Raw genomic sequence first — 57,671 nt, forward strand, 5'->3', positions numbered from 1 at the left:
TCGGCTGCGTAGCAGCCGTAAACCGGTACACGCAGTGGCCTGGCGTAATGCATCAGGGTCGCTTCGCAACCCAGCGGGAGCAAGCTACCTCGCCACAGTAAGTTCATGCTCAGATACTTTCCTGCACACAAAAAAATGCCCCGCCGTTTTCACGGCGGGGCATTTTTTATAGCGTTGAAGCGGTCAGGCGTGGGAGTGATTAAACGCCCGAAGCCTTGGCTGCTGCTACGTCTTTGATGGACAGCTTGATACGGCCGCGGTTGTCCACGTCCAGTACCAGTACTTCCACTTCCTGGCCTTCTTTCAGGATGTCGGTCACTTTCTCAACGCGAGCATCGCTCAGCATCGAGATGTGAACCAGACCGTCCTTGCCCGGCAGGATGTTGACGAATGCGCCGAAGTCGACGATGCGCTCAACCTTACCGACGTAGATCTTACCGATCTCGGCTTCAGCGGTGATGCCCAGAACGCGCTGACGCGCAGCTTCTGCAGCTTCCTTGGTTTCGCCGAAGATCTTGATCGAACCGTCGTCTTCGATGTCGATCGAAGCCTTGGTCTCTTCACAGATCGCACGAATGGTCGCGCCGCCTTTACCGATGACATCACGGATTTTGTCGGTGTCGATTTTCATCGCGATCATGGTCGGAGCGTTTTCCGACAGCTCGGTACGCGACTGGCCAATGATCTGGTTCATCTGACCGAGGATATTCAGGCGCGCTTCCAGGGCTTGGCCCAGAGCGATTTCCATGATTTCTTCGGTGATGCCCTTGATCTTGATGTCCATCTGCAGCGCGGTAACACCTTTGGCGGTACCGGCTACTTTGAAGTCCATGTCGCCGAGGTGATCTTCGTCGCCCAGGATGTCGGTCAGGACAGCGAATTTCTCGCCTTCTTTAACCAGACCCATGGCGATACCGGCAACCGGTGCCTTCATCGGAACGCCGGCATCCATCAGAGCCAGGGAAGCGCCGCAGACCGAAGCCATGGAGCTCGAACCGTTGGACTCGGTGATTTCCGACACCACACGGATGGTGTACGGGAACACGTCGGCAGCAGGCAGCATGGCCTGAACCGAACGACGGGCCAGACGGCCGTGACCGATTTCGCGACGACCAGCGCCACCCATGCGACCACACTCACCTACCGAGAACGGAGGGAAGTTGTAGTGCAGCATGAACGGGTCTTTTTTCTCGCCTTCCAGGGTGTCCAGCAGCTGTGCGTCACGGGCAGTACCCAGAGTCGCGACTACCAGGGCCTGGGTTTCGCCACGGGTGAACAGTGCCGAACCGTGGGTCTTCGGCAGAACGCCGACTTCGATGTTCAGCGGACGTACGGTCTTGGTGTCGCGACCGTCGATACGTGGCTTGCCGTTAACAATGTTTTCGCGAACGGTGCGGTATTCGATTTCGCCGAAAGCCGCTTTGACTTCAGCGGAAGTCGGTTGGCCTTCTTCGCCGGACAGCTTGGCAACCACCTGGTCTTTCAGTTCGCCCAGACGAGCGTAACGGTCGGCCTTGATGGTGATGGTGTAAGCCTGGGAGATCGCGTCGCCGAACTCGGCACGGATAGCGCCCAGCAGTGCGGTGGCTTCTGGCTGAGGAGCCCAGGTCCAGGTTGGCTTGGCAGCTTCAGCGGCCAGTTCCTTGACGGCGTTGATCACCACCTGGAACTCGTCGTGCGCAAACAGTACTGCGCCCAGCATCTGGTCTTCGGTCAGCTCTTTGGCTTCCGATTCAACCATCAACACGGCTTCCGAAGTACCGGCAACGACCATGTCCAGGCTCGAAGCTTTCAGCTGTTCGTAAGTCGGGTTCAGCAGGTAACCGGTGCTTTCATGGAACGCAACGCGGGCAGCGCCGATCGGGCCATCGAAAGGAATGCCGGAGATGGCCAGGGCAGCCGAGGTACCGATCATCGCAGCGATGTCCGGATCGGTCTTCTTGCTGGTGGAAACGACGGTGCAGACAACCTGCACTTCGTTCATGAAGCCTTCTGGGAACAGCGGACGGATCGGACGGTCGATCAGTCGGGAAGTCAGGGTTTCTTTCTCGGAAGGACGGCCTTCACGCTTGAAGAAACCGCCAGGGATCTTACCGGCAGCGTAAGTCTTTTCCTGGTAGTGAACGGACAGAGGGAAGAAGCCCTTGCCTGGATCGGCTTGTTTGGCACCAACAACGGTCACCAATACGCTGACGTCGTCGTCAACGGTGACCAATACTGCGCCGGAGGCCTGACGGGCGATACGGCCAGTCTCGAGGGTAACGGTCGACTGACCGAACTGGAATTTTTTGATTACCGGGTTCACGGTGTCCTACCTTCTTTTGTGGCTCTTGGGGAACTTGTCTTCTTGCGAAATTCTTGGGCAATGTCGGGAATCGGCCCAACGCCTGTCCAGGGTAAAACGACTATCCAGATAAAACTTGAGGCTGGGAGCCTGCCATGCGCCAGCGGGAAACCCACTGACGCACGACAGACAACCAACCTCTAGCGCAATCGCTTATTAGCGACGCAGACCCAGGCGACCGATCAGAGCCTGGTAACGGCCCAGATCCTTGCCTTTCAGGTAGTCCAGCAGCTTACGGCGCTGGTTTACCATGCGGATCAGACCACGACGGGAGTGGTGATCTTTACCGTTGGCCTTGAAGTGACCTTGCAGCTTGTTGATGTTGGCGGTCAGCAGTGCAACTTGCACTTCTGGCGAACCAGTGTCACCAACAGCTTGCTGGTAGTCAGCTACGATTTGAGCTTTTTCTTGAACGTCGAGAGCCATGAGGCAATCCTTTTATCAGGAAACTGTTTCAAAGAAACAGCTTCAACAGGCCAGGGACAAATCCCTGTATCTATAAATGAGTAGTGACCGTGCCTGTTAACAGCCACACTCGCCGGCCTGCTGTTACACAGGCCGGTTTCGGTCATTCTGACCGAATCAGTCGACGCGGCGCGATGCGCCCGTCTTCGCTCACTTCACCGATACCGATGAAGCGACCGTTGTGATCCTGTACCCGTACCATGCCGAACTTCGGTGCATCCGGGGCGCGGACCGGTTGGCCGTTAAGCCAGTAGAACGCGCTGTGCTCCGAGAAATGCAACAGTGGCCAGTCCAGCAGACCGCTGTCCGATGGCATCAGAAAGCGGTCGACCGCCTCGTTGCCGCCTTCGGCATGTACCGCTTCAAGCTCTTCCAGCGTGACGGTCTGTGCAAGCGTGAAAGGCCCGGCCTGGGTACGTCGCAATTCAGCCACGTAAGCGCCACAACCGAGTTGCTCACCGATATCCTCCACCAGGGTGCGGATATAGGTGCCTTTGCTGCAATCCACCGCAAGCCGCGCAGTATCACCCTCAAAGGCCAGTAATTCCAAGCGCGCAATAGTAACAGAACGCGGTTCGCGCTCCACTACTTCGCCTGCACGGGCCAGCTTGTACAGCGGTTGGCCATCACGCTTGAGCGCCGAGTACATCGGCGGTATCTGACTGATTTGCCCACGAAATTTCGGCAGCACAGCTTCGATATCGGCGCGACCAACGGTCACCGGGCGTTCCAGCAAAACTTCACCTTCGGCATCGGCCGTGGTGGTGGTCTTGCCCAGTTGCGCCAGGGTTTCATAACCCTTGTCGGAATCGAGCAGGTATTGCGAGAACTTGGTGGCCTCGCCGAAGCACAACGGCAGCACGCCGGTGGCCAGCGGATCAAGACTGCCGGTGTGCCCGGCCTTCTCGGCATTGAGCAACCAGCGGACCTTCTGCAACGCCGCGTTGGAGGTGAACCCCAGCGGCTTGTCGAGCAGGATGATGCCGCTGACGTTACGACGGATACGTTTGACCTGAGCCACCGATTACTCCTTGGCGTCTTCGGGTTCAGCCGCTACCGGGTGCTGATTGTCTTCAGCCACCGCACGCTCGATCAGGGCCGACAGGTGCGCGCCACGCACGACGCTTTCGTCGTAATGGAAGTGCAACTGCGGAACGCTGCGCAACTTCATTTCGCGAGCCAACTGCATACGCAGGAAACCTGCGGCGGAGTTGAGCACCTTGATGCTTTGCGCGATGTCGTCGCGGCTGTCCTGGCCCATCACGGTGATGAAGATCTTGGCGTGACCGACGTCACGGCTGACTTCAACAGCGGTAATGGTGACCAGGCCGACGCGCGGGTCTTTGACTTCACGACGGATCAGCTGTGCCAGCTCACGCTGCATCTGATCGCCGATACGTTGGGTACGGCTGTATTCTTTTGCCATGTCTTGTTACCTGTTACTGCCCCACGGTGAAACCCGAGGGGTCTGAAAGCGGCAAACGCCCGGCCTGACAAAAGCCAGACCGGGCGTTGCGTTTAGAGTCCGGACGTTGCGCCGCGCATCTGCATGCGGTGGCTCATCGTGGCCCTTGAAGTGCGCGAGTTAGAGGCTGCGAGCAACCTGCACCTTCTCGAAGACTTCGATCTTGTCGCCGACTTTGACGTCGTTGTAGCTCTTCACGCCGATACCGCATTCCATGCCGGCGCGTACTTCGGAAGCGTCATCCTTGAAGCGGCGCAGGGATTCCAGCTCGCCTTCGAAGATAACGATGTCTTCACGCAGTACACGGATTGGACGGTTACGGTGAACAACACCTTCGATAACCATGCAACCGGCGATCGCGCCAAACTTCGGCGAACGGAACACGTCACGCACTTCAGCGGTACCCAGGATGTTCTCGCGAACATCGCTGCCCAGCATACCGGTGAGGGCTTTCTTGACGTCTTCGATGATGTCGTAGATCACGTTGTAGTAACGCATATCCAGACCTTCCTGCTCGACGATCTTGCGAGCGCCAGCATCGGCACGCACGTTGAAGCCGAACAGTACAGCGTTGGAGGCCAGTGCCAGGTTGGCGTCGGATTCGGTGATACCACCGACACCGCCACCGACCACGCGCACTTGCACTTCGTCGTTACCCAGGCCATTCAAGGCACCGTTCAACGCTTCCAGCGAACCACGGACGTCGGATTTGAGGACGATGTTGAGCGTCTTCTTCTCTTCCTGACCCATGTTCTCGAAGATGTTTTCAAGCTTGCCAGCGTGAGCACGGGCCAGTTTGACTTCGCGGAACTTGCCTTGACGGAACAGAGCCACTTCACGGGCTTTCTTCTCGTCGGCAACCACGCTCATCTCGTCGCCAGCGTCCGGGGTACCGTCCAGGCCGAGAATCTCGACAGGGATGGAAGGACCGGCTTCCTTGATTGGCTTGCCGTTCTCGTCGAGCATGGCGCGAACGCGGCCATAGTTCGAACCGACCAGCACCATGTCGCCTTGGCGCAGGGTACCGTCTTGAACCAGAACGGTTGCAACCGGGCCACGACCTTTGTCGAGACGCGATTCAACCACGACGCCACGGCCAGGAGCCGAAGGGGTCGCTTTCAGTTCGAGAACTTCAGCTTGCAGCAGAACAGCTTCGAGCAACTCGTCCACGCCAGTACCGACTTTCGCCGAAACCGATACGAACGGGGTGTCGCCGCCCCACTCTTCCGAAGTCACGCCGTGAACCGACAGTTCGCTACGGATGCGATCGAGATCGGCGCCCGGCTTGTCGATTTTGTTCACTGCAACAACCAGCGGAACACCAGCAGCCTTGGCGTGCTGAACAGCTTCAACGGTCTGCGGCATTACGCCGTCGTCCGCTGCAACCACCAGGATCACGATGTCGGTCGCCTTGGCACCACGGGCACGCATGGCGGTAAACGCGGCGTGACCAGGGGTGTCGAGGAAGGTGACCATGCCGCGTTCGGTTTCAACGTGGTACGCACCGATGTGCTGGGTGATACCGCCGGCTTCGCCAGCAGCTACCTTGGCACGACGGATGTAGTCGAGCAGCGAGGTCTTACCGTGGTCAACGTGGCCCATTACGGTCACAACCGGTGCACGGGAGAACGCTTCACCTTCAAACTTCAGGGACTCGGCCAGGGAATCTTCCAGGGCGGTGTCGCTGACCAGGGTCACTTTGTGGCCCAGCTCTTCGGCAACCAGTTGGGCAGTTTCCTGATCCAGTACCTGGTTGATGGTCGCTGGAGTACCCAGTTTGAACATGAACTTGATGATTTCAGCAGCCTTGACCGACATCTGCTGGGCGAGATCGCCAACAGTGATGGTCTCGCCGATCTTCACTTCGCGCACAACAGGGCCGGTTGGGCTCTGGAAACCGTGGGCGTTGCGTTTCTTCAGCTTGGCCTTGCCGCGACCACCACGACGGAAGCCATCGCTTTCTTCGTCGGTAGTACGTGGCGCAACACGTGGAGCAGGCGCTTTTTCCTTGACCGAAGCACGATGCGGAGCGTTTTTGCGCTCGCCATCGCCACTGCCACGACGATTGCTATCGTCGGCACGTGGTTTGTCCGGACGACGCTGTTCGTCGCGCTTGCGAGTGTCGGCCGCAGGAGCTGGTGCAGCTGCAATAACCGGCGCGCTTTCACGCACTGGCTCGGCAACTGCAGCAGGCGCTGCAACGGCGTCGTTAGTAGCGGTTTGCGCAGCAGCAGGCTGGCGACGCGCTTCTTCTTCGGCGCGACGCTTGGCTTCTTCTTCAGCCTTCTGACGTGCAGCATTTTCTACTGCGCGGCGTTCTTCCAGTTCGCGTTTGCGCTCGGCTTCGATTTCTTCCGGGCTGCGTTGTACGAAGACTTTCTTCTTGCGTACTTCAACGCTGATGCTCTTGCTACCAGCAACACGCAGGGTGCTGGTGGTTTTGCGCTGCAATGTAATCTTGCGCGGTTCTTCCACTTTCGCCTTGTGGCTGCTCTTCAAGTGAGTCAGCAAAGACTGCTTCTCACTATCGCTCACACCTTCATCGGCGGCGGTGTGCGGCAGACCTGCCTCACGCATCTGCTGCAACAGGCGCTCTACCGGTGTTTTGACCTCATCGGCCAGTTGTTTCACCGTGACTTGCGTCATGCACTTCTCTCCTCAGGCCGCGCCTAATTACTCGAACCAATGGGCTCGGGCGGCCATGATCAACTTGCCGGCACGATCATCGTCAATGCCGTCGATGTCGAGCAGGTCGTCAATAGACTGCTCGGCCAGGTCTTCGCGGGTAATTACGCCGCGCACCGCCAGTTCCATCGCCAAATCCTTGTCCATACCCTCAAGCGAGAGCAGGTCTTCGGCCGGATGGGCGTCTGCCAGCTTTTCCTCAGTAGCGATGGCTTTAGTCAACAAACGATCCTTGGCGCGAGCGCGAAGCTCGTTGACGGTTTCTTCGTCAAAGCCGTCGATGTTGAGCATTTCTTCCAACGGTACGTAGGCAATCTCTTCCAGGCTGGTAAAGCCTTCATCTACCAGCACCTGTGCCAGGTCTTCGTCGACTTCCAGCTCGTCGATGAAGTTGCGCAGGATGTCGCCGGTTTCTGCTTGCTGCTTAGCCTGGATGTCCGATTCGGTCATCACGTTCAGGGTCCAGCCAGTCAACTGGCTAGCCAGACGCACGTTCTGACCACCGCGACCGATGGCCTGAGCAAGATTGTCTGCGCCAACGGCGATGTCCATTGCATGGGCATCTTCGTCAACGATAATTGCCGCCACTTCAGCCGGCGACATTGCATTGATCACGAACTGCGCCGGGTTATCGTCCCACAGGACGATGTCCACACGCTCGCCGCCCAATTCGCCCGACACTGCCTGGACGCGCGAACCGCGCATACCGATGCAAGCGCCTTGCGGATCAATGCGTTTGTCCTTGGAGCGGACCGCGATCTTGGCGCGCGAACCCGGGTCGCGGGACGCAGCCATTACTTCGATCAGGCCTTCAGCGATTTCCGGCACTTCGATGCGGAACAACTCGATCAGCATTTCCGGCGCGGTACGCGACAGGATCAGCTGAGGACCGCGGTTCTCGGTGCGGATTTCCTTGAGCAGCGCACGCAGACGCACGCCAACCCGGAAGGTTTCGCGAGAAATAATGTCTTCACGGGCCAGCAACGCTTCAGCGTTATTGCCCAGATCGACGATCACGTTGTCGCGGGTGACTTTCTTCACGGTGCCGGAGATGATTTCTCCCAGGCGCTCGCGATAGGCGTCAACGACTTGAGCACGCTCGGCTTCACGAACTTTCTGCACGATGACCTGCTTGGCAGTCTGTGCAGCAATGCGGCCGAACTCGATGGATTCGATCTTTTCTTCGACAACGTCACCGACCTTGGCACCAGGATGCGTTTCTGCAACCTTGCTCGGCCAGGTTTCGATGGCCGGATCGTCCAGGTCTGCTTCTTCGACGACCGTCCAGCGACGGAATGTCTCGTAAGCACCGGTGTGGCGATTGATTTCCACACGCAGATCGACTTCGTCCTCAAAACGCTTTTTGGTAGCAGTGGCCAGGGCCAGCTCCAGCGCTTCAAAAATTACGTTTGCCGGTACGCCCTTTTCATTGGATACCGACTCAACAACCAGCAGTACTTCTTTGCTCATCGTACGCCTCGCCTTTCGCAAGCCATTGGATCCGCGGGATCCGCGTCTCAGTCAAAACTGGGAATAATGTTGGCCTTGTCGATCATATCGATCGGCAACAGGAACTCATGGTCTTCAACCTGCACCACGACGTCCTGCTCTTCTACACCGCGCAGAAGGCCCTGAAAGTTGCGCCGACCTTCAAAAGGCGAGCGCAGCTTGATCTTCACTTGTTCACCGGCAAATTTTGCAAACTGCTCAATAGTGAACAGTGGGCGTTCCATGCCAGGCGAGGAAACTTCAAGGGTGTATTCAACCGCGATCGGATCTTCAACATCCAATACACCGCTGATCTGACGGCTGACGATGGCACAATCGTCCACCAGCACGCCGCCCTCTTTATCAATATAAACGCGCAACATTGAGTGGCGACCTTGAGCCGAAAACTCAATACCCCAGCATTCATAGCCTAGGGCCACGACCACCGGGGCCAGCAAGGCCTGCAACTCTTCTAGCTTGCTCGACACCTGAACCCCCTCGTGCATGTATGTGCATGCTGTGCAAAATAAAAAAATGGGCGAAACGCCCATCCTTGAAACGCCGTTGAACAGCGGCGTTGAAAGTATCCAGCTAACAAAAAGCCCCTGAAAAGGGGCTCCTTAAACTGGTTGCGGGGGCCGGATTTGAACCGACGACCTTCGGGTTATGAGCCCGACGAGCTACCAGACTGCTCCACCCCGCGACAAAGCTGGGGCGGAAGTATACGACCGATCCCTGACAGGGTCAATGTAACCTTCCACCTACAAGAAAGCCCGCAACAGCGGGCTCTCCTGATAATTGGTACCGAGAAGGGGACTCGAACCCCTACACCCTATGGGCACAACCACCTCAAGGTTGCGTGTCTACCAATTCCACCACCTCGGCAATACTACGTTTGAAACCCTTCTTACTTCTGCTCTTGAGCTGGAGGTACGTCAGTCGCTGGAGTAGCCGACTTTTGCTCTTGAAGCACCGGGACATCATCAGAAGCCGGTTGTTGCTTTGGAACTTCCAACACTGCCGGGTTTGGCAAACCTACTTGAGTCAGCTCATGAGCCTTCTCTTTAGCAAAGTAACCTAACCCCAAGCTGGTTATGAAGAAACCGGCGGCAAGTATAGCAGTAAACTTACTAAGAAAGGTAGAGGAACCTTGGCTTCCGAACACAGTATTTGAAGCACCTGCTCCGAAAGACGCGCCAGCATCCGCACCTTTACCCTGCTGCAGCAAAACCAGAGCAACTACGCCCAATGCACCCAGCAGATGAAAAACGACTACGACTGTTTCCAGCATTTTTTCAGTTTCCCGCGGCGCGACAAATCGCACCGAACTCATCTGCATTCAGGGAAGCTCCACCAATGAGCCCCCCATCGATATCCGGCATGCCGAACAGTTCGACCGCATTGGCCGCCTTCACGCTGCCGCCGTATAGAAGCCGCACACCTTGCGCGACCTCAGAATTCTCTACCGCCAACTGAGCGCGAATGGCTGCGTGCACATCCTGCGCCTGCTGCGGCGAAGCAGTCAGCCCGGTGCCAATGGCCCAGACCGGCTCGTAAGCGATTACTGCCTTTGCAAAGACACCTACACCCAGCTCCTCAATGATACTGCCAAGCTGACGTCCGACAACCTCAGGAGTTTTTCCAGCTTCGCGCTCTTCAAGGGTCTCCCCTACGCACAACACCGGAATCAAGCCACATGCCTGCGCCGCTGCGAACTTGCGAATCAGCATTCCGTCCTGCTCGCCCATTATCTGGCGGCGCTCGGAGTGCCCGACAAGCACCAGGGAACAACCTGCATCCACCAACTGACTCGGCGCAACTTCACCAGTCAATGCACCTTGCATGGATTCCACTGCAGAATTCTGCGCGCCGACCGAAATCGACTTGCCTTTCAAGCCATCAATCACTTGATTGATATGCAAGCAAGGCGGGAATACCGCGACATCAACACCGCTCGGCAAGGCCAGATGACCAAGGCCATTGATCAGCTCAGCGACGCTGGCGCGGGTACCGTGCATCTTCCAGTTACCAGCTACCATAGGGCGACGCATGCTGTACCTCGTCGGTCAAAGTGGGCGCAGATGTTACCCAACACAATCATGGCTGGCAAGCCGAAATCAGACAGAAACTTCAGTTACCAGTTTTGCCAGCTCTTCGGCGTAACCGCGGACCTGCGTTTCGTCCTCACCCTCGACCATGACCCGCACCAGCGGCTCTGTCCCGGACTTGCGCAACAGTACGCGCCCACGACCAGCCATCGCCTGGGTGACACGATCACTGGCCTCCTTGACTTTCGGATGCTCGAGAGGACTCGCACCACCGCCAAACCGGACATTGATCAGCACTTGAGGACACTTGCGCAGCGCCTGGCGGGACTGAGCCAGGCCTTCTGCGCGCCTCTTCAGCGCCATCAACACCTGCAACGCGGCAATAATCGCATCACCGGTGGTGGTGTGACTGAAGCACACAATGTGCCCCGAATTTTCCCCACCCACCTGCCAATCGCGCTCCAGCAACTCGGAGATCACGTAACGGTCGCCAACGTTGGCGCGCACAAAAGGAATCGCCAGATCAGCCAGGGCCAGTTCCAGCCCCAGGTTACTCATCAGCGTACCGACCACACCGCCCTGCAACTTGCCGCGCTCTTGCAGATCGCGAGCGATGATGAACAACAACTCGTCGCCGTCGACGACAGCGCCAGTGTGATCGACCATCTGGACCCGGTCACCATCACCGTCAAAGGCAATACCCAAATCGGCGTGCTCGGCCAATACGGCAGCTTGCAGTGGTTCCATATGGGTCGAACCGCAATTTTCATTGATGTTCAGGCCATTAGGATGAGCAGAAAGCACAACGACATCGGCTCCCAGCTCACGGAACACACTAGGCGCCACTTTATAGGTCGCACCATGGGCACAATCGATCACGATTTTCAGCCCGGCAAAACTGGTACCGGTCGGGACGCTGCTCTTGCAGAATTCGATATAACGGCCCGAGGCATCGTTGATTCGCGATACCTTGCCAATTTTGCTCGACTCAACCACGGTCATCGGGGTGTCGAGCAGCTCTTCGATCATCAGCTCGACTTCATCCGGAAGCTTGGTGCCCTTCCCGGAGAAAAATTTAATGCCGTTGTCGTCATGAGGGTTGTGCGAAGCGCTGATCACGATGCCGGCTTCGGCATGAAAGGTACGTGTCAGATAGGCGATGGCCGGCGTCGGCATCGGCCCCAGGAGCATCACATCAGCACCTGCCGAGGTCAGCCCGGCTTCAAGCGCCGACTCGAACATGTAACCGGAGATCCGGGTGTCCTTGCCCACGAGCACCTTGCAAGCACCCATGCGGCGAAATGCCATGCCTGCCGCCCAGCCAAGCTTGAGCATGAAATCAGGAGTAATCGGGTATTCACCGACCCGACCACGAATGCCGTCGGTGCCAAAGTATTTTTTGCTCATAAGTACTCCATCATTCTTATTCGGCTGATTCTACTGCGGCAATCATTCGCACTACGTCGACCGTTTCAGCCACATCATGGACGCGCAATATACGCGCCCCCTTGAATGAAGCCAGTGCCGCGAGCGCCAAACCGCCATGCAGACGCTCTCCCACCGGCCGATTCAAGGCTTGCCCGATCATGCTCTTTCGCGAAACCCCGACCAACAGGGGCCGCCCCAAGGCATGCAAGGCTTCCATATGCTTAAACAAGCTCAGGTTGTGCTGCAAGGTTTTCGCGAAGCCGAAGCCCGGATCGAGGATGATCCGCTCAGCAGGGATGCCCACCGACGCACACTGAACCATGCGCTCGGCGAGAAACTCGCCGACCTCTTTCGTCACATCCTGATACTGCGGATTGTCCTGCATGTCGCCCGGCTCACCGAGCATATGCATCAGACACACCGGCAAACCGGTGGCCGCCGCGGCATCCAGGGCACCGTCCCGGCGCAACGAACGCACATCATTGATCAAACCCGCCCCAAGCCTTGCGGTTTCACGCATGACTGCCGGCGTGGAAGTATCGACCGAAATGATCACATCGAGTTCACGACTGATGCGCTCAACGATAGGTGCTACACGCTCAAGCTCTTCAAGCGGTGAAACCGCCCTGGCACCGGGCCGGGTCGATTCACCACCAACGTCGATCAGCGTCGCACCAGCTGCCACCATCGCCTCGGCGTGACGCAGGGCCGCATCCAGCTGGCTGTATTGGCCGCCATCGGAAAAGGAGTCGGGAGTGACATTGAGAATGCCCATGACATGCGTCTGGGCCAAATCAAGAACCCGGTTGCCGCAAGGCAACCGGGTCGAGGACTGAACAGAAGTCATTTCAAACCTTATACGTCAGCAGCCGGGCCACCGATTGGCGTTTCCGGACGCCCATCCTGCACCGCCGGAGGCGTGCCGGACGTATCACTACCGCCAGACCAGTCGCGAGGCTCGCGAGGTGCACGACCCGCCATGATGTCATCGATCTGATCGGCATCGATCGTCTCGTACTTCATCAAGGCATCCGCCATGGCGTCAAGCTTGTCACGGTTATCCGTAAGGATCTGTTTGGCCGTGCCGTAGCATTGGTCAATGATGCTGCGTACTTCGGAGTCGATCAGCTTGGCTGTCTCGCCGGAGAAACTGGCATGTTGACCACCGCCGCCACGACCGAGGAACACTTCGCCCTCTTCTTCGGCGTACATCAACGGGCCGAGTTTTTCCGACAAGCCCCACTTGGTCACCATGTTCCGTGCGATCTGGCTGGCACGCATGATGTCGTTGGATGCACCGGTAGTGACGCCGTCGAAGCCCAAGGTCATTTCTTCAGCGATACGACCGCCATACAGCGAGCAGATCTGACTGATCAGTGCACGCTTGGACAGGCTGTAGCGATCTTCTTCCGGCAGGAACATGGTCACACCGAGCGCGCGACCGCGCGGGATGATCGACACTTTGTAGACCGGATCATGCTCAGGGACGACGCGACCGACGATAGCGTGGCCAGCTTCGTGATAAGCAGTGTTCTGCTTCTCTTTCTCGGACATGACCATGGATTTGCGCTCGGCACCCATCATGATCTTGTCTTTGGCCAGTTCGAACTCTTTCATCTCGACGATGCGCTTGCCGGCACGGGCTGCGAACAACGACGCCTCGTTTACCAGGTTGGCCAGGTCGGCACCGGAGAAACCAGGAGTACCACGCGCGATCACGGCCGGAGCGACGTCGTCACCCATTGGCACTTTGCGCATGTGGACTTTGAGAATCTGCTCGCGACCACGGATATCCGGCAGACCGACCACGACCTGACGGTCGAAACGACCCGGACGCAGCAATGCAGGGTCCAGCACGTCGGGACGGTTGGTTGCTGCAATGACGATGATGCCGTCATTCATTTCAAAGCCGTCCATCTCTACCAGCAACTGGTTGAGAGTCTGTTCGCGCTCGTCGTGACCGCCGCCCATGCCGGCACCACGGTGGCGACCGACGGCGTCGATTTCATCGATGAAGATGATGCATGGCGCGTGCTTCTTCGCCTGCTCGAACATGTCACGAACACGACTGGCACCGACACCGACGAACATTTCGACGAAATCGGAACCGGAAATGGTGAAGAACGGCACTTTGGCTTCGCCGGCAATCGCCTTGGCGATCAAGGTTTTACCAGTACCAGGAGGACCGACCATCAGCACGCCACGAGGAATGCGACCGCCCAAACGCTGGAACTTGCCTGGATCACGCAGGAATTCGACCAGCTCGCCAACTTCTTCCTTGGCTTCGTCGCAACCGGCAACGTCAGCCAAAGTGGTTTTCACCTGATCTTCGGAGAGCAGGCGCGCCTTGCTCTTGCCGAAGCTCATCGGCCCGCCCTTGCCACCGGCACCGCCCTGCATCTGCCGCATGAAGAACATGAAGACAGCGATGATTACAAGGATCGGGAAGCTTGCGACCAGGAGTTGAGTCCAGATGCTTTGCTGCTCAGGCTGCTTGCCTTCAACTACCACGTGGTTATCCACGAGGTCGCCGATCAGACCGTTGTCCTGGATTGCCGGACGAATGGTCTTGAAGCTGTCGCCATCGTTGCGCTTGCCGGTAATCACGTAGCCATCAACCGCTACGCGCTCGACCTTGCCATCCTTGACCTGCTGGATGAAGTCGGAATAGTTGAGGGTCTGCGGCTCGTTAGGGCTGGAGAAGTTGTTCATCACCGTCACCAGGACAGCCGCGATGATCAACCACAGGATCAGATTCTTTGCCATATCGTTCAATTAACTACCCTCTGAAGCAAGCTCCGCTAATGGCGCGTGCTTCGCATGATATTCACCGGCCTAACTTACTACATTACCTACGGCTCTGGCAGGCGCCGTCTGTAACCCTTTGTGAAACACTTTCTACACAATATTCGCTAATGCTCACGGGACGAAATACGAAAATCCTATCGACCCGCAAAAAAAACCTCGATTTACTCACTACGACCGCGGTAGCCCCAAGCCAGCATGTATTGCTCGCGGGAACTGCCACGGGAAGAGTCCGGCTTGATCATCTGGACCTTGTCGAATTTCTGACGAGCGTCCTTCACGTAAGCATCAAACCCTTCGCCCTGAAACACCTTGATCACGAAATTACCACCCGGCTTGAGTATCCGAGCCGCCAGATCAAGAGCCAGCTCACATAGAAACATGGCTTTTGGCATGTCCACCTCAGGCGTACCACTCATATTGGGGGCCATATCGGAAATCACAAGGTCCACCTGCGAATTACCCACGGCTTCAAGGATCTGAGCGAGCACTTCGTCCTGGGTGAAGTCACCCTGAATGAAAGTCACGTCCGGAATGCTGTCCATTTCCAGGATGTCCGAGGCGATCAGACGCCCCTGACCACCGATCAGCCGACTAGTGACCTGCGACCAGCCGCCGGGCGCCGCACCCAGGTCGACAACGCTCATACCTGGACGGATCAGTTTGTATTTCTCCTGGACCTCCAGAAGCTTGTAACTCGCACGCGAGCGGTAACCATCCTTCTGCGCCTGCTTCACATAGGGATCATTAACATGTCTTTGCAGCCACTTAAGGCTTGTCTTGGAACGGGCCACGGGCCACCTCGAAAATAAAACGGGTCGTGATTAACTGGGCGGTCCCGTACTCGCTCGGGTAAACTGGCCGCCGCTTTTTACAAGATCAGACGCAGGGGTCAGATTATGCCGCTCACTCAAGAGCAGAAGAAACAGTACAAATCCATTGGCCACCATCTGAAACCAGTTTTGACTGTGGCTGACAACGGTTTGACTGAAGGTGTGTTAGCCGAACTTGAACGCGCTTTGGCGGATCACGAGCTGATTAAAATCAAGCTCAACATCCTCGATCGCGAGTCGCGCCTGGCGAACATCGCAGAACTGTGCAAGGTCGGCAAAGCGGACCTGGTTCAGGTCATCGGCAAGATGGCACTGATTTACCGCAAGAACTTCAGCGTCAACAAGCAGCTGTCGAACGTCCATCGCTTCAAGTGATGACAAGGGTCAAGGGTGTGCTTCGCGCACCCTCACACTCCATCCCGGCACCGGTTGCATCACCAGCACCAGCCCGGAAAATCCCAGAACAAGATAGCTGAACAGCTGCCAATGCGCCGCCTGCGGCCAGCCAACGTGGACCGCGAAATACATCGCGCCCCCATACAGCGCCATCATCAGCAGTTGCCCACGAATATCGCGCCATAGACTGGCAAGGCCCTCGGCCTGAACCAGCACCAAAGCCTGAAAAATCACACACGCCGTGGCAAACCCCACCATCAGCGTATTCAGCATGCCTGCAATTTCGTCGATCAGCAGCGGCGCCAGGCCTATTCGCCCCAGCACCGGCAGCAGACCGATGTGCAACAGCCACAGGCCGCCAACCCACAACATTTGGGCCAGCTGCCAAAGCATGGCGCCCGCACGTAGCGGGCGCCTTCTTTCAGAGGTGGCGAACTTCGACAATCTCATACTCGATAACGCCACCCGGCGTTTTCACGGCGACCACATCACCCTCTTCCTTGGCAATCAAGGCACGAGCCAGTGGCGAACCCACCGAAATCTTGCCGAGTTTGAAGTCAGCCTCATCCTCACCCACGATGTGGTAAGTGACGCGCTCATCAGTCTCGACGTTGGCGATTTCAACGGTGGTGCCGAAGATCACTTTGCCAGTGTGAGGAATGGTCGTGACATCGATGATGACCTGATTCTGAATCCGGCCTTCGATGTCACGAATCCGCGCCTCGACCATACCCTGCTGCTCGCGAGCAGCGTGGTATTCGGCGTTTTCCTTCAAGTCACCCAACTCGCGGGCCGTACCGATGTCCTGGCTGAGCTTCGGACGGACGACCTTGGTCAGGTGAGCGTGCTCTTCTTCCAGGGCTTTCGCGCCCTGGACGGTCATTGGGTATTTGATCATGCCTTCAATCCTGCGTGTAGATCCTGCAAGCGGCGCACGGTCTTCTCGGGACCGAATTTCAGCGCTTCGCAAATAGCTTCGCCAGCAGCAATGGTAGTGGTGCAGTAGATCTTGTGCTGCAAGGCATTACGACGAATGGAGTAGGAATCGGCGATCGACTGGCGACCTTCGGTGGTGTTGATGATCAGGGTGACTTCGTCATTCTTGATCATGTCGACCACGTGCGGACGACCCTCGGTCACCTTGTTCACACGACGCACTTTCAGGCCTGCGGCTTCGATCAGCTTGGCAGTACCGGCAGTGGCGACCACTTCGAAGCCCAAGTTGATCAGATCACGAGCCACGCCTGCAACCAGTGGCTTGTCATCATCACGCACGCTGATGAACGCAGTACCGCCAGTCGGCAGCACTTCGCTGGCGCCCATCTGGGCTTTGGCAAAGGCTTCGCCGAAGGTGTCGCCCACGCCCATCACTTCACCGGTGGACTTCATCTCTGGGCCCAGGATCGGGTCCACGCCAGGGAACTTGGCGAATGGGAACACCGCCTCTTTCACGCTGTAGAAGTTCGGAATGATTTCTTTGGTGAAGCCGATTTCCTTCAGGGTTTTACCGGCCATCACGCGAGCCGCGATCATTGCCAGGGAAACACCGATGCACTTGGAAACGAACGGTACGGTACGGGAAGCGCGCGGGTTGACTTCGATGACGTAGATGTCTTCGCCTTGCAGCGCCAACTGAACGTTCATCAGGCCGACAACGCCCAGTTCCAGGGCCATTTTCTTGACCTGTTCGCGCATCTCGTCCTGGATGTGAGCAGGCAGCGAGTACGGCGGCAGGGAGCATGCGGAGTCACCGGAGTGAACACCGGCCTGCTCGATGTGCTGCATGATCGCGCCGATCACCACGTCGGTGCCGTCGCAGACTGCATCCACGTCCATTTCGATGGCGCAGTTGAGGAAGTGATCGAGCAGCACCGGGCTGTCGTTGGACACTTTCACCGCATCACGCAGGTAGCGCTTGAGTTCTTCTTCTTCGTAGACGATTTCCATCGCGCGGCCGCCCAGTACGTAGGACGGACGAACCACCAGCGGGTAACCGATCTTGGCCGCGGCACGAATCGCTTCGTCTTCGCTGCGCACGGTGGCGTTTGGCGGCTGGCGCAGGTTCAGGCGCTCAACCATTTGCTGGAAGCGCTCACGGTCTTCGGCACGGTCGATGGCGTCAGGGCTGGTGCCGATGATTGGCACGCCGGCTTCTTCCAGGGCACGCGCCAGCTTCAGCGGGGTTTGGCCGCCGTACTGGACGATCACGCCTTTCGGCTTCTCGACACGGACGATTTCCAGTACGTCTTCCAGGGTCACTGGCTCGAAGTACAGACGATCAGAGGTGTCGTAGTCGGTGGAAACGGTTTCCGGGTTGCAGTTGACCATGATGGTCTCGTAACCATCTTCGCGCAGAGCCAGTGCCGCGTGTACGCAGCAATAGTCGAACTCGATACCCTGGCCGATACGGTTTGGACCGCCGCCGAGGATCATGATCTTGTCGCGGCCCGACGGCGCGGCTTCGCACTCTTCCTCGTACGTCGAGTAGAGGTAAGCGGTGTCGGTGGCGAATTCGGCCGCGCAGGTGTCAACGCGCTTGTAGACCGGGAAGATTTCCAGCTTGTGACGGTGGCGACGCAGGGCCTTCTCGGTCACGCCCAGCAGCTTGGCCAGACGCATGTCGGAGAAACCTTTGCGCTTGAGGCGGAACATCACGTCGTGGTCGATGCTGGCCAGACCCAGGGTCTTGACCTTCTCTTCTTCCTTGATCAGATCTTCGATCTGCACCAGGAACCACGGGTCGATCATGTTCATGCCGAAAATATCTTCGACCGACAGGCCGGCGCGGAACGCGTCAGCGACGTACCAGATACGCTCGGCGCCCGGCACGGTCAGTTCGCGCTTGAGGATGCTCATGCTTTCCGGGCTGCTCAGGTCGAGCTTCTCGTCCAGACCGCAAACGCCCACTTCCAGACCGCGCAGGGCTTTCTGCAGGGATTCCTGGAAGGTCCGGCCGATGGCCATGACTTCACCGACCGACTTCATTTGAGTGGTCAGGCGTGCGTCGGCTTTCGGGAACTTCTCGAAGGCGAAGCGTGGCAGCTTGGTGACGACGTAGTCGATGGACGGCTCGAAGGACGCCGGGGTCTTGCCACCAGTGATGTCGTTCGACAGCTCGTCGAGGGTGTAACCGACGGCCAGTTTTGCCGCGACCTTGGCGATCGGGAAACCGGTGGCTTTCGAGGCCAGGGCCGAGGAACGGGATACCCGCGGGTTCATCTCGATGACAACCATGCGGCCGGTGTCCGGGCAGATACCGAACTGGACGTTGGAACCGCCGGTTTCCACGCCGATCTCGCGCAGTACCGCCAAGGAGGCGTTACGCAGGATCTGGTATTCCTTGTCGGTCAGGGTCTGTGCTGGCGCAACAGTGATCGAGTCACCGGTGTGCACGCCCATCGGGTCGAAGTTTTCGATGGAGCAGACGATGATGCAGTTGTCCTTCTTATCGCGGACAACCTCCATCTCGTATTCTTTCCAGCCGATCAGCGATTCGTCGATCAGCAGCTCTTTGGTCGGCGACAGGTCCAGACCGCGGGCGCAGATTTCTTCGAACTCTTCACGGTTGTAAGCGATACCGCCACCGGTGCCGCCCATGGTGAAGGACGGACGAATGATGCACGGGAAGCCGAGACGCTCGAGGACCGCATTGGCCTCTTCCATGCTGTGGGCGATACCCGAACGCGGGCAGTCCAGACCGATGGATTTCATCGCCTTGTCGAAGCGCGAACGGTCTTCGGCCTTGTCGATGGTGTCAGCGTTGGCACCGATCATTTCTACGCCGAACTTCTCCAGAACGCCTTCGCGCTCCAGGTCCAGTGCGCAGTTCAGAGCGGTCTGGCCACCCATGGTTGGCAGCAGCGCGTCCGGACGCTCTTTCTCGATGATCTTGGCAACGGTCTGCCACTTGATCGGTTCGATGTAGGTGGCGTCGGCCATGGCCGGGTCGGTCATGATGGTGGCCGGGTTGGAGTTCACCAGGATGACGCGGTAACCCTCCTCGCGCAGGGCTTTACAGGCCTGGGCGCCGGAGTAGTCGAATTCGCAGGCCTGGCCGATCACGATCGGGCCAGCGCCGAGAATCAGGATGCTTTTAATGTCTGTACGTTTTGGCATGGGTTGTCACTCAAATCCGCAGGTCAGTCGGCAAGCCGTCTTGTTCAATCTCTGAAGCCTTGAGGGGGCCACCGGTTTCGGGACCGCCCTCAGGCTTCGCTACATCAGGGCGAGCGATTAGCGTCGCTTGGCCATTTCGTTGATGAAGCGATCAAACAGTGGCGCTACGTCGTTCGGGCCAGGGCTGGCTTCAGGGTGACCCTGGAAGCTGAAGGCGCTCTTGTCGGTACGCTCGATGCCTTGCAGGGTGCCGTCGAACAGCGATTTGTGGATCGCCCGAACGTTGCCTGGCAGGGTCGCTTCGTCTACCGCAAAACCGTGGTTCTGGCTGGTGATCATCACCACACCGCTGTCCAGATCCTGGACCGGGTGGTTGGCACCGTGGTGGCCATGGCCCATTTTCAGGGTCTTGGCGCCGGAGGCCAGAGCCAACAGTTGGTGACCGAGGCAGATGCCGAACACCGGAATCTCGGTTTCCAGCACGTCCTTGATCGCCTGGATCGCGTAGTCGCATGGCTCAGGGTCGCCCGGGCCGTTGGACAGGAACACGCCGTCCGGCTTCAACGCCAGCGCTTCAGCGGCCGGAGTCTGTGCAGGCACCACGGTCACGCGGCAACCGCGCTCGACCAGCATGCGCAGGATGTTCAGCTTGACGCCGTAGTCGTAGGCCACCACGTGGTATGGCAGCTCGGAGGCTTCCAGAGTCGCGTGGCTGTCGGTTTTCAGATCCCAGACAGTCGAGCGCCACTCGTACTTCTCTTTGGTGCTGACGACTTTCGCCAGGTCCATGCCTTTAAGACCAGGGAAACCCTGAGCGGCGGCGATGGCGGCTTCTTCGGAAATGTTGTCACCGGCCATGATGCAGCCGTTCTGCGCGCCTTTCTCACGCAGGATGCGTGTCAGGCGGCGGGTGTCGATACCGGCGATAGCCACAACGTTGTTGGCTTTCAGGTAGTCGGACAGGGACATCGTGTTGCGCCAGTTGCTCGCAACCAGTGGCAGATCACGGATGACCAGGCCAGCGGACCAGACGCGGTCGGACTCGGCGTCTTCCGGCGTGGTACCGGTATTGCCGATGTGCGGGTACGTCAGGGTAACGATCTGTTGGGCGTAGGAAGGATCGGTAAGGATTTCCTGATAGCCGGTCATTGCGGTGTTGAACACCACCTCACCAACGGTTTGTCCGTCGGCTCCAATGGCTTCGCCGCGAAAAATGCTGCCATCAGCAAGGGCGAGTATGGCTGGCTTAGTCAAGAAGACCTCCCGTAAATAAAGCCTGAAAGGGCGATCGCAGGTTGTAAAAAAGCGGAGTGACGTATGGACACGTCACCCCGCTTCTTCACCGAATTATTCTGCGCGCTTTTAGTGGACACACTAAAGCTGTAGCTTACAGAAAAAGGCATTTTTGGTCTACCGCCAATGAGCCCTAAAGGCCGGAGAATGCGACAGGACGTCGCTTGGCGGAACAAAACCGGGCCCAAACGCTGAGTTTGAACCCGATTTCGGGCACATCTTACCGCAGGTCGAGCACGTCTTGCATGTCGTAAAGGCCTGGTTCACGACCATCCAGCCACAAAGCTGCACGTACCGCACCCTTGGCGAAGGTCATGCGGCTGGATGCCTTGTGCGTGATCTCCAGTCGCTCGCCCTCACAGGCGAACAGCACCGTATGATCACCGACCACATCACCACCACGAACAGTCGCGAAGCCGATCGTTTCACGCTCACGCACACCGGTGTGACCTTCACGGCCATAGACCGCGACCTTTTGCAGATCACGATCCAGCGCACTGGCGATCACTTCTCCCATGCGCAGAGCCGTGCCTGAAGGGGCATCGATCTTGTGCCGATGATGAGCCTCGATGATTTCGATGTCAGCCTCATCGCCCAGCACACGAGCTGCCATATCGAGCAGTTTCAGCGACAGGTTTACACCGACACTGAAATTGGCCGCGAACACAATCGCAATATCCTTGCTCGCCTCGGCCAGCAACTGCTTCTGTGCCGCGTCCAGCCCCGTGGTGCCGATCACCATGGACTTGCCCGCTTTACGGCAGAACTCCAGGTTTTTCAGCATCACTTCCGGGAGCGTGAAGTCGATCAACACATCGAACTCATCGGCCACCGTATCCAGCTTACCGGACAGCGGCACACCGATTCGCCCCAGCGATGCCAGCTCACCGGCATCCACGCCAATCAGCGTGCTGCCGGGGCGAACGATGGCAGCCGTCAGACCGGTCAGCGGCGCGCGCTGCTGCACCGCCTCGATCAAAATCTTGCCCATGCGGCCGGCGGCGCCCATCACAGCTATACGTCGCATGCTCACTCCTTACAAATCGCCGAAGAAGCGCTTCACGCCTTCGAACCAACCAGTGGTTTTCGGCGAATGGCTGTTGTCATCCGCCAGGGAGCTGCGGAACTCTTCCAGCAATTCGCGCTGACGACGACCCAGGTTGACCGGGGTTTCGACCGCCACGCGACACATCAGGTCGCCAGCACCGCCGCCGCGAACCGGCGCAACACCTTTGCCGCGAACACGGAACTGCTTACCAGTCTGAGTCCCTTCAGGGATCTTCAGCTTGACCCGACCATCGAGGGTCGGAATCTCCAGCTCGCCACCCAGCGCTGCATCGACGAAGCTGATTGGCACCTCGCAGAACAGGTGCTTGCCGTCCCGCTGGAAGATCGCGTGCTCACGCACATTGATCACCACGTACAGGTCGCCGGCCGGGCCACCCTGCGCACCCGCCTCGCCTTCGCCAGACAGGCGAATACGGTCACCGGTATCGACACCGGCCGGCACTTTCACCGACAGGGTCTTGTACTCTTCGACACGACCTTCGCCGTGGCAGGAATCGCACGGATCGGAAATGATCTTGCCCTGGCCATGGCAGCGCGGGCAGGTCTGCTGCACCGAGAAGAACCCCTGCTGCATGCGCACCTGACCGATACCGCCACAGGTCGGGCAAGTGATCGGCGAGGAGCCTTTCTTGGCGCCCGAGCCATCGCACGGCTTGCAGTTGACCAGTGTCGGAACGCGGATATTCACGGTCGTGCCGCGCACCGCTTCTTCCAGGTTCAGCTCCAGGGTGTAACGCAGGTCGCTGCCGCGCTGAGCACCGCCACGGGCACCGCCGCGACCGCCACCGAAGAAGTCACTGAAGACATCGCCAAAGATATCGGAGAAGTTCTGACCGCCAAAACCGGCACCGCCGCCACCCATGCTCGGGTCGACACCGGCATGACCGTATTGGTCATAGGCCGCGCGCTTGCTGGAATCGGACAGCACTTCGTAGGCCTCGTTGGCCTCCTTGAACATATCTTCCGACGCTTTGTCATCGGGATTACGGTCCGGGTGGTGCTTCATCGCCAGGCGACGGTAGGCCTTTTTCAGGTCCGCTTCGCTTGAACCACGCTCAACACCCAATACTTCGTAATAGTCACGCTTTGCCATAAGTCTTTGCACTCTTAAGGACGTTCGGCAAACCTCTCCTGAGCCTCGCCAAACTCGTTGAGCCCCAATACAGGCCCGGACCCAACTCACGTCAATTCAACGATCCTGGTCTTTGATTCGATGCGGTATCTGTGAGCCGGAAAGCAGGAGCATCCCCGACCGTACCGCCAGCATTCGAGCGTTGTCGCATGCTGTAAAAATTCGCTTACTCCAGACACGCCAACGCGGGAGCAAGCTCCCGCGCGGCGACATCCTACCAGTCACCGCCTGAAGGCAGTCAACCGGGCGACCAACAACTTACTTGTGGTCTTTGACTTCTTCGAACTCGGCATCGACAACGTCGTCAGCTTTTTCAGCTTTTTCGTCGTGCGGTGCCGCGCCTTCAGCTGGCTGAGCCTGATCAGCGTACATTTTCTGAGCCACTGGCGCGGAGACCTTGGACAGCTCTTCAACCTTGGCTTCGATAGCGGCCTTGTCGTCGCCTTTGATGGCGGTTTCCAGGGCAACTACAGCTGCTTCGATTGCAGTCTTCTCTTCAGCGCTCACTTTATCGCCAGCATCAGCGACCATTTTGCGCGTCGAGTGAACCAGGGCATCGCCTTGGTTACGGGCACTGGCCAGCTCTTCGAACTTGCGGTCTTCTTCAGCGTTCACTTCAGCATCGCGAACCATCTGCTGAATTTCTTCCTCGGACAGACCGGAGTTGGCCTTGATCACGATCGACTGAGTCTTGCCGGTAGCCTTGTCTTTCGCGCCGACGTGCAGGATGCCGTTGGCGTCGATGTCGAAGGTCACTTCGATTTGTGGCACGCCACGTGGCGCTGGTGGAATCTCGGCCAGGTCGAACTTGCCCAGGGACTTGTTCTGTGCGGCTTGCTTACGCTCACCTTGCAGTACGTGAATGGTCACTGCGCCTTGGTTGTCGTCGGCAGTCGAGAACACTTGCGATTTCTTGGTAGGAATCGTGGTGTTTTTCTCGATCAGCGCGGTCATTACGCCGCCCATGGTTTCGATACCCAGGGTCAGCGGGCTGACGTCGAGCAGCAGAACGTCTTTCACGTCACCAGCCAATACCGCGCCCTGGATAGCAGCACCCATGGCAACAGCTTCGTCAGGGTTGACGTCTTTACGTGCTTCTTTACCGAAGAAATCGGTCACCAGCTTCTGAACCAGTGGCATACGGGTCTGACCGCCGACCAGGATCACGTCGTTGATCGAACCAACGTCGATACCGGCGTCTTTCATCGCGATGCGGCAAGGTTCGATGGTGCGCTGAACCAGGTCTTCAACCAGCGCTTCGAGCTTGGCGCGGGAGATTTTCACGTTCAAGTGCTTAGGACCGGTAGCGTCTGCAGTGATGTACGGCAGGTTCACGTCGGTCGACTGGCTCGAGGACAGTTCGATCTTGGCTTTCTCAGCGGCTTCTTTCAGGCGCTGCATGGCCAGCGGGTCACCCTTGAGGTTCATGCCGCTTTCTTTCTTGAACTCGTCAACGAGGTAGTCGATCAGACGAATGTCAAAGTCTTCACCGCCCAGGAAAGTGTCACCGTTGGTGGCCAACACTTCGAACTGATGCTCGCCATCGACTTCAGCGATTTCGATCACGGAAACGTCGAAAGTACCGCCGCCCAAGTCGTAAACGATCACGGTGTGATCGCCTTTGGCCTTGTCCATACCGTAGGCCAGTGCGGCTGCGGTTGGTTCGTTGATGATACGTTTAACGTCCAGACCCGCGATGCGGCCGGCGTCTTTGGTGGCTTGACGCTGGCTGTCGTTGAAGTAGGCCGGAACGGTGATCACCGCTTCGGTCACTGGCTCGCCGAGGTAGTCTTCGGCGGTCTTCTTCATTTTCTTCAGAATTTCAGCCGAAATTTGTGGCGGTGCCATTTTCTGGCCGTTCACTTCAACCCAGGCGTCGTTGTTGTCAGCCTTGACGATCTTGTAAGGGACCATCTGGATGTCTTTCTGTACGACTTCTTCGTCGAAACGACGACCGATCAGACGCTTCACCGCGTACAGGGTGTTATGCGGATTGGTCACTGCCTGACGCTTGGCCGATTGGCCAACCAGAATTTCGCCATCGTTGGCGTAAGCGATGATCGACGGCGTGGTACGCGCGCCTTCAGCGTTTTCAATAACTTTGGCTTTGCCGTTTTCCAGCACGGAGACGCAGGAGTTGGTAGTCCCCAGGTCGATACCGATAATTTTGCCCATGTTCACTCTCCCGAAACTTTGGATTTGGATGCCGCAGTAGTGGTGGCTGACTGCGGTAGCACTTAAACGCTTGACTTCTAAATGGGGGCCTTGCGGCTAATTTCAAGCCTGCTCGTCAATCGAAGGCGAAACCGGTGCAGGTGCCTTGCTGACCACGACCATGGCCGGGCGCAGCAGGCGACCGTGAAGCTGGTAGCCCTTCTGAAACACCTTGAGCACGCTGTTTGGCTCGACGTCGGCGCTTTCCTGCATGGCCATTGCCTGGTGATGCGAGGCATTGAAGGGCTCGCCTTCAGGATCGATCGCTTCCAGGTGATAGCGCTTCAGGGTGTCCTGGAACATTTTCAGGGTCAGCTCGATCCCTTCGCGCATCGGACGAATGTTTTCGTCGTCAGGGTTGGATAGCTCCAGACCGCGTTCCAGGCTGTCAATGATCGGCAGCAGGTCGCCAGCGAACTTTTCCAAGGCAAATTTGTGAGCCTTCTCAACGTCCTGCTCGGCACGGCGGCGGACGTTCTGCAGATCGGCGGCTACACGCAAAGCCTGATCCTGCGCACCAGCCAATTGCTCTTCGAGCACTTGTACACGAGCCGCCAGGTCTTCACCCGAAGCCTCGGGGCCCTGGTTGGCGTCTAGATTTTGCGTATCCACTGTCTGTTCGTCAGCCATAGATTTCTCCTTCCAATATCGTCCGCGAGCTCAACTCGCGCTTCTGCCCCGGTATATGGGGCCGCAAAATTCAGCTTCAAGGGCTATTTGATGATTAACCCTACAAAAAACAGCTGCATTGTCATTCCGCATCGCGCTAAGGATTCCCTTCAATCAAGCAAATCGACCTAAGAGGGGGCATTGTCAGCCCGAAACAAAACACTGTATAAATAACCAGACCTAAAGCCTGGGAGCGGCCTTTATGCTGGTGCACCTGTCCGTACACAACTACGCCATCGTTGAACATCTCGATCTCGAACTCGATCGCGGGATGAGCGTGATCACAGGGGAAACCGGTGCCGGCAAGTCGATCATGCTCGACGCCCTGGGCCTGACCCTGGGCGATCGCGCCGACAGTGGCGTGGTCCGCCCGGGCGCCGACAAGGCCGATATCCTGGCCACCTTCGACCTGATCGACATCCCGGAAGCCAGCGCCTGGCTGGCCGAGCGCGACCTCGAGAACGACGGCCCGTGCATTCTGCGTCGAGTGATCACCGCTGAAGGGCGCTCGCGCGGCTATATCAACGGCACCCCCTGCCCTCTCGGTGACTTGAAGGCCCTGGGCGAGTTGCTGATCGATATCCACAGCCAGCACGAACACCAATCCCTGCTCAAAACCGATACCCATCGCCGTCTGCTCGACGAATACGCCGGCGCCACGGACCTGGCCCGCCAGGTGCAACTGGCCGCCCAACGCTGGCGCCAGACCCGCCAGGAACTGGAACGCCTTTCCAACTCCGGCGACGAACAACGCGCTCGTCATCAGCTGCTCAGCTATCAACTCGAAGAACTGGAAAACCTCGGCCTCGGCGAAAATGAGCTGGAGCAACTGGAACAGGAACACAAGAACCTGACCAACGCCGAAACCCTGCTGGGCATTTGCCGGCAAGTGGTCGAACAATGCAGCGAAAGTGATTCCGGCAACGTATTGAATGCACTCACCGCCAGCCTTAACCGCCTGTCGAGCGTGAACAATTCGATCGGCGCCCTGGGTGAAGCCAGCAGCCTGCTGACCAGCGCACAGATTCAGGTTGAAGAAGCCGTGGGCGAGCTGAACCGCTTTCTCGACAATTTCGACGCCGACCCGGCCCGCCTTCAATACCTGGAAGAGCGCCTTGATGCCATCTACACCCTGGCGCGCAAACACCGCATCCAGCCGACCGAGGTCGCCGAGATGCAACAGAAGCTACTCGATGAAATCGAAACCCTGAATGCCAACGACGAATCCATCGAACGACTGAGCGATGAGCTGGCCTCCTACGCCCGCCATTATCAGGAGAAGGCCCGGGAGCTGAGCGATCTGCGACATCAAGCCTCAAGCAGCCTGGCCAGCGCCGTGGAACAGGAAATCCAGCGCTTGGGCATGCCCGGCGGCCGCTTCACCATCGAACTGCGCCCCAACAGCAGCGACGAACTGCTGCCCAATGGGCTCGAACAGGTAGAACTGCTGGTGAGCGCCAACCCGGGGCAACCGTTGAAAGCCCTGGCAAAAGTGGCATCAGGGGGCGAACTGTCGCGCATCAGCCTGGCGATTCAGGTGATCACTGCACAGACCTCCCGCGTACCGACCCTGGTGTTCGATGAAGTGGACGTGGGTATCGGCGGCCCGACCGCCGAGATTGTCGGCCAGTTGCTGCGACGCCTCGGGGAGCGCGGGCAGGTTCTGACCGTGACTCACTTGCCGCAAGTGGCGGCGCAAGGGCATCAACATCTATTTGTACACAAGGTTCGCGGTGAAGACGCCACACATACGGCCGTCTCCAAACTGAGCAAGACCGATCGTGTCGAAGAAGTGGCACGAATGCTCGGCGGCATCGATCTCACCAAGGAATCACTGGCTCACGCGAAAAAGATGGTCGTTACCGCGAAAATTTGAGAACAGCAGAAAGCACGAAGGCGACCCTGGGGTCGCCTTCGTTCGTTTCGCGAACCTGAGGTTCGCGCGACATGCTTACTTTTTCTTGCGTACGTACAGCACAAGATTGTGATCAACCATCTCGAAGCCATACTTGTCGACGATTGCTTTCTGCAGCCGCTCGATTTCTTCGTCGAAGAATTCGATCACTTCACTGGTCTCGACGTTGACCATATGGTCGTGATGCTTGCCGTCGTCCAGCTCGAAGACCGCATGGCCTCCGTCGAAGTTGTGCCGCACCACAAGGCCAGCTGCCTCGAACTGGGTCAGAACACGGTAAACCGTGGCCAGACCGACGTCCTCACCAGCCTCCATCAGCGCCTTGTAAACATCCTCGGCACTCATGTGGCGTTGCTCGGCGGAATCGAGCATTTGCAGAATTTTGACCCGTGGAAGGGTCACTTTGAGGCCGGCTTTGCGTAGTTCGCTATTTTCAACCATGGTCAGCTTTCTCGCGATGCTGCTTCGCAGCTTCTCTTAATGCGGGTATGATCGGCGTTTACGTTGTCCCAGCCAAGATAGTGGAAGTCGCCCACCGATGCAAAACACCAAGCTCTTGCTAACCAGTTTCACCTTTGTGGGACTGCTCGCACTCGCCGGTTGTTCATTCCCCGGGGTTTACAAAATCGACATCCAGCAGGGCAATGTCGTCACGCAGGACATGATAGACCAGTTACGCCCGGGAATGACCCGTCGGCAAGTACGGTTTATCATGGGTAACCCTCTGCTGACCGACACGTTCCATGCCGATCGCTGGGATTATCTCTACAGCCTGCAACCGGGTGGCGGTGAACGCCAACAGGAACGCATTAGCGTTATCTTCAACCCAAATGATCAACTTGTCAGCCTCTCTGGCGATTTCATGCCGGGCGTGAGCCGCGACGAAGCCATTCTCGGCAAGGACAGTGGCACTACCGTGACCGCGCCCGCAGAAAACGCCGAGAAGCCGAAGCCAGAAAAACCGGTCAAGCCAGGTTCGCTGCTGGACCAGATCCAGAAGGACGTGGACAACGTGGAAACCGTTCCAGTCCCGACGCCAGAACCGCTGGAAACCTCGCCGCAATAATTTGCGACGCAATAAAAAACCCGGCATGTCCGGGTTTTTTATCGTCTGGCGTTTAACCGGATCACTGATTCCGGGCTTTGGCCTCGGCTGCTTTGGCTGCACGCAACCGGCGAACCTCTTTCGGATCGGCAAGCAACGGCCGGTAAATCTCGAGGCGTTCCCCTGCCTGAACCGGACGATTGGCCGGTTCAGCAATCACCTTGCCAAAGATTCCAACCGGACAACTGGCCAGATCCAGCTCAGGGAATTCGCTGTTCAGGCCGGATTTGAGCAACGCATCCCGTACGGTTGCGCCCATCGGCACGGTTACGGCCAGCAATACCTGACGATCAACGGCGGCATACACCACCTCGACCGTGATCACAGCCTCAACCATGCTTCTGTTTCGCACGCTGGCAAAACGCGTCCATCAACGTATTCGCCGCCTGATTGAACAAAGGCCCCAACGTCGCACGTACCAGCGGTCCCGAGTAGTCGAACGACAAGTCCAGACTGATCTTGCAGGCCTTCTCGCCCAACGGCTTGAACACCCAGATGCCATGCAACTGGCTGAACGGACCTTCTTCGAGGTTCATCTCGATCGAATGCCCGGGCACCAGGGTATTACGCGTCACGAAATGCTGACTAAGGCCGCCCTTGGCCACGCCGACGCTGGCACGCATAAGCTCAGGAGTGCTTTCCAGGACTTCCGCCGACGAGCACCACGGCAGGAATTCCGGATAGCGGGCCACGTCGTTGACCAGGTCATACAGCGCTTGTGCCGGATACGGCAGCAGGGCCGAACGTTGAATGTGTGTCGTCATGTCAGCGTTACTTCCACAGCTGGGCGGCAAACACTACAAGAATGCCGATGGGCGCCACATAGCGCATCAAGAACAGGGACAGGGCGAACAGCACCGGACGGCGGATCGACAATTCGTCGCGCACCGCTTCACACCCCATCACCCAGCCCGCAAACACCACGAAACACAAACCACCGAGTGGCAACATGATCCGCGAGGTGAAGAAATCGATCACACCAAAGAAGTCCAGGCCACCGGCTGCTCCCCATTGATAGAGATGGAAGATCCCGCCTTCGTTCACGAAAAACTTGGCTTCCTTCCAGATATTGAAGGAAAACACGGTACCCAGACCGACGAACCAGCAGATGAATGCCAACCAGAAGGTGACCCAGGCGCGGCTTATTTTCGTGCGTTCAACCAGGTAGGCCACCATCGGCTCGAGCAGGGAAATCGCCGAACTCCAGGCCGCAATCGCTACCAGTACGAAAAACACGACGCCCATCAACTGGCCGAACGCTACGTTACCAAAGGCAAATGGCAGGCTGACGAACATCAGGCCAGGGCCTTCGCTCGGGTTCAGGCCGGCAGCGAACACAATCGGAAACAATGCCAGACCGGCCACCAGGGAAACGAAAGTATCGAGCAGCGCCACACCGACAATGGTGCCGGAAATCGACGAGCTCTTCGGCATATAAGCACCGTAGATCATGATCGAACCGACGCCCACGCTCAGGGAGAAGAACGCGTGCCCCATGGCCGGCAGCAAGCCGTCGAGTACTTTTTCCGGGTGGAAGTCGAACATGAAATGCACGCCCTCCATGAAGTGGCCGGTGGTCATGCTGTAGCCCAGCAGAACAATCACCATCACAAACAGCAGTGGCATCATGATCCGCAGGCTGCGCTCCAGCCCGGCGACCACGCCTTTGGCGATCACCACGGCGGAGAGGAGCATGAAAATCGTGTGCCAAAGTGTCAGGCGCCATGGGTCGGCGATCACGTTGCCGAAGTATGCACCGACCTGATCAGGTGTCGCGCCCTGAAAGTCGCCACGCCCCATGTCGATGATGTAATCCAGCGACCAACCGCCGACCACACTATAGAAAGACAGAATCAACAGCGCCGTGATCATCCCGGCAAACGCGCCCCAGGACCACTTCGCCGAATGCCCCGCTTCCAGCGCCAGGACCTTCAAGGCATTGGCCGGGCTCTGCCGTGCGCGCCGGCCGATCAGGGTTTCGGCCAGCATCACGGGCACACCGATCAGCGCGATACAGGCCAGAAACATCAGCACGAAGGCTCCGCCACCGTAGACGCCGACCATGTAAGGGAATTTCCAGATACTACCCAGCCCCACGGCCGAACCGGTCGCGGCGAGTATGAAGACCCAGCGGCTAGCCCAACTGCCGTGGACAGAAACCTTGTCTGTCGACATCGTTATCACGCCCAAGCGTTCAAAAAAGAGGCCGCATTGTCCGGGATTCAATCAACCTGCTCAAGCACGTAGCTTCACCGTAGCCGACAGCGGTGTAACTCCATATAATGCCGCCCCTATGGCTAAACAGAAGAAACACCCAACAGGGACCATCGCGCAGAACAAAAAGGCGCGACACGATTACTTCATCGAGCATAAGTTCGAGGCTGGTCTGGTCCTGGCCGGCTGGGAAGTAAAAAGTTTGCGGGCAAGCAAGCTACAACTGGTTGACAGTTACGTGCTGCTCAAAGATGGCGAAGCCTGGCTGCTCGGCAGCCACATTACGCCGCTGATGACTGCCAGCACCCATGTCATCGCTGATCCGACCCGCACCCGAAAATTGCTGCTCAATCGGCGCGAGCTGGAAAAGCTGGCTGCTGCCGTGCAGCAAAAAGGTTATGCCTGCGTGTGCCTGTCCTGGTACTGGAGCAAGCACATGGTCAAGTGCGAGATCGCTCTGGGCAAGGGCAAGAAGGAATACGACAAGCGTGATACCGAACGCGAGCGCGACGCCGGTCGTGAATTGCAGCGTGCGGTGCGCAACAAGGGCAAGGAAGATTAATTCTTTACCTTGAGATCGCTTTCGCGGGCAAGCCTCGCTCCTACACTGGACCACGCGATCCTGTAGGAGCGAGGCTTGCCCGCGAATGATTCACCGCAGACACCCACCTGACTACATCCCCTTGCGCCGCTCCGCCCGAGCCACGCGCTGCACTTCCTGACGCACCTCTTCCAGCACTTCCTGCACATATAAAATGTGCCGACTGGAAACCTCCCGCGCCTGCTCTGCCCTTCCTTCGATAATCGCCAGATACAATTCTCTGTGCTGCGCGATCAGCATGTCGCGGGTTTCGGAGCGCTGTTTGTACATGCCGCCGATGTTGGTCACAACGTTGCGTTTGAGCAGGTCGAACAAACCACGAATGGTGTGCAGCAACACTGCGTTATGACTGGCCTCGGCGATCGCCAGATGGAATTTCGCATCCGCCGCGCCCTCTTCCGCCCGACCCACTTCGTCATGGCGCGAATAGCAGTCTTGCAACTCGTCGAACGCCGCCGTCAGCCGCTCGCGATCCACGTCCGTGGCGCGCAATGCCGCGTAGTAAGCACAAGATGCTTCCAGCGTATGACGAAACTCCAGCAAATCGCGCTGGGCCTCGGGATTGCTTTCCAGCAGATGCAGCAGCGGATCGCTGAACGTCGAGCCCAGGGATTCCACCACATAGTTACCGCCGCCCTGACGGCTGACCAGCAACCCTTTGGCCGCCAGCTTCTGAATCGCTTCGCGCAACGAAGGGCGTGACACGCCGAACTGTTCGGCCAACGCACGCTCTGCCGGCAGGCGCTCTCCGGCCTTCAATGTGCCCTCGAGAATCATCCCTTCGAGCTGCTCGACAATATCGTCAGACAAACGGCGCTGCCGAATCTGATCAAACCCCATCACTCAATTCTCCACGATCCCGGCGGCTCGCCGGGCTCTCTATTCTGGCCTATCGGCGCCACACCAGCACCTACCAGACGACGTTTGATCGAACAGATCAGATGCGTTCTGCACCGCTCATTCGACAAAAGTTTTAGGGCGGCAAATTGACACACCGCCTACAAGGCTTTTACCCTAGCCAACAGCGATTGTAAATTGGTATTACCAATTATCCAAGAACGCTGACCAGTGCCTGACCAACAACAATTAGGGGCCACCCCATATGCAAACCTGGCAACAGCTCTACAGCCCGCTCGGCAGTCTCGGCGTGTCCGCACTCGCGGCCGTCATCCCCATTGTATTTTTCTTCCTGGCCTTGGCCGTGTTCCGCCTCAAAGGCCATGTGGCCGGCAGCATTACCCTCGCGCTGTCGATTGCCGTGGCAATCTTCGCGTTCCAGATGCCGGTCGATATGGCCTTCGCGGCAGCCGGATATGGCTTCGCCTACGGCTTGTGGCCGATTGCCTGGATCATCGTGGCAGCGGTGTTCCTCTACAAACTGACGGTCAAGAGTGGCCAGTTCGAAGTGATCCGCAGCTCGGTGCTGTCGATCACCGACGACCAACGCCTGCAAGTGCTGCTGATAGGCTTCTGCTTCGGCGCCTTCCTGGAAGGTGCCGCCGGTTTCGGCGCACCGGTAGCGATTACCGCCGCGCTGCTGGTGGGACTTGGCTTCAACCCGCTGTACGCCGCGGGCCTGTGCCTGATCGCCAACACCGCGCCGGTAGCCTTCGGTGCCTTGGGGATTCCGATCATCGTCGCCGGGCAAGTCACCGGCATCGACGCGTTCAAGATCGGCGCCATGACCGGTCGCCAACTGCCATTGCTGTCGCTGTTCGTGCCTTTCTGGCTAGTGTTCATGATGGATGGCCTGCGCGGCGTGCGGGAAACCTGGCCGGCGGCACTGGTGGCCGGTTTGAGTTTCGCGGTCACTCAGTACTTCACCTCGAACTTCATTGGCCCGGAACTGCCAGACATCACCTCGGCACTGGCCAGCCTGATTTCCTTGACGCTGTTCCTGAAAATCTGGCAACCAAAACGCGCCGCCGGCCAACACATCGTCGGCGCCGTCTCGGCTTCCGTGGTGGCCAGCGCCGGTGGTTTCGGCCAACCGCGCACCACCGTGGCTTCGCCTTACAGCCTGGGGGAAATTTTCAAAGCCTGGTCGCCGTTCCTGATCCTCACAGTACTGGTCACCATTTGGACGCTGAAACCGTTCAAGGCGATGTTCGCTGCGGGTGGCTCGATGTATAGCTGGGTGTTCAACTTCGCGATCCCGCATCTGGATCAAATGGTGATCAAGGTCGCTCCAATCGTGACCGCCCCGACGGCGATTCCGGCGGTGTTCAAACTCGATCCGATTTCCGCGACCGGCACGGCGATTTTCTTCTCTGCGCTGATCTCGATGCTGGTGCTGAAGATCAATCTCAGAACTGGTCTTACCACTTTTAAAGAAACGTTCTACGAGCTGCGCTGGCCGATTTTGTCTATCGGTATGGTGCTGGCCTTCGCCTTCGTCACCAACTATTCGGGCATGTCATCGACCATGGCGCTGGTACTGGCAGGCACAGGTGCGGCATTCCCGTTCTTCTCGCCATTCCTCGGCTGGCTCGGCGTGTTCCTGACCGGTTCCGATACTTCGTCCAACGCACTGTTCAGTTCACTGCAAGCAACCACCGCGCATCAGATCGGCGTCAATGACACCTTGCTGGTGGCGGCAAACACCAGCGGCGGCGTGACCGGCAAGATGATTTCGCCGCAATCGATCGCCGTGGCCTGCGCCGCGACCGGGCTGGTGGGCAAGGAATCGGATCTGTTCCGCTTCACCCTCAAGCACAGCCTATTCTTTGCAACGATCGTCGGCCTGATCACGTTGGCTCAGGCCTACTGGTTCACCGGCATGCTGGTGCACTAAGAACTACACGCGACACGGAAAAAACCGACGCTGGGTTACGCCCCCTGGTGTCAGCTATTCACAACCGGGTCTGCAAGGCTGCTGAAAGCTTCCCTCTCTATATTCAGCAGCCTCAGCGGACGGATAACCGGGACCACCCGGAGACACGCCTGATGAGCGAGCTTTTTTATAACGCTGTGCCGAATGCGACCCGCGTCGCCCCGCCACTGCCCGAGCCTCGGCAATACCCCAGCGAAAAACCGTCACGGGTCTACCTGTTCGGGACCTGCGTAGTGGATCTGTTCTACCCCGAAGCCGGGATGGACGCGATTCACTTGCTGGAACGCGAAGGCATTCGTGTCGAATACCCGCAAGGGCAAAGCTGCTGCGGGCAACCGGCCTACACCTCGGGTTACACCGAACAGGCCCGGACCGTGGCGCGCTCGCAACTGGCGCTGTTTGCCGGTGATTATCCAGTGGTGGTGCCGTCGGGGTCTTGCGCGGGCATGTTGCGCGAACACTACGCCGACTTGTTCAAGGACGAGCCGCACACGCTGAAACAGGTCCAGGCCCTCGCGGCACGGACTTATGAACTGGCGGAGTTCCTGCTGTTTGTCTGCAAGGTGCAGCTCAAGGACAGCGGCGAGCCGGTCAAGGTGGCGTTGCACACGTCGTGCTCGGCACGCCGTGAAATGAACACCCACCTGCACGGCCGTGAGTTGTTGGCGCAGCTAAGCAACGTGGAGCGAGTCGACCACAGCCACGAAAGTGAATGCTGTGGCTTTGGTGGGACTTTCAGCGTCCGTATGCCAGACATTTCCGGCGCGATGGTGGCTGACAAGACCCGGGCGTTGAAGGAATCCGGTGCGCACAAGGTACTCAGTGCCGACTGCGGTTGCCTGATGAACATCAATGGCGCGCTGGAGAAACAGCAGGAAGCGTTGCGCGGCCAGCATCTGGCCAGTTTCCTGTGGCAGCGTACCGGAGGTGCCCGATGAGCACTTCCACGATTATTCCTACGGTTGCCGTAGAAGAAGATTTTCGCGCCCGGGCTCACAAGGCTTTGGCTGACACGCAACTGCGAAACAACTTTCGCAGCGCGATGGATTCACTGATGAGCAAACGGGCAGCGTCCTTCAGCGATGCCCATGAAAGAGAACATTTGCGAGTGCTGGGCAATGCTGTCCGCGCCCGTGCTTTATCCAAGTTGCCCGACCTGCTCGAGCAACTTGAACAGAACCTGACCCGCAACGGTGTGACAGTGCACTGGGCGGAAACGGTGGACGAAGCCAATGGCATCGTCCTCTCGATCATCCGCGCTCACGAGGGGCGGCAAGTGATCAAGGGCAAATCGATGGTCAGTGAAGAGATGGAAATGAATCACTTCCTCGCTGAACAGGGCATTGAATGCCTGGAATCGGACATGGGCGAGTACATCGTCCAGCTCGACCACGAGAAGCCTTCACACATTATTATGCCGGCGATCCACAAGAATGCCGGTCAGGTCGCGTCCTTGTTCCACGACAAACTTGGCGTGGAATACACCAAGGACGTTGACCAACTCATTCAGATCGGTCGCAAGGTCTTGCGGCAGAAATTCTTCGAAGCGGACATCGGCGTCTCCGGCGTCAACTTCGCCGTGGCCGAAACCGGCACCTTGCTGTTGGTGGAAAACGAAGGCAACGGGCGCATGACCACCACCGTGCCGCCGGTGCACATCGCCGTCACCGGCATCGAAAAAGTCGTGGAAAACTTGCGCGATGTGGTGCCGCTGCTATCACTGCTGACCCGTTCAGCCCTCGGCCAGCCGATCACCACCTACGTCAACATGATCTCCGGCCCGCGCAAGGAACATGAACTCGACGGCCCGCAGGAAGTGCATCTGGTATTGCTCGACAACGGTCGCACCCAGGCGTTTGCCGACAGCGAATTGCGCCAGACGCTGAACTGCATCCGCTGCGGCGCCTGTATGAATCATTGCCCGGTCTACACCCGAATCGGCGGTCATGCCTATGGGGAGGTTTACCCTGGGCCCATCGGAAAAATCATCACCCCACACATGGTCGGCCTGGCGAAAGTCCCTGACCACCCGAGCGCGTCTTCGTTATGTGGCGCTTGCGGTGAAGTCTGCCCGGTAAAAATTCCGATCCCCGCATTGCTGCGTCGCCTACGGGAAGAGAACGTCAAAGCCCCGGACAGCCCGCATCAAGTGATGCGCGGTCAGGGCAGCAAGTACTCGCGCAAGGAACGGTTCATCTGGAACGCCTGGGCGAAGCTCAATAGCTCACCAACGCTCTATCGCTTGTTCGGTTTCTTCGCCACTCGCCTGCGCGCGCTGACCCCGAGCAACGTCGGCCCATGGACCCAGAACCACAGCGCACCTAAACCCGCCGCTCGCTCACTGCATGACATGGCCCGCGAGCATCTGGCCAAACAGGGAGACCGCTGATGAGCGCCAAGCAAAATATCCTCGCCAAATTGCGCAACAGTCTGACGGGGACCACACCGGTGCCTGACAACTTCGATGTCGAACTGGTGACTGAGCCCTACACCTACACGCCTGAACAACGCATCCCGCAGCTGCGCAAACTGATGGAAGCGGTGCACACCGAAATTCATCTGACGTCCAGGGATGGCTGGCCCGAATTGCTGGCGCAACTGCTGCAGGATCGCCAGTTGCCGAGCCTGTTGATTGCGCCGACGACACCTCACGGTCAACGCATCACTCAGCATTGGGCGAAAAATCCTGGCCTGCCAGCACTCAAAACCTACGACCGTCCGGTCGAGGAATGGAAAGCCGAGTTGTTCAACGACACCCCGGCCAGCCTGACCACCACCCTCGGCGCAATCGCCGCGACAGGTAGCCTGATTCTCTGGCCGACGCGGGAAGAACCGCGTCTGATGAGCCTGGTGCCGCCGGTGCATTTCGCCCTGCTCAAGGCCAGTGAAATCCGCGACAACTTCTATCAGGTGCAGCAGGAGTTCGAATGGGCCCAAGGCATGCCGACCAACGCCTTGCTGGTGTCCGGCCCATCGAAGACTGCCGACATCGAGCAAGTATTGGCTTACGGTGCCCACGGCCCGAAAGACTTGGTCGTTCTGATCCTGGAGGACCAATGAGTCTACCGGCAGCTTTCCTGCGAGATGCGCAGCAACTGATTCCTCAGGCACGACGTTTCGACGATCCGCTGTCGACCTTGGCCTTCGGCACCGACGCCAGTTTCTACCGGCTGATTCCGAAACTGGTGATCCGCGTCGAGTCCGAAGATGAAGTGGTGGCGCTGCTCAAACTGGCGCAACGGGATAAAGTCCCGGTGACGTTCCGCGCCGCCGGCACCAGCCTGTCTGGCCAGGCCATCAGCGATTCGGTGCTGATCGTGCTGGGCGATAACTGGAACGGTCGCGAGATTCGCGGGCAAGGAACACAGATCCGCCTGCAACCGGGCGTGATCGGCGCCCAGGCCAACGCCTGGCTGGCACCGTTCGGACGCAAGATCGGACCAGACCCGGCGTCGATCAACGCCTGCAAAATCGGTGGCATCGTCGCCAACAATGCCAGCGGCATGTGCTGCGGCACGGCGCAGAACACCTATCACACATTGGCCGGGATTCGTCTGGTACTGGCTGACGGCAGCCGTCTCGATACCGAAGATGCCGCCAGTGTGGCGGCCTTCCGAGAGAGCCACGCCGAGTTGCTCGAACAACTGGCGACTTTGGGTCGCGAGACCCGCGCAAACGCTGAACTGGCTGCGAAAATTCGCCACAAATACCGTCTGAAAAATACCACCGGGCTGTCACTCAATGCGCTGGTGGATTTCGACGAGCCTGTGGATATCTTGAGCCACTTGCTGGTGGGCTCCGAAGGCACGCTCGGGTTCATCAGCGCAGTGACCTACGACACGGTGATCGACCACCCGAACAAGGCGTCGGCACTGATCGTGTTCCCGGACGTAGAAACCTGCTGCAACGCGGTGACCGTGCTGAAAAGCCAACCGGTGTCGGCGGTGGAATTGCTGGACCGCCGCAGCCTGCGCTCGGTGCAGGACAAGCCCGGCATGCCGGCTTTTGTACAACAACTGTCGCCCAATGCCTGCGCCCTGCTGATCGAATCCCGCGCCGCTTCGTCCTCGCTGCTTCAGGAACAGCTGACGCAAATCATGGCGTCGCTGACCGGCTTCCCGGTGGAGAAGCAAGTCGACTTCACCGAAGACCCGGTGGAAAACGCCCGGCTCTGGGCGATCCGCAAGGACACCTTCCCTGCCGTCGGCGCGGTGCGCAAAACCGGCACCACGGTGATCATCGAAGACGTCACCTTCCCGGTGGAACAACTGGCCATCGGCGTGAACCGCCTGATCGAGCTGTTCGACAAACATCACTACGACGAAGCGATCCTTTTCGGACACGCCCTGGAAGGCAATCTGCACTTCGTCTTCACCCAAGGCTTCAACAGTGCGGAAGAAGTCGCACGCTACCAGGCGTTCATGGACGACGTGGCGCAGTTGGTGGCCGTTGAATTCGGCGGCTCGCTGAAGGCTGAACACGGCACCGGTCGCAACATGGCGCCCTTCGTCGAACTGGAATGGGGCAGCGACGCTTACCAGTTGATGTGGCAGCTCAAACGCCTGCTCGACCCTAACGGCATTCTCAATCCGGACGTGGTGCTCAGCGACGATCCACAGATCCACCTCAAACATCTGAAGCCGTTGCCGGCCGCCGATGAGATTGTGGATAAGTGCATCGAATGCGGTTTCTGCGAACCGGTCTGCCCCTCGAAAGGCCTGACGTTGAGCCCACGCCAACGCATTGTGATCTGGCGTGACATCCAGGCGAAGAAGCGCGCAGGCGTCGACACCACCGAACTCGAAGCCGCTTACGAATACCAAGGCATCGATACCTGCGCCGCCACTGGCCTGTGTGCACAACGTTGCCCTGTAGGAATCAACACCGGCGAGTTGGTGAAAAAACTCCGTGGCCGTAAGGCAACCCATACGAAAACCGCCAACTGGCTTGAAGGAAATTTCGCCACCGCGTTGCTAGGCGCGCGCTTCACCCTGCACGTGGCCAACGGTGCGCGGATGCTGCTGGGAGCACCACGTTTGGCGAAGCTTTCAGCATCGCTGACGCGGTTGTCCAAGGGTCAGGTTCCGCAATGGACCAACGCCATGCCGCAGCCGGAAAGGGCCATTCGCTTCAGCCCGACGGTGTCGGACGAGCGGCCTCGGGTGGTGTATCTGGCAGCCTGCGTGTCGCGGGTGATGGGCCCAGCGGCGGGTGATAAAGAGCAAATGTCACTGTACGAAAAAACCCGTAGTCTGTTGGAAAAGGCCGGTTATCAGGTGGTCTTTCCAGACAATCAAGACAACCTCTGCTGCGGCCAGCCATTCGCCTCCAAAGGCTACGCCGAACAGGCCGAACACAAACGCCAGGAACTGATCGGCGCGCTGCTGCACGCCAGTCGTGGCGGCCTCGACCCAATCTACTGCGACACCAGCCCCTGCACCTTGCGGCTGGTTCAGGACCTGGGCGACGTGCGACTGGACCTGTACGACCCGGTGCGTTTCATCCGCACTCACTTGATGGATCGTCTCGATTTCACCCCTCAGGAAGCGCCAATCGCGGTGCACGTCACGTGCAGCACTCAGCATCTCGGCGAGAGCCAGGCGCTGATCGATCTGGCGCGCAAGTGTAGTAAAAATGTGGTCATCCCGGAAGGCATTCACTGCTGTGGTTTTGCCGGTGACAAAGGCTTCACCACCCCGGAACTGAATGCCCATTCGTTACGCACGCTCAAGGACGCGGTACAGCAATGCAGTGAGGGAATTTCCACCAGCCGCACCTGTGAGATTGGTCTGACGCAACACGGCGGAATTGACTACCACGGGTTGGTTTATCTGGTGGATCGAGTGACCCAGGCCAGGGCGGTCTGAAGAAAAATAGAACCCAGACGCACCGTCGCAGTCCACCGATCAAGTCCCGCAAACGCGGGACCCTTCCCCAAATTGGCAGCCCGTCCTGATGGCCAGCGATGCCTGGCCCCTCAGTTCAAGGAGATACCCATGAAACGCTCAGTACTGTTAGGTCTGTTCGTTACTGCCTCAATGCTGGCCTCCTCCTCGTTTGCCGCCGGCGATGATCTCTGTGCAACCAACCTGCAAGCCATCGCCAACGCCAAGACCCAGACCCTGGCGCCGGAAATCAAGACTCGCGTCGAGGCCAGCGTCCAGCAAGCCAAGGCCTACCAGGCGCAAAACACCGAGGAAGGCACCAAAAAATGCATCTCCGAAACCACTCAAACCCTGCAGGAGATCCAGAACGCGGGCAAAGGTGATAAAGGCTAATAACTACTGAAGGCCAACCTTCGGGTTGGCCTTCAGAGCCATGTAAACCCTAAGCTTGCGGAGCATCAGGCGTTTCTTGTCCCTTTTTCGCACCCGCCTCCCGGAAAATTCTTTCACCCCATCGCCAGCAAAAACAGAACCCTTGCACGCCCCCACAGTCCATTTGTTAAGCCCCAATCAGCGTGGCCCAATCCCCACCCCCGTTCCAGGAGATACCCATGAAGCGTTCCGCCCTGGCTGGACTGCTCATCGCTGCAACAATGCTGGCCTCCTCCGCATACGCCTCAAACGATAGCGATCAATGCGTAATGAAGCTGCAGGAAGTCAACAGCAAGCTGTCCAGCGCAGCCACGCTGGACGCCGCCACCAAAGGTGTCGTCATCACCAAAACTGAACAAGCCAAGGCGGCTCACGCTGCGAACAATGACAGAGAGTGTGTATCCCTGACGCAGCAGGCGCTTCAGGACATTCAAAGCCACGCGCACGGTCAGTAGGGCCTGACCAGAGCCAATCCAGCGTTGGCCCTGACACCCAAGCACGGACAGAAGGTCGACTCGCCGCGCGCATTGGCGTACACTGCGCTTGCCTGCTGGTTACACACAGCAGGTTCGGGGCCGTTTAGGATTCGACGCCGGTTGCGAAACTTTAGGTGCATGCCGAGTTGGTAACAGAACTCGTAAATCCACTGTTGCAACTTTCTATAGTTGCCAATGACGAAACCTACGGGGAATACGCTCTCGCTGCGTAAGCAGCCTTAGCCCTTCCCTCCTGGTACCTTCGGGTCCAGCAATCATCAGGGGATGTCTGTAAACCCAAAGTGATTGTCATATAGAACAGAATCGCCGTGCAGTACGTTGTGGACGAAGCGGCTAAAACTTACACAACTCGCCCAAAGCACCCTGCCCGTCGGGTCGCTGAGGGTTAACTTAATAGACACGGCTACGCATGTAGTACCGACAGCGGAGTACTGGCGGACGGGGGTTCAAATCCCCCCGGCTCCACCACTTCAACGAAAAAAGACGTCCAAGGACGTCTTTTTTTGTGCCTGAAATCCAGTAAATACAAGGGATTCAGAGCTGTCCGGGTATGTGGAGGATTTTTGAGTTCCAGGCATTTTGGTATCCCAGGTGGTATCCCATACCACCTGGGATACCAAAACGGTGCCCGAGGTAACTCTCATGCCTACTCATGCAACCCGCCTCTCCGATCGCCAGTTCAAAGCGGTCAAGGCAACCGGTAAAGACTTTGTCCTCAGCGATGGTGACGGTCTGCAGCTCCGCGTCAGAGCTAGCGGCTCAATGATATGGAATTTCAACTACCGTGAGCCTTTGACCAAAAGCCGTCTTAATATGGCGCTCGGTCCACACCCCGACCTCTCATTAGCGAATGCCCTTCTGGATATGTTCACTCCACCAGGACATCATCGGACGGCGGTGTTCGATGTAATCCGCCCGGTTGTAGGCGCTCCGAACTTCGTCTTTATCGACATGCGCCAGCGCGACTTCGATCAGCTCCGGACCCCACCACCCCGGACGGCGTGATTGCCTGTCCAGGTGTCGGCGGAGATATCAAAAGTCGTGCCAGCCAGCATATAGCCATTACGCATCAAGGGGTTAGAGGCCTACTTTCATTTTTCTATCGATTTTCATGCCAGAAAATTGAAGAAAGTGCGCAAGAAGTTGCGCAGTGCTGTACAACTTCTTGCGCATTTGGCTGTAGGGCACGAGTTACGTGGTCTGTAGCGATTTACCCGTAGGGTTATCCACAGAGGAGTGCGCAACTTTTTGCGCACAACAGCAAAAAGCCATCACACGACATCTGCTCCTCAGAGGCGCTCACCGCTTTAAACTGGAAATTTCTTCACTTGATTTTTATCGACTGGCTAAGACAAAAAAAGCTATTCCTTTAAATTATATTGATATAGCAAATTGTCATAACAAGATCGTGAAATAATAGTGTCATTCGTAAAAAACATTATGTTAGTTTCACTCTGCCTTGCATGAATGCGAATGGCATAATCTCTCAGAAAAAATGGAGCTTTTTATGAAACTCGATATGTCCAAGCTGATCGTATCTCAATCCGCACTGAGCCTGACTGCAATGGTTGCGCTGTCGAGCGTAAATAAATCTATCGGTGAGTAATACTCGACGGTAATTTATTAGAAGGACTGCCATATCTCTATGGCAGTCCTTCTTTTTATGGAGAAGTGGCTTTTCATGGAGAAATGATTTGAGCATCCTAATCACAAATGAAGAGTATCGCCAGGATGCAGCAGTATTGCTCGACCAATACAAAGGGTCGATGGCATACTTGGCAAGCGTGTTTAATGAAAGCTATCAAAAATCCCCTTCTCTGACCAAGCTTCCTTGGAAGTCTTTCGCATTTTACAACAAATGTATAAAAAGCCTGCAAGCCAATGATGTGGAGTTGGGCTTGAATTTTTTTCAAGAAGCCAAACAAAATGAAAGGCAAGGGAAAGAAAGTTTTAGTATTACGGGCTTTTCCAAGAGCAATCAAAAAAAAGATATCGATTTAGTTATTGACGAAGTAAGAGAAGAAGCTTCCGGAAAAATTAGTATTGGTTTTATCGATACTGACGTTGTTGATGTCGAAAAAGTGAAGTTGATCGCAGGCATAGAGCTTTTAAAATGCCACTCTAGCGACTTGTATTACGAGGCCGAAGCCCTAATAGATGAAATAGTCCTCACTGGCCCTGGCGACGAATACCATGTCAGGTCAGCCAGTAGTTATAATTTGTTGGGACTGGTTTTGATATGGGCTGATGAAGTGCATAGCCCAGTGTATTATGCACAACAAGTCGTTCACGAAGCAGCCCATTTAAGGCTCTTTTTGAAGAGCACAGATGATAAATTTGTTTTAAATCCAGAAAGTCAGTTGTACGCAGCGCCCTTTAGGCCTGATGCACGTCCCATGTTAGGTATTTTTCACGCACTGTTTGTACTAGCAAGAATTGCACTCGCAATGTATGACATGGGGAAAATAGTGCCTGGCAAATTATTAGACGAGGCTATCGAAAAGGGGCAAGTAGCCGAGAAAAGGTTTTTTGCTACCGCAGCTCAAATCAAGAGGGATGGCGTGCTGACCCCCACGGGGCAGCAGATTTTCGATGAGTGTCTGCAGGAAATCACCAAAATATCATCTTTCCGCAGCGTTTATGATGACCTGCTGAAAGGTGGACTCTGACAAATGGGCAACCTAAAAAAAATCTCCCTAACTGATTATGCGCTTCTATTACTAGTGGCGCTGATCTGGGGTGGTAACTTTGCTTTGATCAAAGTTGGGCTTGAGCAAATCAAACCGTTTGTGATGAGCTTCATAAGGTTTTTTCTATGCGTCTTCCCCTTTGTCTTTTTCATACCTAGGCCTAAGATTCCAGTCCACATACTCGCCGCATATGGAATATTATTCGGAGGCGGGATATGGGGGTGCGCCAATATTGCTATATATAACGGGACGCCCCCTGGCACTGTGTCTCTAATTATTCAATTAAGCGCATTCATTACATTTGCCATTGGCCTTGTCGCATTTAAGGAAAGGGCTTCAAAGATTAGTATTGCTGCTCTTTTCATATCGCTTGCCGGGCTTTCTTTAATGCTAGTGAAAAGTGGCGGTGGTTCTGATCTTGTAGGGATTGTCACCTGTCTCTTCGCAGCTTTTTGTTTTAGCTTGTGTACATTCATTGTTCAGAAGCACCAGCCAAAAGACCTTTTGCCATTCATGATCTGGAGCTTTTTATTTAGCCTTCCTGTCTTGTTCATTCTTGCCGTGTACTTTGAAGGCGTCGAGTCATTTTATAGCTTGAGGGATACTATAAATTACAAAGCTATAATTTCACTAATCTCACAGTCTTATGTGACCACTCTGCTGGGGTACTGGATTTGGAACTACAACATAAGAAAATATTCCGGGTCCACCGTTGCACCAATCGGTCTGCTGGTTCCGTTTTTCGCAATTATAATTTCGTACATATTCTTTAGCTACCCGATAAACGAAACAGCAGCGCTCTCAATAAGTCTGGTTTTTTGCGGCGTCATCCTATTCAATTTACGACATAAAATTGAGTACTTATTGAGCAGATAGTTAATTATTGTGCCGCATGAAGGCAGCCGAACGTTGGGTTGATGTGATAGGCGTCGTTCGACAACTAGCAACACGCACCAAATAGATGCTTGCTCCAAGCTTTTCGCCCTCTAAAAGTGCGTGTCTTTTGCTCTTTGGAATCGCATTTAAATTCGGTAGTTATTCGCTCATAGCTTAGTTTTACATTGATAGGGGCTCGCGAAATATGTGAGCCTTTAGGGCGCCCCAAAACGCTCCATAACAAATAAATATCGGGCCCATGCCCAGGCTCACAGTGCCTAGGGATGCCGTTGCCTTCTGCCATGCCGAAACGTTTACAAATGGGGAATAAACCTTCATGAAGAATTTTCCAAAAGAGTTGGCAATTTTTTTAGTCTGTTCAACGGCTTACCGGCTTTGTTCCGGCGCATTGGTGGTCTCTCTGACGTGGACCATTCTCAACCAGAACGAGGGCGGTTATTTGCCGCTGGCACTGGCGATTTTTTGTTCCTTCATTCCGGCCTTCATCACACCCTTGATGATCAAACGGCTGTCAGCCCGAATGAACGGACGCAAGATGAGTAGCTGGTTTACGTTTTGTCTGGCAGGTCTTAGCTTGGTGGTAGGGGCCTGTCGGGACATCACCATCGCGCTTCTAGTCGCTAATCTTTTTGTCTGGCTGGTTTTCATGCTGCTCGAGGCCAGCCTGGACATGTGGTTCACCCAGGTTCAGCGCGGTATGGATGAAGCCACTGTCAGACGAATCAGTGGTGCAACTACGGCCACCGGCCAAGCAGCCCTGATGATCGGACCTTTGCTGGCAGCGGGCCTGATGCCGATTTTGTCTGGTATGGGGTTCTTCATTTTTCTGTGCACTGGTTTCCTGCTGGTCTCAGCGATTTGCTACACCCGCAACGGCCTGTCGGTGGTGGCACAAGAAGCTAGCGAGACAGTGGCGCCAGCGAAGCTTCCGCTAACCCTATTTGTGCCGATGGTACTGATCTGGCCAATCCTCGGCGCTTTCAACTTTATGCTTCCGGTGTATGTGTCGAGCCACGGCTGGGCGCTATTTGAGCTTGGTGTGCTGGATGCGGTGTTCGGCATGGGCATGGCATTGATAGGGGTGCTGATCATCCTTAGTAATACTGGCCGCAACCTGTTGGTTTTTCTGTCAGGTCTGATCGGGCTGGCCGTTATTTCCACGGCAGTATGGTTCTTGGTACCAGATACCCTCGTGCTCAAGGCGCTGAGCCTGTTGATTCTTGGCATGGCTTTCGGCGGTGCGCGAGTGCATATCCGAGCAGCGATTGCTTACCGCTATAGCGAGGCTGCCGTTGGCATGTGTGTCAGCCGGGCGAATGCCCTCGCAACTCCGGTACTTCTGTTAATCCTCAGCCTGCAACTGGCATTAATCGAGAACGCCTGGTTGATACCGTTCCTCATGGTCACTTTGTCCATAGCTCTATTACTACAGACATCGGCGACGCGCTTTGCCCAGGGACATACAAGCGCCGTAACGGTTGACGCCTGAAAATCCACTCTGCATTTTACGTGACACCATCGGAGGACCTGGATCTACGGGGGGAGGGCAGCGTTGTACTTGGCCAGCGCTCCGACCAGTCCTTGCGCTTTGAATTGCCAGGATTTGCCTAGGCGAATAGTCAGCAAATGCAGGGTCAGCAGATAGTCGTACCGTGTCGATATAGATCTTCAGCAGGATCGCCGGATGGTAGGCAGGACGACCCGTTGCAGCATGATCAACCCCTTCAAAGCCAAGTGCACTCAGTTCGTCGACGAAAATGTCGACAACTCGGAATGGGTTTTCTTCGGTCTACGTAATCGTCTGGGCACTCCGGCAGCAATGTCACTTGCGTGCGGGCCTCACCTTCAATAAACCGTTTCAAGAATCTCCCCTTTCGCCGGCAATCGTTTCGTTGCATCTGGGGTTTGGCGTCCAAACACTCACAGCCCCCTGCCCTGCGTCGCCACCGTCTAACACCATGACAAATCCAGAACCTTCTCCAGAAACGATTCCGGCTGCCCCCACCCACTCCGTCCTAGGAAATTTCCCGCAAAACGCATCGACTTCCATGAACTAGCGGGCGCTGCTCATCGAGGATAGCCTTCAGGTGTCGCTGCACATCAGCGATTGGGCTTTGACAGGCCGAAAAGTGTAACCTTTCACTCCTCCTAGTCAGGCAGCATGCTCACGCGCATGTAGTCTCGTTTATGGCGGCTGTGCGCGGGGCATCTTCGGGTGCACCGGGTTCCTGCACTACCGGTCTGTCAACCCGCGCACAGCTGCCACCCAATTCTGTTTGACAGCAGAGGGGTGGCTGCCACCATAACTAGTGTAGGAGCATCAACATGAAGAAGATCACCCCAAATCCTCCAGAAACCGATACCTCCTCAGAAGCCGAAACCCTCGACCTGACCCAACTCTCCAAAGCCACCCAACGCGCCGTCAGCGCCCGCTTGCGCGACCCGAAACAGCCCGATCCCGTGAGCCATGTTTTCACCATCCTCCCCGACGTCGACACACCCACCCTGCTCGCTCACGCCAGCGAAACCCTGGCCTCCATGAATGTCATGACCACCGATCTGGCCGACCAGCTCGAAGGCTCGCATCGCAATGTGGCATTGGCGATCCAGCAACTGGCCGTGCTGGCCGAGATGTTGATCAACCGAGCGCTGGATAATCTCGACTCGCCCCTGCCGGCGGTCACGCCTGTCTCCCACTGAGTAATCGCGCTCGTTGATCGAATGGAGGTTTTGTCATGGATAGATACATGCCGGTCACCGGCATCGACTGCACCATCGCGTCGCTGCTGATCGACACCGAAGCACCGCTGGACGTGCTGCATGAAACGGCGGCCTACCGCATCCGCACGGCTACTCAATTGCTGGAGAGTTTCGCTGTGAACGAAGGCGTTCACAGTGAGCTGGCGCGGGTGTTGGTGACTTCGCTGCGCGATGGTTGCGATTTGCTGGATGTGGTGGGGCGGCGGTTGCAGATGCAGGTTTCGGCGCTGTAACGAACCCAGCATAGAAATCGTTGCCGCTACCCCAACACAAAAAGGCACCTGACGAGCCTATCGCAGGTGCCTTTTTGTGGATTTGAGCGGGTACTCCTCAGCCACCTCCGCCACTTTTTCAGCGCACCCGCTGCGATTCAATGCACTATCCATGCGTGACGGGTATCGTGTTTCTCAACAATGCCCTTGCTACGGAACAAATGATGACCAAAAGCATTTTATACGCCTTGGGTGCTGCTGCTCTCTTTGGTGCCAGCACACCGCTTGCCAAGGTCCTGGGGCTGAACGTCTCACCAATCTTGCTCGCCGGCTTGCTTTACCTGGGAAGCGGCTTAGGTCTCACCGTCACCAGGTTAATACGTGATCGCGGTTGGCGGTCTGCCGGCTTAACGGCATCGGAATGGCCATGGCTCATTGGCGCTATCTCGTTCGGCGGAGTGCTGGGCCCGGTGTCTCTAATGTTCGGCCTTACCCGCACCCCAGGCACCACTGCTTCGCTGTTACTTAACCTTGAGGCGGTGTTAACCGCTCTGCTTGCCTGGATAGTTTTCAAGGAGAACGCCGACCGGCGGATCGTCGTTGGAATGATCGCAATAGTCGCAGGTGGCGTTCTTTTGGGCTGGCCTCAAACTTCCGCAGATATTCATGGTTGGGTTGGCCCGGTCGCTGTAGCGATTGCATGTTTTTGCTGGGCCATCGATAACAACCTTACCCGGAAGGTTTCCGCATCGGATGCATTGTTCATCGCCGGCATCAAGGGATTGGCCGCCGGGGTCGTCAACTGCGTTCTAGGGATTGCTCTTGGCATGCATCTCCCTGAGTTGTCTCTGCTAGGACCAACGCTGCTCGTGGGCTTTTTAGGATACGGCGTTAGCCTGGTGCTATTCGTTTTGGCTTTGCGGGGGCTTGGAACAGCACGCACAGGTGCGTACTTCTCTACTGCACCGTTCTTGGGGGCCGCTATTTCAATCCTGCTTCTAGGCGAAGCAGTAACGTGGCTGTTTTGGGGTGCTGCAGGCCTGATGGGGGTTGGCGTCTGGATACACCTTACCGAGAGCCATTCTCACGAACACCAACACGAACCACAAACACATGACCATCCGCATGTTCACGATGAGCACCATCAACATGAACATGCCTTTGAGTGGGACGGCACTCAACCTCATAGTCATTTACACGACCACGCGCCCATCCAACACAGTCATCCGCACTTTCCTGATATCCATCACAGGCACCCACACTGAGCGACTGAGACGGAGGAATATCCGGCATGGCGGTTGTTCAGGGCCAAAAGTAGTGAAAAAGGATTTCTCTGACAGATTAGAGCCACGTCTTCCTGGGAAATTTCCCGCAACCCGTAGCGACTCCCATGAACTGGCGAACAAGGTTTCCGGACGATAGTCTTCACGCTTCGCTGCAAACCCTGCGGACGGTTTTGACAAGCCGAAACAGCGTAAGGATCCCTAACCTCATGGAACGCCCTTATGAAAAAAATCACCCTGCATTTAGTTGAAAATCCGGTCACTTCAGAGCCTGAAACACTCGACCCAACCCAACGTCCCCAAGCCACCGAACGCGCCGTCAGCGCCCGCCGTCGCAACCTGAACAGAAACATCTTCAGCGTCCGCCCCGACGTTGACACGCTCACCCTGCTCTCTCATGCCAGCGAAACCCTGGCGTCCCTCAACGTCATGACTCTGGACTTTGCCAACCGACTCGATGGGCCACAGCGCGATGTGGCGCTGGCGCTTCAGCAGTTGACGATGCTGACCGAGCTTTTGGTCAACCGAGCGCGGGATAACCTTGATCCGAACGCGTCGGTGGCCGTAGACAAGCCTCCTGTCCTTCACTGAGTGATCGCGCTCGTTGATTGAGCGACGGCTGCAGACGCAAATTTCGGCGTAGAAAAGCAAAATGGGCGGCCTCATTGAGGTCGCCCATTTTTGCTGATGCTGTCGTTGCTACATCTTGAAACTTAAGCCCTGAATGGCCTCATCGCCGCTCAGCGCTTTCTCTGTCGTCACATACAAGTCGCGTATATGCCCAACCAAAAACGTCCAGAACGCCGGTTCATTAACGGTTTGATTTACCAACGCTCCCGGCAGGAACCGACTCATTTCCTTGCGAAATTCGATGACAACTTGCGGATCGGTACTGAGCAGCGTTGAACGCTCCTGGAACAGTCTCAAGAACTCGTCCTGTTCGCAGTGATGATCGCCCAGCTTTTTCGCAATCAGATCCAATTGCGGTGTAACACCTTGCTGACGCAACCAAACCATATCCCAGAGATCACGGTTCTTGATTCGGTTAGGGCGCAGAGCAAACGCTACGATCTTGTCCGCATAGATTTCTTCGCGCGTTTCAGCCTGCAAGATCAGACCGCTTGTGCCCATTTCGACACCATAAGGGTTAAGCAACTGCATTGGTTGTGGCTGATAGCTAGGGATGGAGCACACGTCAATGTTAATGCGCTGTGCCGGCAGGTCTTTGCGCCCGGGTCTGGTTTGAACCTTCAGTTTCCAGGTGTCGACATTCCCTTCTTCACGAACAGGTTCACCGACTTCAACCTCAAGGCCATATTTGGTTTTTAGGGTGGTGACCAATACATGGGCCAACTCGGTCAAGCTCTCGCGATTGAAATCTGCACCACCGGTAAAATCCAGATCCTCACTCAAACGGTTAGAACCGTAGCAAGCACGCAAACAGGTACCGCCAATAAAGGTCAGTTTGACGAGCATGCCAGCAGAACTCAGCGCCAGCATGATGTCGTGGTGCAGCAATTCCTTTTCTACCACGACCCGCAATGGCGCCAGATCCTGCTTGTTTCTTAGTGCCTCATCTACCAGCTCATCAAACAAACTCATTGGCAACGCTCCAATCGATCAAGTCCATATTTCGTTTCGCGGCCTTCATGTCTCGCAATGCCTGTTGCGGTGTTGCTCGCCATAGGTGGCAACGTGCGTCGTAGTGGAGCTGAGCAACCAGGTCCTGAGGTTTCTGGCGGGTGTGCACGAATTCGATGGTGCCCCAACGTCCACATGAGAGGGTGCTGCTGCGCCCGGAAGACATCAGCGTGATCCAGTTGATGGGAATCTGTGAGATGACGCCACAATCACTTAATGCTGTTTCAAGGCTTATGTAGTTGAACTGCATGGCACGCAACCTGGCGGCCGCATGAAACAGCACCAGTCCGCTGGACGGCATGGTCGCTTCAAACAGGTAAAGCCCTCGGCACACTCGAGCCAGATGACCTTCCGAAGCCGCACGACTCAATAAGGTTTTGTAGGCGCCTTCGGAAATGTCGGGCACCAATGCCCTGAGATCGTCCGGGGTGAACAGATAGCGCTCGTCACTGGCCAATTGGGTCAGTTTGCGGAGGAGACGTCCCATTGGCTGGGTGGATTTTGAGTGGGATTGCATACCTGTGACTCTACAGAAGGTTTCACTTTGTGTAACTTACTGTTGAGTACCATCGCAAAGCAATGATTTTTTGCGCCTCTCCGTGGCAGTGAGCAACACGGAGAAGCCTTCCATCCACATGAATTTTTCTTCACCCCACCCTCTCTCTCCAACCTGTACATTCCCCTCGCTCATTCAAGAAACTACGGTTTGCCCGCCTCCCGCGGGCTTTTTTTGCCTGCCGCTTTGTTGGCGATGATCTCAAGTGACCGGCGCACGGGCACGGGGGCTACAGCGGTACAAACACGAATCCTGCTCCGCACACCACGCCCGATAACAATGCGAGGCCGTTCACCCTTCGTTAAGCATTCCCCCCATATGCTCAAGCTTCCCGGTCCCCTGCTCGGTAGCTAGAAACTCATGTCACGTCCTGCCTCTTCACTGTTTCTGCTTGCCGCTCTGCTGTTTTTCTTCGCGTTGGGCAATCACCAGTTACAAGGCTCCACGGAGGCACGGGTTGCCGGGATTGCCATGCAGATGCACCTGGATAACGACTGGGTGACGCCTCGTTTGTTCGGCGAACCGTTTCTTGAAAAGCCGCCCTTGAGTTTGTGGCTCGATACCGGGGCGATTCGCGCATTTGGCGGTACGCCTTGGGCGGTGCGGCTGGCGTCGGCGTTTGCCGGGTTGTTCAGCGTGATGCTGCTGTACGCGATGCTGCGGCGGTTCGGCCGGCCCGAGGCAGTTGCGTGGACGGCGGGGATACTGCTGGCGACCATGGCCAGTTACTGGAGCAACGTGCGCGGCGTCGGTGAGGACGCATTGCTGGCCCTTGGTGTGACCATGGCGCTGTTGGCGTTCTTTCAGGGGCAACGGCGTTCGTCCGTTGGTAACGCGTTACTGTTTGCTTCAGGAATCGCCATCGCGACCTTGAGCAAGGGTGTGCTGGGGCTGGCGATGCCAGGGGTGGTGATCTTTGCGTATCTGTTGATCGAAACCTTGATGGACAAGCGCCTGAAATTTTCGCACTGGCTGCGCCCCGGTTTATTGACGCTGCTGGGGCTAGTGCCTCTGATGATTTGGCTCGCGGTGCTGTATCAGCGTGGTGGGGTGCATGCCGTGGGGGAAGTATTGCTGACCAACAGCGTCGGACGCTTCAGCGGTTCCTTCGTCGAGGCCGGGCATTACGAACCGTTCTACTACTACCTGGCCAAGCTGCCGGAGGCCTTCCTGCCCTGGAATACTCTGGTGTACCTGGGGCTGTGGCATTTTCGCAAAAGCCTGATGGCCAATCGTTACCTGTTGTTCTTCACGGTGTGGCTGCTGGCGCAGTTCGTCATGCTGACCCTGGCATCGAGCAAGCGCACGGTGTACTTGATGTCCATGACGCCTGCGGCGGCGATGATGGCTGCAGAATATGCGAACGTACTGTTCGAACGACTCAAGACCCACATCGAAGCTACGACTTGGCTGGGACTCATTGCCCGGCACCGTCGCGGCGTTGCCATGGGCATATTTGCCGTAGTGATCGGCGGTTACCTCGCCGCGGCTCAATGGGCATTGCCTCACGCCGATCGCAAACTGTCCTTTCTACCGCTGACGGAGCAGATTCAGACGTTGCAGGCCAGCGGGCAACAGGTCGCGTTGTTTCAGGCCAACGAACGGGTGGGCGGCGCCAGCGTGTTCTATACCCAACGCGTGCTCGAGGGCCTGGATACCGAGGCGCAACTGCATGAGTTTCTGCGTGCTTCTCCTTCCAATGTGGCGCTCATGGCCGGGTCACATGAACCCGCCGCGCCCTTGAAGGTGCTCAAGACCATGAAGGTGGGACGTCAGGCTTACTACTTTGTAACCCTGTAAACGGCTCAACAACAGGTGACGCAGCCTTCTGTAGCACCGGCAGCTCCAGCCGCGCCCGTCCATAGAACGCCAACGCCGTCAGCAAACATGCCAGCCATACAAAGATTCCGGCCCAGAAGGTGTGGGACATGTAGTGCCAACCCTGTAGAACCCGCGTCGTGCCGTAGACGAAACCGAGCAGCAACGAGCCGTGCATCAGCGCTTTGGAATACCGCCAGCGGTAGCGGCGAGCCACAAAGTACAGCGCGAGCATCGTGAAGCCGCCCGACGCATGTCCACCCGGCCAGCAACGACCATCGCCTGCGACTTTTAGCAGATCGAAATTCTGGTACCACTCCTTGTGTTCGATTTTCCCGGCGTACTGAGTCGTTTCGACCGGGCAATACACACTGGTGTGGCCTTTTAGGTAGTGGATAACGCCAGTGCTGATGGAAAACGCGAACACCACATAGAGGAAGTCCCGACGGTGTTTACTGGCAAACCGAAGCACCGGCGCGACTTTGATTTTTTCCAGGAACGCGATGATCTTCGAATGCTTTTCAATCTTCAGACGCGGCCAGAGAAACGACAGCAAGGCGCCGATGATCGCAACTTCACCGGTCCAGTTCGGGATGATCCGCGCCCATTTATGGGTGATCTGCTCGAACAGCCGGACATGCTCCAACGGGAACACCCGGGTGGCCGGATCATAAAAAAGATCGCTGAAGGCAATGTCGATTTTAGTCAGGTCAAACAGCAGGAACACCACGACCGCACAGGCCAGCGGAATACCAAAGTTCCCCCAGTAAAAGCGGTAACGGGAAGAAGTCAGCATTGTACGTCCTGATCCAGAGCAATGATGGTGAAGCTCATTCAGTGGTCACCGAGCGCCAGTCAGAGGCTTCGATGAAACCGAGCATGTGCGGCGGCTGAGACTTTTTGGCGGAGATAAACAGGGAAGCGCCGTAACCAAGGGTTGCGGTCGGTAACTTGAGATCTTTTTCCAGTTGCACCATGCATTCGCTGTGGGTCACCAGAATCAGGTTGCGCCCGGCCACCTTGTGCGCCAGGGCATCGCGCAGCATGCTGCCCCTGCAGCGCATCAACCAGTCTTCACCAACGCCGACCTTGTTGAACATGTAACCGGCGGTTTGCGCCGTACGCATCATCGGGCTGTTATAGATGTCGGCCTGATCCAGCCCCAAATGCTCGAACTGCGCGCCGACACTCACCGCCACGCTGCGGGAGCGATCGGTGATGCCATCGTTGCCGATCAGACAGGCAGCCGTGGAATGATCACAACGCTCGACGTGGCGCACCAGCACGATCATGTCGCCCTTGGCCCAACCGGTCGCCAACGCCCGGGCACCCGCCACATTGCCATGGGCCAGGTCCGGGACAGCAGCGGGTCGCAACAGCCAAATCGTCAGCGGAATAACCAACAAGGCAGATGCCAGCACGACTGCGGCGTTTCGATAACGAGCCAAACGGCTCAGATCGATCGAGCGTTTTATCCCGAACAGACTCAGTCTCAATTCCACATCAAGCCGCCTCGCCGGCATGCACCATTTGTCATTCGATGCCGCGAGGGTAAAGAGGCGCGCGTCGGCAACCGGTGAAACCCATGTGAAAACCTTGTTACAAACTTTGCCCAACAAAAACCTTTCAGCTCCCGGGATTGCTGCCGATACAGACCTGCTAACCCCCCTTGCTGGCTCTTAAAACAACAATCTTCCAGCCAACCGACGATCAAGAAGCACAACGTTCCTGGAGGAATATTGATGAATAGCTGGTTCGGTAATATCAGCGTGAACCTGAAACTGGGCCTGGGATTCGGCCTGGTCCTGGCACTGACCTGCGTTCTCGCCCTGACCGGCTGGACGAGCCTGGGCGGGTTGATTGACCGCAGCAACTGGATGAGCGACATCACTCAGCTCAACGCCGGCCTGACCAAGCTGCGTGTGGTTCGCCTGCAATACATGCTGACCAACGGTGACGAAACCGCCGCTCAGAATGTGCAGACCACCCTCGACGGCTTCGTCGCTCAGCAACAATCGTTGCTGTCGAGTTTCAAGAGCCCGGAAAACGTCAAGTTGCTCAAAGAGCAGAGCGCGACCATCAGCGCTTACCAGATATCCCTGAACAAAATGCGCAGCGCCTATCGCACCGGTAACAGCGCCCGCGACGCCATGGGCGCCAATGCTGAAACCGCCAACACGTTGATCGAAGCGATCAGCACCCGCGTGCAGCAAATGCCCCTGAGCGACCAGCGCTTCGAACAGTTCCAGGCCATCACCGCGGCCAAGGAAGCGTTCATCCTGGCTCGCTACGAAGTGCGTGGTTACACGGCCAGCACCAACGCCGAGACTGAGCAAAAAGCCGTCGCCCAACTGGACACGGCCATCTCCAGCCTGAAACAGCTCAATGTGCATTTCGCCGAGACCCAGCAAGACGCCCTGCGTCAACTGGAAACCGCGCTGAGCAACTACCGCAGCGCCTTGCAAGCGTATAAGGCCGCCAACACCGATGCGGTGCAGGCGCGCAAGGAAATGACTGACCAGGGCGCCACCATCGTGACCCTGAGCGACCACCTGTATCAGATCCAGCTCGACCGCCGCGACGCCGAAAGCGCCCAGGCCCGCACGCTGCAACTGATCAGCACCTTGCTGGCATTGCTGGTGGGTGTCATTGCCGCCGTGATCATCACCCGTCAGATCACCGGTCCGTTGCGCGATACCCTGGCCGTGGTCGAGCGCATCGCCAGCGGCGATCTGTCCCAGGACGTCAAAGTGACTCGCCGCGACGAACTCGGCGTGCTGCAGCAAGGCATCGCACGCATGGGCGTGACCTTGCGCGATTTGATCAGCGGTATCCGCGATGGCGTCACCCAGATCGCCAGCGCCGCGGAAGAACTTTCAGCCGTGACCGAGCAAACCAGCGCCGGGGTCAACAGCCAGAAAATCGAGACCGATCAAGTGGCCACCGCCATGCACGAGATGACTGCCACAGTGCAGGAAGTCGCGCGTAACGCTGAAGAAGCGTCCCAGGCCGCAGCCGCCGCTGATGGCGAAGCGCGAGAAGGCGATAAAGTGGTCAACGAAGCTATCGCCCAGATCGAACGCCTGGCCAGCGAAGTGGCGCGCTCCACCGAAGCCATGAGCGTGCTGCAGCAGGAAAGCGACAAGATCGGCAGCGTCATGGACGTGATCAAGGCCGTGGCCGAACAGACCAACCTGCTGGCACTCAACGCCGCCATCGAAGCGGCCCGTGCCGGTGAAGCCGGTCGTGGTTTTGCCGTGGTGGCCGACGAAGTTCGTGGCCTGGCCCAGCGCACGCAGAAATCCACCGAGGAAATCGAAGGCCTGGTGGCCGGTCTGCAGAACGGCACTCAACAAGTGTCGGCGGTAATGAACAACAGCCGTGCCCTGACCGACAGCAGCGTGGCGCTGACTCGCAAGGCCGGCGTGTCACTGGAAAACATCACCCGCACGGTGTCCAACATCCAGTCGATGAACCAGCAGATCGCTGCCGCCGCCGAGCAACAAAGCGCCGTGGCCGAAGAGATCAGCCGCAGCATCATCAACGTACGCGACGTGTCCGAACAGACCGCCGCTGCCAGCGACGAAACAGCTGCGTCCAGTGTTGAACTGGCGCGGTTGGGTAATCAGTTGCAGATGATGGTGAGTCACTTCCGGGTCTGACGTTAAGTCAGCGGTGAATGACAGATCCATTCGCGGGCAAGCCTCGCTCCTACAGGAGCGAGGCTTGCCCGCGAAGGCTATCTACCGCTCAGACACTAATCGCATTGGTAAACACCAACCGATTGCCAAACGGATCAGTCACAGTCATATCCTGGCTGCCCCAGGGCATCGCCTGAATCTGTGGGCGAGCGAAAGAATATTCCTTGGCCAACAATTGCTGC

Annotated in this window: 51 protein-coding genes, 2 tRNA genes, 1 other RNA gene and 4 pseudogenes (1 of these 58 running past the window's edge); 23 read left to right on the forward strand and 35 right to left on the reverse strand. The window is 57.1% G+C overall.

Going from position 1 to position 57,671, the window contains the following annotated elements; all coding sequences use genetic code 11:
* Positions 1-199 precede the first annotated feature (199 nt).
* The 15 genes from pnp to rlmE form a co-directional block, all read right to left on the reverse strand.
* Positions 200-2,305: a polyribonucleotide nucleotidyltransferase gene (gene pnp, locus PMI30_RS27675; RefSeq protein ID WP_008005453.1), complete on the reverse strand. Its 2,106-nt coding sequence runs from the start codon at positions 2,303-2,305 to the stop codon at positions 200-202.
* 195 nt (positions 2,306-2,500) lie between these two features.
* Positions 2,501-2,770 carry a 30S ribosomal protein S15 gene (gene rpsO, locus PMI30_RS0129360; RefSeq protein ID WP_032834718.1) on the reverse strand — a complete coding sequence of 90 codons (270 nt, stop codon included), beginning with the start codon at positions 2,768-2,770 and terminating at the stop codon, positions 2,501-2,503.
* 142 nt (positions 2,771-2,912) lie between these two features.
* Positions 2,913-3,830 (reverse strand): tRNA pseudouridine(55) synthase TruB, encoded by a 918-nt coding sequence (gene truB / locus PMI30_RS27670; RefSeq protein WP_007900465.1) that lies wholly within the window; start codon positions 3,828-3,830, stop codon positions 2,913-2,915.
* Positions 3,831-3,833: 3 nt separating this feature from the next.
* The gene (rbfA, locus tag PMI30_RS27665; RefSeq protein WP_007900467.1) at positions 3,834-4,235 is read right to left on the reverse strand and encodes a 30S ribosome-binding factor RbfA; all 402 of its coding nucleotides are present in this window, start codon (positions 4,233-4,235) and stop codon (positions 3,834-3,836) included.
* Between the two features lie 159 nt (positions 4,236-4,394).
* Positions 4,395-6,920, reverse strand: coding sequence for a translation initiation factor IF-2 (infB, locus tag PMI30_RS27660; RefSeq protein ID WP_008005458.1), 2,526 nt, complete (start codon positions 6,918-6,920; stop codon positions 4,395-4,397).
* A gap of 27 nt (positions 6,921-6,947) precedes the next feature.
* Positions 6,948-8,429: a transcription termination factor NusA gene (gene nusA, locus PMI30_RS27655; RefSeq protein WP_007900474.1), complete on the reverse strand. Its 1,482-nt coding sequence runs from the start codon at positions 8,427-8,429 to the stop codon at positions 6,948-6,950.
* A gap of 47 nt (positions 8,430-8,476) precedes the next feature.
* On the reverse strand, positions 8,477-8,935 hold the full coding sequence (gene rimP / locus PMI30_RS27650) for a ribosome maturation factor RimP (protein ID WP_010463487.1): 459 nt from the start codon (positions 8,933-8,935) through the stop codon (positions 8,477-8,479).
* Between the two features lie 138 nt (positions 8,936-9,073).
* Positions 9,074-9,150 (reverse strand) — tRNA-Met (locus PMI30_RS27645).
* Positions 9,151-9,246: 96 nt separating this feature from the next.
* Positions 9,247-9,332: transfer RNA gene (locus PMI30_RS27640), tRNA-Leu, on the reverse strand.
* 22 nt (positions 9,333-9,354) lie between these two features.
* Positions 9,355-9,738, reverse strand: a complete 384-nt coding sequence (gene secG, locus PMI30_RS27635; protein ID WP_030128079.1) for a preprotein translocase subunit SecG — start codon at positions 9,736-9,738, stop codon at positions 9,355-9,357.
* 4 nt (positions 9,739-9,742) lie between these two features.
* Positions 9,743-10,498, reverse strand: a complete 756-nt coding sequence (gene tpiA / locus PMI30_RS27630) for a triose-phosphate isomerase (protein ID WP_008005463.1) — start codon at positions 10,496-10,498, stop codon at positions 9,743-9,745.
* A 66-nt stretch (positions 10,499-10,564) separates the two neighbouring features.
* Positions 10,565-11,902 (reverse strand): phosphoglucosamine mutase, encoded by a 1,338-nt coding sequence (glmM, locus tag PMI30_RS27625; protein WP_008005466.1) that lies wholly within the window; start codon positions 11,900-11,902, stop codon positions 10,565-10,567.
* A gap of 16 nt (positions 11,903-11,918) precedes the next feature.
* Positions 11,919-12,770 (reverse strand): dihydropteroate synthase, encoded by an 852-nt coding sequence (gene folP, locus PMI30_RS27620; protein WP_008005468.1) that lies wholly within the window; start codon positions 12,768-12,770, stop codon positions 11,919-11,921.
* Between the two features lie 8 nt (positions 12,771-12,778).
* Complete coding sequence (ftsH, locus tag PMI30_RS27615; RefSeq protein ID WP_030128083.1) at positions 12,779-14,689, reverse strand: ATP-dependent zinc metalloprotease FtsH; 1,911 nt, start codon at positions 14,687-14,689, stop codon at positions 12,779-12,781.
* A gap of 203 nt (positions 14,690-14,892) precedes the next feature.
* The gene (rlmE, locus tag PMI30_RS27610; RefSeq protein WP_008005470.1) at positions 14,893-15,522 is read right to left on the reverse strand and encodes a 23S rRNA (uridine(2552)-2'-O)-methyltransferase RlmE; all 630 of its coding nucleotides are present in this window, start codon (positions 15,520-15,522) and stop codon (positions 14,893-14,895) included.
* Positions 15,523-15,627: 105 nt separating this feature from the next.
* Between rlmE and PMI30_RS27605 the strand changes: the two genes are divergently transcribed.
* On the forward strand, positions 15,628-15,936 hold the full coding sequence (locus PMI30_RS27605) for a YhbY family RNA-binding protein (RefSeq protein WP_008005472.1): 309 nt from the start codon (positions 15,628-15,630) through the stop codon (positions 15,934-15,936).
* Between the two features lie 9 nt (positions 15,937-15,945).
* On the opposite strand, the gene PMI30_RS27600 is transcribed toward PMI30_RS27605, so the two are convergent.
* The 8 genes from PMI30_RS27600 to grpE all read right to left on the reverse strand — a co-directional run bounded on the left by PMI30_RS27600 (position 15,946) and on the right by grpE (position 26,410).
* A complete protein-coding gene (locus tag PMI30_RS27600; RefSeq protein ID WP_008005473.1) occupies positions 15,946-16,350 on the reverse strand; it encodes a hypothetical protein in 405 nt (134 codons plus the stop codon).
* A gap of 28 nt (positions 16,351-16,378) precedes the next feature.
* Positions 16,379-16,855 (reverse strand): transcription elongation factor GreA, encoded by a 477-nt coding sequence (gene greA / locus PMI30_RS27595; RefSeq protein WP_007942892.1) that lies wholly within the window; start codon positions 16,853-16,855, stop codon positions 16,379-16,381.
* Complete coding sequence (gene carB / locus PMI30_RS27590; RefSeq protein ID WP_008005475.1) at positions 16,852-20,073, reverse strand: carbamoyl-phosphate synthase large subunit; 3,222 nt, start codon at positions 20,071-20,073, stop codon at positions 16,852-16,854. Before carB ends, greA begins: the two co-directional genes overlap by 4 nt.
* Positions 20,074-20,190: 117 nt before the next feature.
* The gene (carA, locus tag PMI30_RS27585; protein WP_008005476.1) at positions 20,191-21,327 is read right to left on the reverse strand and encodes a glutamine-hydrolyzing carbamoyl-phosphate synthase small subunit; all 1,137 of its coding nucleotides are present in this window, start codon (positions 21,325-21,327) and stop codon (positions 20,191-20,193) included.
* Positions 21,328-21,586: 259 nt separating this feature from the next.
* On the reverse strand, positions 21,587-22,393 hold the full coding sequence (gene dapB / locus PMI30_RS27580) for a 4-hydroxy-tetrahydrodipicolinate reductase (RefSeq protein WP_008005478.1): 807 nt from the start codon (positions 22,391-22,393) through the stop codon (positions 21,587-21,589).
* A 9-nt stretch (positions 22,394-22,402) separates the two neighbouring features.
* Entirely contained in the window at positions 22,403-23,527 is a 1,125-nt protein-coding gene (gene dnaJ / locus PMI30_RS27575; RefSeq protein WP_008005480.1) for a molecular chaperone DnaJ, read from the reverse strand.
* A gap of 297 nt (positions 23,528-23,824) precedes the next feature.
* Positions 23,825-25,741, reverse strand: coding sequence for a molecular chaperone DnaK (gene dnaK, locus PMI30_RS27570; RefSeq protein WP_007900530.1), 1,917 nt, complete (start codon positions 25,739-25,741; stop codon positions 23,825-23,827).
* A 102-nt stretch (positions 25,742-25,843) separates the two neighbouring features.
* Entirely contained in the window at positions 25,844-26,410 is a 567-nt protein-coding gene (grpE, locus tag PMI30_RS27565; RefSeq protein ID WP_007900531.1) for a nucleotide exchange factor GrpE, read from the reverse strand.
* 241 nt (positions 26,411-26,651) lie between these two features.
* Between grpE and recN the strand changes: the two genes are divergently transcribed.
* Positions 26,652-28,325, forward strand: a complete 1,674-nt coding sequence (recN, locus tag PMI30_RS27560) for a DNA repair protein RecN (RefSeq protein ID WP_008005482.1) — start codon at positions 26,652-26,654, stop codon at positions 28,323-28,325.
* Positions 28,326-28,400: 75 nt separating this feature from the next.
* Here recN and fur read toward each other — a convergent pair whose 3' ends face one another.
* The gene (gene fur, locus PMI30_RS27555; RefSeq protein ID WP_003197684.1) at positions 28,401-28,805 is read right to left on the reverse strand and encodes a ferric iron uptake transcriptional regulator; all 405 of its coding nucleotides are present in this window, start codon (positions 28,803-28,805) and stop codon (positions 28,401-28,403) included.
* Between the two features lie 97 nt (positions 28,806-28,902).
* Between fur and PMI30_RS27550 the strand changes: the two genes are divergently transcribed.
* A complete protein-coding gene (locus PMI30_RS27550) occupies positions 28,903-29,430 on the forward strand; it encodes an outer membrane protein assembly factor BamE (protein ID WP_008005485.1) in 528 nt (175 codons plus the stop codon).
* Positions 29,431-29,491: 61 nt separating this feature from the next.
* Here PMI30_RS27550 and PMI30_RS27545 read toward each other — a convergent pair whose 3' ends face one another.
* Genes PMI30_RS27545 through PMI30_RS27535 form a run of 3 tightly spaced genes read right to left on the reverse strand, consistent with a single transcriptional unit; the run spans position 29,492 to position 31,644 of the window.
* The gene (locus PMI30_RS27545; RefSeq protein ID WP_008005487.1) at positions 29,492-29,806 is read right to left on the reverse strand and encodes an RnfH family protein; all 315 of its coding nucleotides are present in this window, start codon (positions 29,804-29,806) and stop codon (positions 29,492-29,494) included.
* Positions 29,799-30,233: a type II toxin-antitoxin system RatA family toxin gene (locus tag PMI30_RS27540; RefSeq protein ID WP_007900547.1), complete on the reverse strand. Its 435-nt coding sequence runs from the start codon at positions 30,231-30,233 to the stop codon at positions 29,799-29,801. The genes PMI30_RS27545 and PMI30_RS27540 overlap by 8 nt, the downstream gene beginning before the upstream one ends.
* A 7-nt stretch (positions 30,234-30,240) precedes the next feature.
* Positions 30,241-31,644 carry a sodium-dependent transporter gene (locus tag PMI30_RS27535; protein WP_008005489.1) on the reverse strand — a complete coding sequence of 468 codons (1,404 nt, stop codon included), beginning with the start codon at positions 31,642-31,644 and terminating at the stop codon, positions 30,241-30,243.
* A 118-nt stretch (positions 31,645-31,762) separates the two neighbouring features.
* On the opposite strand from PMI30_RS27535, the gene smpB reads away from it, so the two are divergent.
* A complete protein-coding gene (gene smpB, locus PMI30_RS27530) occupies positions 31,763-32,245 on the forward strand; it encodes an SsrA-binding protein SmpB (RefSeq protein ID WP_007900551.1) in 483 nt (160 codons plus the stop codon).
* Positions 32,246-32,356: 111 nt separating this feature from the next.
* Here the strand turns inward: smpB and PMI30_RS27525 are convergent, their stop codons facing one another.
* Entirely contained in the window at positions 32,357-33,124 is a 768-nt protein-coding gene (locus PMI30_RS27525; protein ID WP_008005491.1) for a GntR family transcriptional regulator, read from the reverse strand.
* Between the two features lie 262 nt (positions 33,125-33,386).
* On the opposite strand from PMI30_RS27525, the gene PMI30_RS27520 reads away from it, so the two are divergent.
* From PMI30_RS27520 to PMI30_RS30215, 9 genes and pseudogenes are all read left to right on the forward strand, one after another.
* Complete coding sequence (locus PMI30_RS27520; protein WP_008005492.1) at positions 33,387-35,078, forward strand: lactate permease LctP family transporter; 1,692 nt, start codon at positions 33,387-33,389, stop codon at positions 35,076-35,078.
* A gap of 152 nt (positions 35,079-35,230) precedes the next feature.
* Positions 35,231-36,055 carry a (Fe-S)-binding protein gene (locus PMI30_RS27515; RefSeq protein ID WP_008005496.1) on the forward strand — a complete coding sequence of 275 codons (825 nt, stop codon included), beginning with the start codon at positions 35,231-35,233 and terminating at the stop codon, positions 36,053-36,055.
* On the forward strand, positions 36,052-37,506 hold the full coding sequence (locus PMI30_RS27510; protein WP_008005498.1) for a LutB/LldF family L-lactate oxidation iron-sulfur protein: 1,455 nt from the start codon (positions 36,052-36,054) through the stop codon (positions 37,504-37,506). The genes PMI30_RS27515 and PMI30_RS27510 overlap by 4 nt, the downstream gene beginning before the upstream one ends.
* Entirely contained in the window at positions 37,506-38,177 is a 672-nt protein-coding gene (locus tag PMI30_RS27505; RefSeq protein WP_008005500.1) for a LutC/YkgG family protein, read from the forward strand. Before PMI30_RS27510 ends, PMI30_RS27505 begins: the two co-directional genes overlap by 1 nt.
* The gene (locus PMI30_RS27500) at positions 38,174-40,984 is read left to right on the forward strand and encodes an FAD-binding and (Fe-S)-binding domain-containing protein (protein ID WP_008005502.1); all 2,811 of its coding nucleotides are present in this window, start codon (positions 38,174-38,176) and stop codon (positions 40,982-40,984) included. Before PMI30_RS27505 ends, PMI30_RS27500 begins: the two co-directional genes overlap by 4 nt.
* Positions 40,985-41,113: 129 nt before the next feature.
* Positions 41,114-41,395 carry a hypothetical protein gene (locus PMI30_RS27495; protein WP_008005503.1) on the forward strand — a complete coding sequence of 94 codons (282 nt, stop codon included), beginning with the start codon at positions 41,114-41,116 and terminating at the stop codon, positions 41,393-41,395.
* Positions 41,396-41,613: 218 nt separating this feature from the next.
* A complete protein-coding gene (locus PMI30_RS27490) occupies positions 41,614-41,889 on the forward strand; it encodes a hypothetical protein (RefSeq protein WP_008005505.1) in 276 nt (91 codons plus the stop codon).
* A gap of 116 nt (positions 41,890-42,005) precedes the next feature.
* Positions 42,006-42,399: a transfer-messenger RNA gene (gene ssrA / locus PMI30_RS30210) on the forward strand.
* Between the two features lie 174 nt (positions 42,400-42,573).
* A pseudogene (locus PMI30_RS30215) lies at positions 42,574-42,786 on the forward strand (integrase arm-type DNA-binding domain-containing protein); the annotation flags it as partial.
* Here PMI30_RS30215 and PMI30_RS31200 read toward each other — a convergent pair.
* Positions 42,775-42,918: pseudogene (locus tag PMI30_RS31200) on the reverse strand (integrase); the annotation flags it as partial. The pseudogenes PMI30_RS30215 and PMI30_RS31200 overlap by 12 nt on opposite strands.
* 707 nt (positions 42,919-43,625) lie before the next feature.
* Between PMI30_RS31200 and PMI30_RS27480 the strand changes: the two are divergent.
* The 3 genes from PMI30_RS27480 to PMI30_RS27470 all read left to right on the forward strand — a co-directional run bounded on the left by PMI30_RS27480 (position 43,626) and on the right by PMI30_RS27470 (position 47,007).
* Complete coding sequence (locus tag PMI30_RS27480; protein WP_008005510.1) at positions 43,626-44,600, forward strand: aKG-HExxH-type peptide beta-hydroxylase; 975 nt, start codon at positions 43,626-43,628, stop codon at positions 44,598-44,600.
* A gap of 3 nt (positions 44,601-44,603) precedes the next feature.
* Complete coding sequence (locus PMI30_RS27475) at positions 44,604-45,497, forward strand: DMT family transporter (protein WP_008005511.1); 894 nt, start codon at positions 44,604-44,606, stop codon at positions 45,495-45,497.
* 337 nt (positions 45,498-45,834) lie between these two features.
* Positions 45,835-47,007 (forward strand): hypothetical protein, encoded by a 1,173-nt coding sequence (locus tag PMI30_RS27470; RefSeq protein WP_008005513.1) that lies wholly within the window; start codon positions 45,835-45,837, stop codon positions 47,005-47,007.
* Positions 47,008-47,175: 168 nt separating this feature from the next.
* On the opposite strand, the pseudogene PMI30_RS30220 reads toward PMI30_RS27470, so the two are convergent.
* A pseudogene (locus PMI30_RS30220) lies at positions 47,176-47,380 on the reverse strand (IS5/IS1182 family transposase); the annotation flags it as partial.
* 463 nt (positions 47,381-47,843) lie between these two features.
* Here PMI30_RS30220 and PMI30_RS27465 point away from each other — a divergent pair.
* The 4 genes from PMI30_RS27465 (at position 47,844) to PMI30_RS27450 (ending at position 50,364) form a co-directional block, all read left to right on the forward strand.
* Positions 47,844-48,218, forward strand: a complete 375-nt coding sequence (locus tag PMI30_RS27465; RefSeq protein WP_008005515.1) for a DUF6124 family protein — start codon at positions 47,844-47,846, stop codon at positions 48,216-48,218.
* Positions 48,219-48,253: 35 nt separating this feature from the next.
* Positions 48,254-48,511 carry a hypothetical protein gene (locus tag PMI30_RS27460; RefSeq protein ID WP_007900566.1) on the forward strand — a complete coding sequence of 86 codons (258 nt, stop codon included), beginning with the start codon at positions 48,254-48,256 and terminating at the stop codon, positions 48,509-48,511.
* Between the two features lie 203 nt (positions 48,512-48,714).
* On the forward strand, positions 48,715-49,755 hold the full coding sequence (locus tag PMI30_RS27455) for a DMT family transporter (protein ID WP_008005517.1): 1,041 nt from the start codon (positions 48,715-48,717) through the stop codon (positions 49,753-49,755).
* A 240-nt stretch (positions 49,756-49,995) separates the two neighbouring features.
* Complete coding sequence (locus PMI30_RS27450) at positions 49,996-50,364, forward strand: DUF6124 family protein (RefSeq protein ID WP_008005518.1); 369 nt, start codon at positions 49,996-49,998, stop codon at positions 50,362-50,364.
* A 108-nt stretch (positions 50,365-50,472) separates the two neighbouring features.
* Here PMI30_RS27450 and PMI30_RS27445 read toward each other — a convergent pair whose 3' ends face one another.
* Together PMI30_RS27445 and abiEi are read right to left on the reverse strand one after the other, a co-directional pair.
* Positions 50,473-51,375, reverse strand: coding sequence for a nucleotidyl transferase AbiEii/AbiGii toxin family protein (locus tag PMI30_RS27445; RefSeq protein ID WP_008005520.1), 903 nt, complete (start codon positions 51,373-51,375; stop codon positions 50,473-50,475).
* Positions 51,362-51,931 (reverse strand): type IV toxin-antitoxin system AbiEi family antitoxin, encoded by a 570-nt coding sequence (abiEi, locus tag PMI30_RS27440; protein WP_008005523.1) that lies wholly within the window; start codon positions 51,929-51,931, stop codon positions 51,362-51,364. The genes PMI30_RS27445 and abiEi overlap by 14 nt, the downstream gene beginning before the upstream one ends.
* Positions 51,932-52,330: 399 nt before the next feature.
* On the opposite strand from abiEi, the gene PMI30_RS27435 reads away from it, so the two are divergent.
* Entirely contained in the window at positions 52,331-53,770 is a 1,440-nt protein-coding gene (locus PMI30_RS27435; protein ID WP_008005525.1) for an ArnT family glycosyltransferase, read from the forward strand.
* Here PMI30_RS27435 and PMI30_RS27430 read toward each other — a convergent pair.
* Together PMI30_RS27430 and PMI30_RS27425 are read right to left on the reverse strand one after the other, a co-directional pair.
* Positions 53,721-54,584, reverse strand: coding sequence for a phosphatase PAP2 family protein (locus PMI30_RS27430; protein WP_008005527.1), 864 nt, complete (start codon positions 54,582-54,584; stop codon positions 53,721-53,723). The genes PMI30_RS27435 and PMI30_RS27430 overlap by 50 nt on opposite strands.
* 34 nt (positions 54,585-54,618) lie before the next feature.
* Positions 54,619-55,290 carry a histidine phosphatase family protein gene (locus PMI30_RS27425; RefSeq protein ID WP_007900588.1) on the reverse strand — a complete coding sequence of 224 codons (672 nt, stop codon included), beginning with the start codon at positions 55,288-55,290 and terminating at the stop codon, positions 54,619-54,621.
* Positions 55,291-55,665: 375 nt separating this feature from the next.
* Between PMI30_RS27425 and PMI30_RS32025 the strand changes: the two are divergent.
* A pseudogene (locus PMI30_RS32025) lies at positions 55,666-56,544 on the forward strand (methyl-accepting chemotaxis protein); the annotation flags it as partial.
* Positions 56,545-56,745: 201 nt separating this feature from the next.
* Positions 56,746-57,450, forward strand: coding sequence for a methyl-accepting chemotaxis protein (locus PMI30_RS32030; protein ID WP_411736821.1), 705 nt, complete (start codon positions 56,746-56,748; stop codon positions 57,448-57,450).
* An 88-nt stretch (positions 57,451-57,538) separates the two neighbouring features.
* On the opposite strand, the gene PMI30_RS27415 is transcribed toward PMI30_RS32030, so the two are convergent.
* On the reverse strand, positions 57,539-57,671 hold the end of the coding sequence (locus PMI30_RS27415; protein ID WP_008005529.1) for a glyoxalase superfamily protein. It continues 236 nt past the right edge of the window; 133 of the gene's 369 nt are visible here — the last part of the coding sequence; the start codon falls outside the window, past its right edge; it ends in the stop codon at positions 57,539-57,541.

Source organism: Pseudomonas sp. GM50, assembly GCF_000282375.1.
Classification (GTDB): domain Bacteria; phylum Pseudomonadota; class Gammaproteobacteria; order Pseudomonadales; family Pseudomonadaceae; genus Aquipseudomonas.

Excerpts from the sequence above, each read along its gene's own strand:
- rpsO (WP_032834718.1), bottom strand. The coding sequence starts at position 2,770 with ATGGCTCTCGACGTTCAAGAAAAAGCTCAAATCGTAGCTGACTACCAG.
- rbfA (WP_007900467.1), bottom strand. The coding sequence starts at position 4,235 with ATGGCAAAAGAATACAGCCGTACCCAACGTATCGGCGATCAGATGCAG.
- infB (WP_008005458.1), bottom strand. The coding sequence starts at position 6,920 with ATGACGCAAGTCACGGTGAAACAACTGGCCGATGAGGTCAAAACACCG.
- nusA (WP_007900474.1), bottom strand. The coding sequence starts at position 8,429 with ATGAGCAAAGAAGTACTGCTGGTTGTTGAGTCGGTATCCAATGAAAAG.
- secG (WP_030128079.1), bottom strand. The coding sequence starts at position 9,738 with ATGCTGGAAACAGTCGTAGTCGTTTTTCATCTGCTGGGTGCATTGGGC.
- tpiA (WP_008005463.1), bottom strand. The coding sequence starts at position 10,498 with ATGCGTCGCCCTATGGTAGCTGGTAACTGGAAGATGCACGGTACCCGC.
- glmM (WP_008005466.1), bottom strand. The coding sequence starts at position 11,902 with ATGAGCAAAAAATACTTTGGCACCGACGGCATTCGTGGTCGGGTCGGT.
- folP (WP_008005468.1), bottom strand. The coding sequence starts at position 12,770 with ATGACTTCTGTTCAGTCCTCGACCCGGTTGCCTTGCGGCAACCGGGTT.
- ftsH (WP_030128083.1), bottom strand. The coding sequence starts at position 14,689 with ATGGCAAAGAATCTGATCCTGTGGTTGATCATCGCGGCTGTCCTGGTG.
- PMI30_RS27605 (WP_008005472.1), top strand. The coding sequence starts at position 15,628 with ATGCCGCTCACTCAAGAGCAGAAGAAACAGTACAAATCCATTGGCCAC.
- PMI30_RS27600 (WP_008005473.1), bottom strand. The coding sequence starts at position 16,350 with ATGCTTTGGCAGCTGGCCCAAATGTTGTGGGTTGGCGGCCTGTGGCTG.
- greA (WP_007942892.1), bottom strand. The coding sequence starts at position 16,855 with ATGATCAAATACCCAATGACCGTCCAGGGCGCGAAAGCCCTGGAAGAA.
- carB (WP_008005475.1), bottom strand. The coding sequence starts at position 20,073 with ATGCCAAAACGTACAGACATTAAAAGCATCCTGATTCTCGGCGCTGGC.
- dapB (WP_008005478.1), bottom strand. The coding sequence starts at position 22,393 with ATGCGACGTATAGCTGTGATGGGCGCCGCCGGCCGCATGGGCAAGATT.
- dnaJ (WP_008005480.1), bottom strand. The coding sequence starts at position 23,527 with ATGGCAAAGCGTGACTATTACGAAGTATTGGGTGTTGAGCGTGGTTCA.
- dnaK (WP_007900530.1), bottom strand. The coding sequence starts at position 25,741 with ATGGGCAAAATTATCGGTATCGACCTGGGGACTACCAACTCCTGCGTC.
- grpE (WP_007900531.1), bottom strand. The coding sequence starts at position 26,410 with ATGGCTGACGAACAGACAGTGGATACGCAAAATCTAGACGCCAACCAG.
- recN (WP_008005482.1), top strand. The coding sequence starts at position 26,652 with ATGCTGGTGCACCTGTCCGTACACAACTACGCCATCGTTGAACATCTC.
- fur (WP_003197684.1), bottom strand. The coding sequence starts at position 28,805 with ATGGTTGAAAATAGCGAACTACGCAAAGCCGGCCTCAAAGTGACCCTT.
- PMI30_RS27550 (WP_008005485.1), top strand. The coding sequence starts at position 28,903 with ATGCAAAACACCAAGCTCTTGCTAACCAGTTTCACCTTTGTGGGACTG.
- PMI30_RS27545 (WP_008005487.1), bottom strand. The coding sequence starts at position 29,806 with ATGGTTGAGGCTGTGATCACGGTCGAGGTGGTGTATGCCGCCGTTGAT.
- PMI30_RS27540 (WP_007900547.1), bottom strand. The coding sequence starts at position 30,233 with ATGACGACACACATTCAACGTTCGGCCCTGCTGCCGTATCCGGCACAA.
- PMI30_RS27535 (WP_008005489.1), bottom strand. The coding sequence starts at position 31,644 with ATGTCGACAGACAAGGTTTCTGTCCACGGCAGTTGGGCTAGCCGCTGG.
- smpB (WP_007900551.1), top strand. The coding sequence starts at position 31,763 with ATGGCTAAACAGAAGAAACACCCAACAGGGACCATCGCGCAGAACAAA.
- PMI30_RS27525 (WP_008005491.1), bottom strand. The coding sequence starts at position 33,124 with ATGGGGTTTGATCAGATTCGGCAGCGCCGTTTGTCTGACGATATTGTC.
- PMI30_RS27520 (WP_008005492.1), top strand. The coding sequence starts at position 33,387 with ATGCAAACCTGGCAACAGCTCTACAGCCCGCTCGGCAGTCTCGGCGTG.
- PMI30_RS27515 (WP_008005496.1), top strand. The coding sequence starts at position 35,231 with ATGAGCGAGCTTTTTTATAACGCTGTGCCGAATGCGACCCGCGTCGCC.
- PMI30_RS27510 (WP_008005498.1), top strand. The coding sequence starts at position 36,052 with ATGAGCACTTCCACGATTATTCCTACGGTTGCCGTAGAAGAAGATTTT.
- PMI30_RS27505 (WP_008005500.1), top strand. The coding sequence starts at position 37,506 with ATGAGCGCCAAGCAAAATATCCTCGCCAAATTGCGCAACAGTCTGACG.
- PMI30_RS27500 (WP_008005502.1), top strand. The coding sequence starts at position 38,174 with ATGAGTCTACCGGCAGCTTTCCTGCGAGATGCGCAGCAACTGATTCCT.
- PMI30_RS27495 (WP_008005503.1), top strand. The coding sequence starts at position 41,114 with ATGAAACGCTCAGTACTGTTAGGTCTGTTCGTTACTGCCTCAATGCTG.
- PMI30_RS27490 (WP_008005505.1), top strand. The coding sequence starts at position 41,614 with ATGAAGCGTTCCGCCCTGGCTGGACTGCTCATCGCTGCAACAATGCTG.
- PMI30_RS27475 (WP_008005511.1), top strand. The coding sequence starts at position 44,604 with ATGGGCAACCTAAAAAAAATCTCCCTAACTGATTATGCGCTTCTATTA.
- PMI30_RS27470 (WP_008005513.1), top strand. The coding sequence starts at position 45,835 with ATGAAGAATTTTCCAAAAGAGTTGGCAATTTTTTTAGTCTGTTCAACG.
- PMI30_RS27465 (WP_008005515.1), top strand. The coding sequence starts at position 47,844 with ATGAAGAAGATCACCCCAAATCCTCCAGAAACCGATACCTCCTCAGAA.
- PMI30_RS27460 (WP_007900566.1), top strand. The coding sequence starts at position 48,254 with ATGGATAGATACATGCCGGTCACCGGCATCGACTGCACCATCGCGTCG.
- PMI30_RS27455 (WP_008005517.1), top strand. The coding sequence starts at position 48,715 with ATGACCAAAAGCATTTTATACGCCTTGGGTGCTGCTGCTCTCTTTGGT.
- PMI30_RS27450 (WP_008005518.1), top strand. The coding sequence starts at position 49,996 with ATGAAAAAAATCACCCTGCATTTAGTTGAAAATCCGGTCACTTCAGAG.
- PMI30_RS27445 (WP_008005520.1), bottom strand. The coding sequence starts at position 51,375 with ATGAGTTTGTTTGATGAGCTGGTAGATGAGGCACTAAGAAACAAGCAG.
- abiEi (WP_008005523.1), bottom strand. The coding sequence starts at position 51,931 with ATGCAATCCCACTCAAAATCCACCCAGCCAATGGGACGTCTCCTCCGC.
- PMI30_RS27435 (WP_008005525.1), top strand. The coding sequence starts at position 52,331 with ATGTCACGTCCTGCCTCTTCACTGTTTCTGCTTGCCGCTCTGCTGTTT.
- PMI30_RS27430 (WP_008005527.1), bottom strand. The coding sequence starts at position 54,584 with ATGCTGACTTCTTCCCGTTACCGCTTTTACTGGGGGAACTTTGGTATT.
- PMI30_RS32030 (WP_411736821.1), top strand. The coding sequence starts at position 56,746 with ATGACTGCCACAGTGCAGGAAGTCGCGCGTAACGCTGAAGAAGCGTCC.